Origin of the sequence: Micromonospora sp. HNM0581 (assembly GCF_012726175.1) — a bacterium.
In the GTDB taxonomy this organism is placed as follows: Bacteria; Actinomycetota; Actinomycetes; order Mycobacteriales; family Micromonosporaceae; genus Micromonospora.
In genome coordinates, this window is record NZ_JAASAD010000001.1 from 515867 (window position 1) to 573537 (window position 57671).

The 57671-nt window shown below is 70.5% G+C and carries 48 protein-coding genes, 1 tRNA gene, 3 pseudogenes and 1 riboswitch (2 of these 53 running past the window's edge); of the genes and pseudogenes, 22 read left to right on the plus strand and 30 right to left on the minus strand.

The features are described 5' to 3' along the window. From HCA58_RS02440 to HCA58_RS02455, 4 genes are all read right to left on the minus strand, one after another. On the minus strand, window positions 1–573 hold the 5' end (the start) of the coding sequence (locus HCA58_RS02440) for a helix-turn-helix transcriptional regulator (RefSeq protein ID WP_169596179.1). 603 nt of this gene lie to the left of the window's left edge; 573 of the gene's 1176 nt are visible here — the first part of the coding sequence; its start codon is at window positions 571–573; its stop codon lies off the left edge, out of view. Between the two features lie 361 nt (window positions 574–934). Next, a complete protein-coding gene (groL, locus tag HCA58_RS02445; RefSeq protein WP_169596052.1) occupies window positions 935–2557 on the minus strand; it encodes a chaperonin GroEL in 1623 nt (540 codons plus the stop codon). Between the two features lie 273 nt (window positions 2558–2830). After that, a complete protein-coding gene (locus HCA58_RS02450; protein ID WP_169596053.1) occupies window positions 2831–3847 on the minus strand; it encodes a hypothetical protein in 1017 nt (338 codons plus the stop codon). Between the two features lie 128 nt (window positions 3848–3975). Next, window positions 3976–4179 carry a cold-shock protein gene (locus tag HCA58_RS02455; protein WP_169596054.1) on the minus strand — a complete coding sequence of 68 codons (204 nt, stop codon included), beginning with the start codon at window positions 4177–4179 and terminating at the stop codon, window positions 3976–3978. A 209-nt stretch (window positions 4180–4388) separates the two neighbouring features. Between HCA58_RS02455 and HCA58_RS02460 the strand changes: the two genes are divergently transcribed. Beyond that, window positions 4389–4919, plus strand: a complete 531-nt coding sequence (locus HCA58_RS02460) for a GNAT family N-acetyltransferase (protein ID WP_169596055.1) — start codon at window positions 4389–4391, stop codon at window positions 4917–4919. 60 nt (window positions 4920–4979) lie between these two features. Here HCA58_RS02460 and paaN read toward each other — a convergent pair whose 3' ends face one another. The 5 genes and pseudogenes from paaN to HCA58_RS02485 all read right to left on the minus strand — a co-directional run bounded on the left by paaN (window position 4980) and on the right by HCA58_RS02485 (window position 12702). Then, complete coding sequence (paaN, locus tag HCA58_RS02465; RefSeq protein WP_205807250.1) at window positions 4980–6653, minus strand: phenylacetic acid degradation protein PaaN; 1674 nt, start codon at window positions 6651–6653, stop codon at window positions 4980–4982. A 53-nt stretch (window positions 6654–6706) separates the two neighbouring features. Beyond that, a pseudogene (locus tag HCA58_RS02470) lies at window positions 6707–6934 on the minus strand (GNAT family N-acetyltransferase); the annotation flags it as partial. A 375-nt stretch (window positions 6935–7309) separates the two neighbouring features. Next, entirely contained in the window at window positions 7310–8593 is a 1284-nt protein-coding gene (gene thrC / locus HCA58_RS02475; RefSeq protein ID WP_169596057.1) for a threonine synthase, read from the minus strand. A 9-nt stretch (window positions 8594–8602) separates the two neighbouring features. Then, window positions 8603–8738: riboswitch (SAM riboswitch) on the minus strand. A gap of 197 nt (window positions 8739–8935) precedes the next feature. Next, window positions 8936–9835 carry an ABC transporter permease subunit gene (locus HCA58_RS02480; RefSeq protein ID WP_169596058.1) on the minus strand — a complete coding sequence of 300 codons (900 nt, stop codon included), beginning with the start codon at window positions 9833–9835 and terminating at the stop codon, window positions 8936–8938. Continuing rightward, the gene (locus HCA58_RS02485) at window positions 9835–12702 is read right to left on the minus strand and encodes an alpha/beta fold hydrolase (RefSeq protein WP_169596059.1); all 2868 of its coding nucleotides are present in this window, start codon (window positions 12700–12702) and stop codon (window positions 9835–9837) included. The genes HCA58_RS02480 and HCA58_RS02485 overlap by 1 nt, the downstream gene beginning before the upstream one ends. Window positions 12703–13070: 368 nt before the next feature. On the opposite strand from HCA58_RS02485, the gene HCA58_RS02490 reads away from it, so the two are divergent. The 7 genes from HCA58_RS02490 to HCA58_RS02520 are packed head-to-tail and all read left to right on the plus strand — an operon-like array spanning window position 13071 to window position 21318. Next, on the plus strand, window positions 13071–14243 hold the full coding sequence (locus HCA58_RS02490; RefSeq protein ID WP_169596060.1) for a hypothetical protein: 1173 nt from the start codon (window positions 13071–13073) through the stop codon (window positions 14241–14243). Next, entirely contained in the window at window positions 14230–16797 is a 2568-nt protein-coding gene (locus tag HCA58_RS02495; RefSeq protein WP_169596061.1) for a nitrate- and nitrite sensing domain-containing protein, read from the plus strand. The genes HCA58_RS02490 and HCA58_RS02495 overlap by 14 nt, the downstream gene beginning before the upstream one ends. Next, entirely contained in the window at window positions 16794–17264 is a 471-nt protein-coding gene (locus HCA58_RS02500; protein ID WP_169596062.1) for a roadblock/LC7 domain-containing protein, read from the plus strand. Before HCA58_RS02495 ends, HCA58_RS02500 begins: the two co-directional genes overlap by 4 nt. Then, entirely contained in the window at window positions 17261–17743 is a 483-nt protein-coding gene (locus tag HCA58_RS02505; protein WP_169596063.1) for a DUF742 domain-containing protein, read from the plus strand. The genes HCA58_RS02500 and HCA58_RS02505 overlap by 4 nt, the downstream gene beginning before the upstream one ends. Then, on the plus strand, window positions 17721–18494 hold the full coding sequence (locus tag HCA58_RS02510; RefSeq protein WP_240955381.1) for an ATP/GTP-binding protein: 774 nt from the start codon (window positions 17721–17723) through the stop codon (window positions 18492–18494). The genes HCA58_RS02505 and HCA58_RS02510 overlap by 23 nt, the downstream gene beginning before the upstream one ends. Before the next feature lie 31 nt (window positions 18495–18525). Continuing rightward, window positions 18526–19041, plus strand: a complete 516-nt coding sequence (locus tag HCA58_RS02515) for a hypothetical protein (RefSeq protein ID WP_169596064.1) — start codon at window positions 18526–18528, stop codon at window positions 19039–19041. A gap of 21 nt (window positions 19042–19062) precedes the next feature. Then, window positions 19063–21318, plus strand: coding sequence for an AAA family ATPase (locus HCA58_RS02520; protein ID WP_169596065.1), 2256 nt, complete (start codon window positions 19063–19065; stop codon window positions 21316–21318). An 11-nt stretch (window positions 21319–21329) separates the two neighbouring features. Here HCA58_RS02520 and HCA58_RS02525 read toward each other — a convergent pair whose 3' ends face one another. From HCA58_RS02525 to HCA58_RS02545, 5 genes are all read right to left on the minus strand, one after another. After that, a complete protein-coding gene (locus HCA58_RS02525; protein ID WP_169596066.1) occupies window positions 21330–21836 on the minus strand; it encodes a GNAT family N-acetyltransferase in 507 nt (168 codons plus the stop codon). A 191-nt stretch (window positions 21837–22027) separates the two neighbouring features. Continuing rightward, window positions 22028–22432, minus strand: coding sequence for a DUF3263 domain-containing protein (locus HCA58_RS02530; RefSeq protein WP_169596067.1), 405 nt, complete (start codon window positions 22430–22432; stop codon window positions 22028–22030). 135 nt (window positions 22433–22567) lie between these two features. Beyond that, window positions 22568–23581 (minus strand): ABC transporter permease subunit, encoded by a 1014-nt coding sequence (locus tag HCA58_RS02535; protein ID WP_169596068.1) that lies wholly within the window; start codon window positions 23579–23581, stop codon window positions 22568–22570. Then, the gene (locus HCA58_RS02540) at window positions 23578–24588 is read right to left on the minus strand and encodes an ATP-binding cassette domain-containing protein (protein WP_169596069.1); all 1011 of its coding nucleotides are present in this window, start codon (window positions 24586–24588) and stop codon (window positions 23578–23580) included. Before HCA58_RS02540 ends, HCA58_RS02535 begins: the two co-directional genes overlap by 4 nt. A gap of 96 nt (window positions 24589–24684) precedes the next feature. After that, complete coding sequence (locus HCA58_RS02545) at window positions 24685–25470, minus strand: DeoR/GlpR family DNA-binding transcription regulator (RefSeq protein ID WP_169596070.1); 786 nt, start codon at window positions 25468–25470, stop codon at window positions 24685–24687. A gap of 193 nt (window positions 25471–25663) precedes the next feature. Between HCA58_RS02545 and HCA58_RS02550 the strand changes: the two genes are divergently transcribed. The 3 genes from HCA58_RS02550 to nagA all read left to right on the plus strand — a co-directional run bounded on the left by HCA58_RS02550 (window position 25664) and on the right by nagA (window position 28789). Further along, window positions 25664–26593, plus strand: a complete 930-nt coding sequence (locus tag HCA58_RS02550) for a sugar isomerase (RefSeq protein ID WP_169596071.1) — start codon at window positions 25664–25666, stop codon at window positions 26591–26593. Window positions 26594–26681: 88 nt separating this feature from the next. Next, entirely contained in the window at window positions 26682–27683 is a 1002-nt protein-coding gene (locus HCA58_RS02555) for an ROK family protein (protein ID WP_169596072.1), read from the plus strand. Then, window positions 27680–28789 (plus strand): N-acetylglucosamine-6-phosphate deacetylase, encoded by a 1110-nt coding sequence (gene nagA / locus HCA58_RS02560; RefSeq protein WP_169596073.1) that lies wholly within the window; start codon window positions 27680–27682, stop codon window positions 28787–28789. The genes HCA58_RS02555 and nagA overlap by 4 nt, the downstream gene beginning before the upstream one ends. A gap of 16 nt (window positions 28790–28805) precedes the next feature. Here the strand turns inward: nagA and HCA58_RS02565 are convergent, their stop codons facing one another. Beyond that, on the minus strand, window positions 28806–30014 hold the full coding sequence (locus tag HCA58_RS02565; protein WP_169596074.1) for a DUF4032 domain-containing protein: 1209 nt from the start codon (window positions 30012–30014) through the stop codon (window positions 28806–28808). A 103-nt stretch (window positions 30015–30117) separates the two neighbouring features. On the opposite strand from HCA58_RS02565, the gene HCA58_RS02570 reads away from it, so the two are divergent. From HCA58_RS02570 to HCA58_RS02585, 4 genes are all read left to right on the plus strand, one after another. Further along, window positions 30118–30879 carry a phosphatase PAP2 family protein gene (locus tag HCA58_RS02570; protein ID WP_169596075.1) on the plus strand — a complete coding sequence of 254 codons (762 nt, stop codon included), beginning with the start codon at window positions 30118–30120 and terminating at the stop codon, window positions 30877–30879. Between the two features lie 9 nt (window positions 30880–30888). Next, complete coding sequence (locus HCA58_RS02575; protein WP_169596076.1) at window positions 30889–32121, plus strand: APC family permease; 1233 nt, start codon at window positions 30889–30891, stop codon at window positions 32119–32121. 101 nt (window positions 32122–32222) lie between these two features. Continuing rightward, entirely contained in the window at window positions 32223–32705 is a 483-nt protein-coding gene (locus HCA58_RS02580; protein WP_169596077.1) for an MSMEG_6728 family protein, read from the plus strand. Between the two features lie 74 nt (window positions 32706–32779). Then, window positions 32780–34306: an FAD-dependent oxidoreductase gene (locus HCA58_RS02585; protein WP_169596078.1), complete on the plus strand. Its 1527-nt coding sequence runs from the start codon at window positions 32780–32782 to the stop codon at window positions 34304–34306. A gap of 248 nt (window positions 34307–34554) precedes the next feature. Here HCA58_RS02585 and HCA58_RS02590 read toward each other — a convergent pair whose 3' ends face one another. Next, window positions 34555–35322 (minus strand): enoyl-CoA hydratase/isomerase family protein, encoded by a 768-nt coding sequence (locus tag HCA58_RS02590; protein WP_169596079.1) that lies wholly within the window; start codon window positions 35320–35322, stop codon window positions 34555–34557. A gap of 210 nt (window positions 35323–35532) precedes the next feature. On the opposite strand from HCA58_RS02590, the gene HCA58_RS02595 reads away from it, so the two are divergent. Both HCA58_RS02595 and HCA58_RS02600 read left to right on the plus strand, forming a co-directional pair. Continuing rightward, entirely contained in the window at window positions 35533–36576 is a 1044-nt protein-coding gene (locus HCA58_RS02595) for a glycosyltransferase family 2 protein (protein WP_169596080.1), read from the plus strand. After that, window positions 36563–37687: a glycosyltransferase gene (locus tag HCA58_RS02600; RefSeq protein ID WP_169596081.1), complete on the plus strand. Its 1125-nt coding sequence runs from the start codon at window positions 36563–36565 to the stop codon at window positions 37685–37687. Before HCA58_RS02595 ends, HCA58_RS02600 begins: the two co-directional genes overlap by 14 nt. Window positions 37688–37783: 96 nt before the next feature. Here HCA58_RS02600 and HCA58_RS02605 read toward each other — a convergent pair whose 3' ends face one another. From HCA58_RS02605 to HCA58_RS02615, 3 genes are all read right to left on the minus strand, one after another. After that, complete coding sequence (locus tag HCA58_RS02605) at window positions 37784–39361, minus strand: hypothetical protein (protein WP_169596082.1); 1578 nt, start codon at window positions 39359–39361, stop codon at window positions 37784–37786. Beyond that, on the minus strand, window positions 39358–40326 hold the full coding sequence (locus HCA58_RS02610) for a hypothetical protein (protein ID WP_346775853.1): 969 nt from the start codon (window positions 40324–40326) through the stop codon (window positions 39358–39360). Before HCA58_RS02610 ends, HCA58_RS02605 begins: the two co-directional genes overlap by 4 nt. A gap of 125 nt (window positions 40327–40451) precedes the next feature. After that, window positions 40452–40528 (minus strand) — tRNA-Thr (locus HCA58_RS02615). 319 nt (window positions 40529–40847) lie between these two features. Between HCA58_RS02615 and ugpC the strand changes: the two genes are divergently transcribed. Then, entirely contained in the window at window positions 40848–41939 is a 1092-nt protein-coding gene (ugpC, locus tag HCA58_RS02620) for a sn-glycerol-3-phosphate ABC transporter ATP-binding protein UgpC (protein ID WP_169596083.1), read from the plus strand. Window positions 41940–42005: 66 nt separating this feature from the next. Here the strand turns inward: ugpC and rlmB are convergent, their stop codons facing one another. Then, entirely contained in the window at window positions 42006–43127 is a 1122-nt protein-coding gene (gene rlmB / locus HCA58_RS02625; RefSeq protein WP_169596084.1) for a 23S rRNA (guanosine(2251)-2'-O)-methyltransferase RlmB, read from the minus strand. Then, window positions 43127–44542: a cysteine--tRNA ligase gene (gene cysS / locus HCA58_RS02630; protein ID WP_169596085.1), complete on the minus strand. Its 1416-nt coding sequence runs from the start codon at window positions 44540–44542 to the stop codon at window positions 43127–43129. The genes rlmB and cysS overlap by 1 nt, the downstream gene beginning before the upstream one ends. A 359-nt stretch (window positions 44543–44901) precedes the next feature. Between cysS and HCA58_RS02635 the strand changes: the two genes are divergently transcribed. Both HCA58_RS02635 and HCA58_RS02640 read left to right on the plus strand, forming a co-directional pair. Continuing rightward, window positions 44902–45510 (plus strand): helix-turn-helix domain-containing protein, encoded by a 609-nt coding sequence (locus tag HCA58_RS02635; protein WP_169596181.1) that lies wholly within the window; start codon window positions 44902–44904, stop codon window positions 45508–45510. A gap of 401 nt (window positions 45511–45911) precedes the next feature. Continuing rightward, entirely contained in the window at window positions 45912–46814 is a 903-nt protein-coding gene (locus HCA58_RS02640; protein ID WP_169596086.1) for a hypothetical protein, read from the plus strand. Window positions 46815–46873: 59 nt separating this feature from the next. On the opposite strand, the gene HCA58_RS02645 is transcribed toward HCA58_RS02640, so the two are convergent. Genes HCA58_RS02645 through HCA58_RS02655 form a run of 3 tightly spaced genes read right to left on the minus strand, consistent with a single transcriptional unit; the run spans window position 46874 to window position 50299 of the window. Continuing rightward, window positions 46874–48550 (minus strand): S8 family serine peptidase, encoded by a 1677-nt coding sequence (locus tag HCA58_RS02645; RefSeq protein WP_169596087.1) that lies wholly within the window; start codon window positions 48548–48550, stop codon window positions 46874–46876. Window positions 48551–48585: 35 nt separating this feature from the next. After that, a complete protein-coding gene (locus HCA58_RS02650; RefSeq protein WP_169596088.1) occupies window positions 48586–49326 on the minus strand; it encodes an HAD family hydrolase in 741 nt (246 codons plus the stop codon). A gap of 13 nt (window positions 49327–49339) precedes the next feature. Then, window positions 49340–50299 carry an EamA family transporter gene (locus tag HCA58_RS02655; RefSeq protein WP_169596089.1) on the minus strand — a complete coding sequence of 320 codons (960 nt, stop codon included), beginning with the start codon at window positions 50297–50299 and terminating at the stop codon, window positions 49340–49342. Between the two features lie 83 nt (window positions 50300–50382). Here HCA58_RS02655 and HCA58_RS02660 point away from each other — a divergent pair, with 83 nt between their 5' ends. Further along, window positions 50383–50928 (plus strand): CGNR zinc finger domain-containing protein, encoded by a 546-nt coding sequence (locus HCA58_RS02660; RefSeq protein ID WP_169596090.1) that lies wholly within the window; start codon window positions 50383–50385, stop codon window positions 50926–50928. Window positions 50929–50951: 23 nt separating this feature from the next. On the opposite strand, the gene HCA58_RS02665 is transcribed toward HCA58_RS02660, so the two are convergent. The 3 genes and pseudogenes from HCA58_RS02665 to HCA58_RS02675 all read right to left on the minus strand — a co-directional run bounded on the left by HCA58_RS02665 (window position 50952) and on the right by HCA58_RS02675 (window position 52364). Continuing rightward, a complete protein-coding gene (locus HCA58_RS02665; protein ID WP_169596091.1) occupies window positions 50952–51347 on the minus strand; it encodes a TIGR03618 family F420-dependent PPOX class oxidoreductase in 396 nt (131 codons plus the stop codon). After that, window positions 51344–51532, minus strand: a complete 189-nt coding sequence (locus tag HCA58_RS02670) for a DUF397 domain-containing protein (RefSeq protein WP_169596092.1) — start codon at window positions 51530–51532, stop codon at window positions 51344–51346. The genes HCA58_RS02665 and HCA58_RS02670 overlap by 4 nt, the downstream gene beginning before the upstream one ends. Further along, a pseudogene (locus HCA58_RS02675) lies at window positions 51523–52364 on the minus strand (helix-turn-helix transcriptional regulator). Before HCA58_RS02675 ends, HCA58_RS02670 begins: the two are co-directional and overlap by 10 nt. A 384-nt stretch (window positions 52365–52748) precedes the next feature. Here HCA58_RS02675 and HCA58_RS02680 point away from each other — a divergent pair. Then, window positions 52749–53017, plus strand: a pseudogene (locus tag HCA58_RS02680) (hypothetical protein). A gap of 422 nt (window positions 53018–53439) precedes the next feature. Here HCA58_RS02680 and HCA58_RS02685 read toward each other — a convergent pair. The 3 genes from HCA58_RS02685 to HCA58_RS02695 all read right to left on the minus strand — a co-directional run. Then, window positions 53440–54849, minus strand: a complete 1410-nt coding sequence (locus tag HCA58_RS02685) for a class II fumarate hydratase (RefSeq protein WP_205807440.1) — start codon at window positions 54847–54849, stop codon at window positions 53440–53442. Window positions 54850–55520: 671 nt separating this feature from the next. Continuing rightward, complete coding sequence (locus tag HCA58_RS02690) at window positions 55521–57185, minus strand: fumarate hydratase (protein WP_169596094.1); 1665 nt, start codon at window positions 57183–57185, stop codon at window positions 55521–55523. Window positions 57186–57320: 135 nt separating this feature from the next. Beyond that, window positions 57321–57671, minus strand: the 3' portion of a protein-coding gene (locus HCA58_RS02695; protein WP_169596095.1) for a PQQ-binding-like beta-propeller repeat protein. The gene runs 1086 nt beyond the window's last position; 351 of the gene's 1437 nt are visible here — the last part of the coding sequence; its start codon lies off the right edge, out of view; its stop codon occupies window positions 57321–57323.

The window sequence follows — 57671 nt, forward strand, 5'->3', positions numbered from 1 at the left end:
GTCGTCGGCCTCTAGCGCGGCGGTCATCGCCCGGTCAGCGGCAACCGCCGCCAGGTCTTGCGCCCCCACCCGCTTGCAGTAGGGCCGCACCAGCAGGTACAGGTCGCAGGTGGCCCGCTGCACGGCCCGCCGGTCCGCGCCCTCGGCCGCGTCCGCGGCGGCGCGGGCGGCGTGAACGAGGCCGGGCAGGATCGGCCCGGTGTAGGAGAATCGTTGCGGTGACTGGTACCAGGTCGTCCACGCGAGACGCACCGACGCGGTCAGCGTCGCCGCGTCGGGCACCTCGTCCACGGTGGGCCGGTACGCGGTCATCGCCGCCCGCAGCGGTCCGACGGTTTCGTGTTCGACGGGGTCGTCGGGCAGTGCGCCGAAGGGTAGGCCGGTGAGGGTGTAGAGGTCACGGACACCGAGGACACGGGCGATCTCAATCCAGTCCGCCAGGCTCGACGGGGACCGCTCTCCGCTTTCCCATTTCCGCCACGCGCCGATGCTCTTCCCGACGAGCTGCGCGGCAGCCTCTTGGGTGAGTCCACGCCTGACTCGATACAGCCTGATCCGCTCACCTGGCGGCATGATGGAGTCCATATCGGCTGCGCCTTCCTGCACGAAGGTTTCCGTCCATGTCCGACGGTACTCCGGCAGGGTAGGTGGACGGTACGATGTTCGGGTCGCGGCGCAGCTCCCACCACTCGCGCAGCTTCCACCACTCGTGCGGCTTCCCCGCCTCTGTGGACACGCCCCGGATGCCGGTGTGGTACCAGCCGTCGGCCAAGTGCAGCGGGATCGGCTGCGCGAACAGGTAGGTGATCGCCGCGAGTGGGCACGGGCGACGATCGTGAATCGGGTGATCTCCACCGTCGATCCCGAGGCCCGCCACGGAGCCGAAAGGGCGGGCCGCTGACGCGGCCCGCCCTTTCTTTGGTTGGAGCTGGACTCAGAAGTCCATGTCCCCGCCACCCGGGCCAGCCGGGGCAGCCGGGGTCTTCTCCGGCTTGTCCGCCACGACGGCTTCGGTGGTGAGGAACAGCGCGGCGATCGACGAGGCGTTCTGCAGCGCAGAGCGAGTCACCTTGGCCGGGTCGATGATGCCCGCGGCCAGCAGGTCGACGTACTCGCCGGTCGCGGCGTTGAGACCGTGACCCGCGTCGAGGTTGCGGACCCGCTCCACCACGACGCCGCCCTCAAGGCCGGCGTTGACGGCGATCTGCCGCAGCGGGGCGTCCAGCGCGATCTTGACGATCTGCGCGCCGGTCGCCTCGTCGCCGGCCAGGTCGAGCTTGTCGAAGGCGGTCTTGCCGGCCTGCACCAGCGCCACACCGCCACCCGGGACGATGCCCTCCTCGACGGCGGCCTTGGCGTTGCGGACCGCATCCTCGATGCGGTGCTTGCGCTCCTTGAGCTCGACCTCGGTGGCCGCACCGACCTTGATCACCGCAACGCCGCCGGCCAGCTTGGCCAGCCGCTCCTGCAGCTTCTCCCGGTCGTAGTCGGAGTCACTCTTGTCGATCTCGGCCCGGATCTGGTTGACCCGACCCTGGATCTGCTCGGCGTCTCCGGCACCGTCGACGATGGTGGTCTCGTCCTTGGTCACCACGACCTTGCGGGCACGGCCCAGCATGTCGAGGCTGGCGGCGTCCAGCTTGAGGCCGACCTCCTCGCTGATGACCTGACCACCGGTGAGGATGGCGATGTCGGTCAGCATGGCCTTGCGGCGGTCACCGAAGCCCGGCGCCTTGACGGCGACCGACTTGAAGGTGCCACGGACCTTGTTGACCACCAGCGTGGCCAGGGCCTCGCCCTCCAGGTCCTCGGCGATGATCAGCAGCGGCTTGCCGCCCTGCATGACCTTCTCCAGGATCGGGAGCAGGTCCTTGACCGACGAGATCTTGCTGTTCGCGATCAGGATGTAAGGGTCGTCGAAGACGGCCTCCATCCGCTCCGGGTCGGTCATGAAGTAGGCCGAGATGTAGCCCTTGTCGAAGCGCATACCCTCGGTGAGCTCCAGCTCCAGCCCGAAGGTGTTGCTCTCCTCGACGGTGATGACGCCTTCCTTGCCGACCTTGTCCATCGCCTCGGCGATGATCTCGCCGACGCTGGTGTCACCGGCGGAAATGGAGGCGGTGGAAGCGATCTGCTCCTTGGTCTCGACGTCCTTGGCAAGCTTCAGCAGCTCCTCGGAGACGTTGGCGACCGCGGCCTCGATGCCCCGCTTCAGGGCCATCGGGTTGGCACCGGCAGCAACGTTCCGCAGGCCCTCGCGAACGAGTGCCTGGGCCAGGACGGTCGCCGTCGTCGTGCCGTCACCGGCAACGTCGTCGGTCTTCTTGGCGACCTCCTTGACCAGCTCGGCGCCGATCTTCTCGTACGGGTCCTCGAGCTCGATCTCCTTGGCGATGCTCACACCATCGTTGGTGATGGTGGGGGCACCCCACTTCTTCTCGAGCACGACGTTGCGGCCCTTCGGGCCGAGGGTCACCTTCACGGCGTCGGCGAGCTGGTTCATGCCCCGCTCGAGGCCGCGGCGCGCCTCTTCGTCGAACGCGATCATCTTGGCCATACGGCGTTGTCCTCCTGGACACTCACGGGCCACCCGAGTGTCCCCCGGATGGGCCGTCTGGTGTACGCACCTTGGGACGCCGCCACCTGGCGACGGCGACGTCTCCTCGGCCGGGCCGGATAGCCCGCGACGACCGGCCACGTGCCTCACCCGCAGTTGTGCCACGGGTGCGGCCGCAGCCCCACCGTCCCGACCAGTTGGCACTCACGCCATGCGAGTGCCAATAACTTGTTTAGCACTCTCCCCTGTCGAGTGCAAGCACGATGACCGGGGTCAGCCGAGTTCGGCCGCCAGTTGCACGCCGTTCACCGGCCCCTCGTACGCCCGCTGCTCGGCATAGGTGACCACGAGCCCGACCAGTTGTACGAGGTGGGCCGGCAGCGCCAGCACGGCGACCACCGCGATCGTCAGCACCACCCCCACCGCGGTGCCCGGCGAGTCGAGCGGAGTGACACCGAAGGGCAGGACCGCAAACGCCTCGACGATGTTCGCGACCAGCGTGACACCGACTGCCGCAACGGCCACCAAGGCCACCCGGCCGAGCAACAACCCCAGCCGGTCCCGCAACATCTGGTGCGCCCGGCTGAGCGGGTCGTGCCGCTCGAAGAGGTAGACCGGGCCGGCCATGGCGAACGCGAAGGCCGCGTACAGACCGGGCAGGAAGCAGAGGCAGAACCCGGCAGTGACGATCAGGGTGATCAGCAGGGTCCAACCCCAGAGTCCCAGCGCCCGTCGCACCCCGTAACGCAGGGCGGCACCGGTGTCGGCCCGCTCACCTGCCGCCTGCCGGACGATCACCCAGGTGCCGGCGGCCCAGCCCACCGACTGCACCAGGCCGAGCAGCAGGCTGCCACCGATCAGCACGATCAGGAGCGTCGCGAGATCTGCCCAGAAGTTCGCCGGCAACGCGGCGGAGTCGCCGGCGAGTTGGTCGTCCCAGCCGACCGAGGAATCCACCGCCAGCACGAGCACCGACACCACCGTGGCCGGGAGTACCTGGGTGAGCACGAGGATCGGGAGTAGTTGTCGCCAGCCGCGACGAGCGGCGCCCGCACACCGTGCGAACCAGCCGCCCAGGCCAGCCCCGGGTGGGGTGACCAGAGCGTCGGCCGGATCGAACCCGTGACCAGCCGGGGGATACCAGCCGTATCCCGGTTGGCCGGGGTAGGACGGCACACCGGCGTACGAGGGCTGGCTGGGGTGAGCCGGCGGCACAGCGTACGGCGGCTGACCGATCCCTCCGGCCGGCGGCGGTGAGGACGGACCTGTCGGGGGCAGTTGGTCGGACATGGCACCTCCACAGCGACGGCTGGATCGGCCCATGATCTTCCCTTGTGGGGCACCGGAACCGCAGCCCCCTCCGACCTCTGGTCACGCCACCCCGTCGACGATCGGCCGGCGGGGTGGGCCGGCCGCACTCAGGCGACGACGCGTACCTGCTCGGCCTGCGGGCCCTTCTGCCCCTGGGCGATCTCGAACTCCACCCGCTGACCGTCGTCCAGTGCCTTGTAGCCGTCCATCTCGATCGCGGAGAAGTGGACGAAGACGTCCTGCCCGCCGTCGACGGCGATGAAGCCGTAGCCCTTCTCGGCGTTGAACCACTTCACGGTGCCTTGTGCCACGGTGTCTTCCTCACTCTGCACGGCGTTTTGCCACTTCGGGGCGCCGGGGCACCGGCACCCGGAATACACCGGTTTCCACGGTCCACAGGGACCGTGGACCGGGTGACCGAAATCGCACGCTACACGAGGAGTGACGACGGCGCACGGCCACAAATCGGGCGTATTACCGAAACGGAGATCGTTACCCGTCATTGTGATAAGCATGCGGCATGACGAGCGTCACCGACGGAACCGGCGTAGGTCGGGCCGCCGTCCGCCGGGTGCAGCCGGACGACTCGGCCCGGATGCGGGCACTCCGCCTGGAGATGCTCGCGGACGCCCCGCTGGCCTTCCTGGAAACGATCGCCGAAGCCGCAGCCCGGCCCCATGCCGAGTACGCCGCCCGCGTCGCCCAGGTCTCCGCAGGCCCGGGCACCGCCCAGTTCGTGGCGGACCCGGGCGGCAGGCTGGTCGGGCACGTCGGCGGGATCGCCCACCCGACCGAGCCGGGGGTGACCGTGCTCTACGCCGTCTACATCACACCGGGTTGGCGGGGCACCGGACTACTCACGGACCTGGTCGACTGCGCGGCCCGCTGGTCCCGCTCCTGCGGACGGCACGAGCTGATGCTCGAGGTGGTCGTCGGCAACGACCGGGCCTACCGGGCCTATCAGAGACTCGGCTTCGTCGACACCGGTGTCCGCGTTCCCCACCCGAACATTCCCGCGTTACGCGAACTCCAGATGCGCAGGGCCGCGTAGACCGGCGGACGGTCGCCGGCCGGGGCGGCTGCCCGGAAACCGGAGCCGCCCCGCAATCCCCTAGACGTGCCGGCGACTCTGCACGATGCGGAACCGGTTCGCCACGTACGCCCCATCGGTCAACGCCGAGTTGGCTGCCGCGTTCGCTCCGCTGCCGTGGAAGTCGGAGAAGGCCGCCGACTGGTTCACGAAGACGCCACCGGTGAGGTTCGCCGACAGGTGTACGCCGACTTCGATCGCCGCCGCCTCGGTGGCGTCCAGCACCGCGCCGTCGGTGGAGTAGACGGCGGCAGTCAGGGCACCCTTCTCCCCTACGGTCGACCGAAGGATCTCCAGGCTGTGCGCGGTGGAGTCGGTGGCGACGGCGAAGGAGATCGGCCCGAACCACTCCCGCGAGTAGGTCGCGGTGTCGCCGGCATCGAGCTTGACGATCGCCGGCGTACGCACCACGGCGTCCGGAAACGACGGGTGCTCGACGGCACGTGACTCCAGCACCGGCGAACCGACCTTGGCGACCTCCTCCAGTCGCTCCAGTACCCCGTCGTTGACGATGGCGCCGGTCAACTCCACACCCCTGGCCGGGTCCCCGGTGAGTTTGCCGATCGCCGCGGCGATGCCACCGGCCACCTCGTCGAAACTCTTGTGCCCCTGGTCGGTGTCGATGCCGTCGCGGGGGATGAGGATGTTCTGCGAGGTGGTGCACATCTGGCCGCTGTAGAGAGTCAGCGTGAACCCCAGGTTGCGGCACATCCCGGCGAAGTCGTCGGTGGAGTCGACCACCACCGTGTTGATCCCAGCCTTCTCGGTGTACACCGTCGCCTGGCGGGCGTTGGCCTCCAGCCAGTCGCCGTACTCCGTGGAGCCGGTGAAATCGACGATCCGGACCGCCGGGTGCAGGGCCAGCGTCGAGGCGAGCTTCTCACCGGGTGCCTCGGGAGCCAGCAGGATCAGGTTCGGGTCGAATCCGGCCTCGGCAAGCACCTGGCGGGCGTACCGGACGGTGATGGCCAGCGGCAGCACCGCGCGCGGGTGCGGCTTGACCACGACGGGGTTACCGGTGACCAGCGAGGCGAACAGGCCCGGGTACGAATTCCAGGTCGGGAAGGTGTTGCAGCCGATGACCAGGGCGACTCCCCTGGGCACCACGTGGAAGGTCTTGGACATCCGCAACGGTTCGCCTTTGCTGACAGCCTTCTCCCAGCCGGCGGTGCCCGGGTGCCGGCTCATCTCCGCGTACCCGTAGGCGAGCGCCTCCAGCGCGCGGTCCAGGGCGTGCGCGCCGCCGGCCTGGAAGGCCATCACGAACGCCTGGCCGCTGGTGAACTGCACCGCGTTGGCCAGCTCGAAGACGTTCCGGTGCAGCCGGTCCAGGATTTCCAGGCAGACGCCCACCCGGGTCTGCGGGCCAGCGTCACGCCAGCCGGGCAGCGCGGCCGACGCGGCGGCGACCAGCTGGTCGGCCCCGGCGTGCGGGTAGCCGACGTTGAGTGCGACGCCGAACGGGCTGTGTTCGGTGGCGACCCGCTCGCCGTCCCCGGGCTGGTCGAGTGGGAAGTCTCCACCCAGGTACGCCTCGAAGGCGGCCTTGCCGTCGGCGGCGGCGGTCTCGCCGTACACCCGGGGGCTCGGTGATTCCGGGTAGGCGGAGAAGTACCCCCGCTCCGAGATCGCGGCCAGCGCCCGGTCGAGGGTCTCGGCGTGCCTGTCGTAGTGGGGGTGCGGGGTCTCCGTCATGCTCGCCATCATGCAACACGAAGCCCTCAGATCAGTAGGGGCGTGTCACAACTTCAGATGGTCAACTGCCAGTTGCTCCAGCGGTCCCGCACCCGGAAACCGAGTTGCTCGTTGATGGCGATCATATGGTCGTTGCTTGCGGCGTTGAACGTGTCGATCACCCGCACGGCCGTCTCGTGGGCGAGCAGGTGCCGCAAATTCTCGATCTTGACAAGCAGGCCCAGCCGGTTACCCCGGTGCTCCGGGTCGACGATGGTTATCTGTTGGAACGCGTGCCAGTCCGCGGTGAAGCGCTGCCGGCAGAAGGGCGGAAAGTCGGGCAGGTCGGCGGCGACATTCGCCGCGCCGATCCGGTACGCCTGCTCGATCGCCTCCTCGTCGGTGGAACCGAAGGAGGTGACGGTGACGGTGACGGTCATGCCGGCAGCCTGCGCCTGTGACAGACGAGCGGGCCAGCAAATTCTCGCTGGCCCGCTCGGACGTTGGTCGGGAGGGACGATCGCACAACGCCTCCGGCGTTGGGTCGTAAGGACGCAAAGTCTACGGCGAAGCGCCCTCCCGCACGAAGCATCTTGCGCCGTCCGTTTACAGCCGTCAAGTACCGGGCGGCGTGTTTCGCTCACTCCTTGCGAAATGCCACCCGAGTCCGTTCCGGCTCAGCTGAGCAGACCCGCGTCACGGGCCGCCCGCAACGAAGGCTTGATCCGGTGGGTGGGCCCGACCTCACCGGCGACCGCGTCGAGGGTCTTCAGCCCTTCACCGGTGTTGAACACCACCGTCTCGGCGGTCGGGTCCAGCCGACCCGACTCGACCAGCTTGCGCAGCACCGCCACGGTCACCCCACCTGCCGTCTCCGCGAAGACCCCGGTGGTACGCGCCAGCAGGCGTACCCCCGCCCGGATCTCGTCGTCGTCGGCGTGGTCCATCCAGCCGCCGGTACGGCGCACCGCCTCCAGCGCGTACAGCCCGGCCGCCGGGTCACCGATGTTCAGCGACTTGGCGATGCCGGTCGGCTTGACCGGGACGATCGCCTCGTCGCCGCTGTGGAGTGCGGAGGCGATCGGGTTGCAGCCTGCCGACTGTGCCCCGAATACCTTCCAGCCGCCGGCCGGCGCCGCCACCAGACCGATCTCCACGAGTTCACTGAACGCCTTGTCAATCTTGGTGAGCAGTTCGCCCGAGGCCATCGGGACGACCACCTGGTCAGGAATCCGCCAACCGAGTTGCTCGGCCACCTCGTAGCCGAGCGTCTTGGACCCCTCCGCGTAGTACGGACGCACGTTGACGTTCACGAACGCCGTGTCCTCGAACTCGTCGGTCTCCACCAGCTCGCCACAGAGCCGGTTCACGTCGTCGTACGACCCGTCGATGGCGACCAGTTCACCGCCGTACACGGCGGTGGTGACGACCTTGCCCTGTTCCAGGTCGCTGGGGATGAAGACCACTGACGGCGTACCCACCCGGGCGGCGTGGGCGGCCACGGAGTTCGCCAGGTTACCGGTGGAGGCGCAGGCAAACCGGGAGAAGCCCAATGCGCGGGCGGCGGTCAGCGCCACCGACACCACTCGGTCCTTGAACGAGTGGGTGGGATTGGCGCTGTCGTCCTTGACCCACAGCGGGGCGGTGATGCCCAGCTCAGCGGCGAGCCGGTCAGCGGCCACCAGCGGGGTGAACCCGGGGTCCAGGGTGACCCTGGTTGCCGCGTCCTGGCCGGCGGGCAGCAGGGCCGCGTAGCGCCAGAGATTACGTGGTCCGGCCTCGATCTGCTCGCGCGTGACGGTGGCGAGCACGGCCGGGTCGTAGTCGACCTCGAGGGGGCCGAAACACTCGTGACAGGCGTGCTGCGCGGCCAGCGGGTAGCGGGCGGAACAGGCACGGCAGACCAGTGCACGGGCCGGGCTGGTGGTGTCGATACCGGTGGGGGCGAGCGTCGACGTCATGTCGAAGTCCTCTCATCTTCCCCCGCATCGCACCCTGCGGCGGGGACGGAATTGGCACCTGCCTCGCCAGACGCTCAACGGTGAGCGCGCGAGGTGGTTGCCGGGGCGTCGTCGGGCCGTATCCCTCAGCCCCTCTGGATGAGGTATGCAGTTGTGTGGCCGAGTCTAGACAATCCGGTCGCGGTCGTCGCCCGGCCGTCCCAGCTTGTGAGCGAATCCTCGGCGGCGCCGTCACAGACCCTCATGTCGGTCAGGTATGTTCATGTCTGACCGACATGGCCCCGCGCACTCTCGTCGCCCTCGGACATTCCGGCAACGGCCGCGCGGTCACCGGCAGCCGGCTCAGCTGGTGATGTCCTTACGGGTGAACCGCCAGAAGGCCAGCCCCCAGAACACAGTCGCGTAACAGACCGCCGAGACCGCACCCCGGACGATGTCGTCGGTCTGCACAGGCGTGGAGAGCAGCCCCAACCACGCGGTGCTGTAATGCGTCGGCAGGAACGACCGGATCACGCCGAGGGCGGTGATCTGATCCAGGATGCTGGAGAGAATCCACAGCAGCACCGCACCGCCCACCGCACCCAGCGCCGCGTCCGTGGTGACCGAGAGCAGGAACGCCAAACCGGCGACCACCAACAGCACGACCGCCAGGTAGCCGAGCACCGCGAGCAGCCGCAGCAAACCCTCGCCCGGCTCCAACTGGGCCGCGACCGTGCTGCGCAGCGGCGACCAGCCGTACCGCAGGGTACCGATGGCGAGGGCCGTACCGGCGAGCAGCACCAGCGCCAGCGCCGAGTACGCGAGGGCGACCAACAACTTCACGGTGAGCAGTCGGGCCCGGGGCACCGGGATCGCCAGCAGATAGCGCAGGCTCCCCCAACTCGCCTCGCTCGCCACCGTGTCACCGCAGAACAGCGCCACCACGACAACCAGCAGGAACGACGCCGACACGAAGATGGTGAAGAGAGCGAAGTTCAATCCACCGGAAGTGGCCAGACCAATCAGACTGCCGAACTCACCCCGACCGTTGTCGTCGTCGCCGGTGTCGAACTGGAACGCGATCAGGATGATCAGGGGTAGCAGCACCATGAATCCGAGCGCCAGCTGGGTACGGCGACGCGACGCCTGCCGGCGGAACTCCGCCCCGAACGGTAACGTCCGAGCGGGCCGGTAACCGGCCGCCGCACCTGAAGCGGCAACGGGTGCCGTGTCCCGCCTCGACTCGACATCCGATCCCGTCATCACCGGTCCCCGCTTCCCCGAGAGTTCTCGCCCACCAGGGCGAGGAAGGCGTCCTCCAGGCGGCGCCGGGGCACCACCCGGTCCACTGCGATCCCGGCCCGGACAAGCTCGGCGACCACCTCGCTGCGGGCGGTGCCGTTGGTGTCGACCACCAACTGCCCGTCGACGTCGTCGAGCACCCGTAGACCTCCGAGGCCGCCGAGCACACTCCGGGCCGCAGCCGGATCGTTGACCTCGAACAGCACGCTGGGCGAGTCGCCGACAATCTCCTCGACCGGTCCGGACGCCACGATCCGGCCCTTGTTCACCACCACGGCGTGGGTGCAGGTCTGCTCCACCTCGGCCAGCAGGTGGCTGGAGACCAACACCGCCCGGCCGTCGGTGGCATAACGCTGGAGCACCCGTCGCATCTCGGCGATCTGCGGCGGGTCCAGCCCGTCGGTCGGCTCGTCGAGCACCAGCAGTTCCGGCAGGCCGAGCATGGCCTGGGCGATCGCCAGCCGCTGCCGCATCCCGTGGCTGTACTTGCCCACCCTCCGATGCACCGACGAACCCAGCCCGGCGATCTGCAGCGCCTGCTCGAAGTGGGCGTCCACCTCCGGCCGTCCGGTCGCCCGCCAGTACGCCCGCAGATTCTCCAGACCGGACAGGTGCGGCAGGAAGCCCGGACCCTCGACCAACGCACCGATCCGCGACAACACGGGTGAACCGGGCACAAGTCTGTGCCCGAAAACGTAGATCTCCCCCGCGGTCGGCTGGGTCAGCCCCATCAGCACCCGCAGCGTGGTGGTCTTACCGGCGCCATTGGGCCCGAGCAAGCCGACCACCTGACCCGGGTGCACCTCGAAGTCCACCTCGGAAACCGCGACGAACCCGTCGGCGTACTCCTTGCGCAGCCGGCGTACGGCCAGCGGGGTGTCCGCGTACTCCGGACGCACGGAGGTCTCCCGGCGACGGTGCCGCCAACGCAGCACGGTCACGAGCACGACGAGCCCGGCCACGATCGCGGCGAGCAGCCCGAACAGAACCCAGCGCCAGATCGCCGCCTCGGTGGGAATCGGGTCGCTGTCGACCGTCGGCAGACTGACCGGTGCGTCGGCGACCGCGACCGTGTGGACGGCGGGCTCGATCGGCGTCGTGTACGCCTGGTCCGAGGTCGCCACCACCAACCGGAGCCGGTGACCGGCCTCCACCCGGTGCACGATCGCCGGCAGGGTCACGGTGACCGGCACGGCGGCGTCGATACTCGCCGGCAGGCCGGTGAGCCGGATCGGCGCGATCAGCCCGCTGGGCAGCGTGGCCGCACCCTCCGGATCGACCACGTAGAGCTTGGCGAAGAGTACGGCCGCACCGCTGCTGGACGCGGCGCGTAGCGACACGGTCGGTGCGCCGACGATGTCGACGGCATCGGCCATCGGCTCGGACTCGAACCGGGCGTGCTGCCCCGGAATGTCGCCGGCCACTCCGCCGAGCAGCGAACTCAACGAGCCGGCGAACGGCACCGAGGAGATCGCCGCAGGATTGCCGCGGGGCGGGTTGGCCACCGGCTGGGTCGGGCCGGTCACGGCCACCTCGACCCGGAGGTCGCCGCCGAGACCCGGGTAGTCGTCGGTGCGGTAGCCGGTGGCCACCAGCCCACGATCCAGCGCGTCGAAACCGGCGATCCGGGAGAAGGTGAAGGTCTCGCCCGGTGCCGCACCGTCACCTGCGACGTAGTGGTCGAGCCACTGCGCGGTGAGGAACTTGATCCGGTCGGAGTCGGTCTGCGGTCCCGCGCCGCCGTCGTGACCGCCGGTGAACCAGGCGACCCGCACCGGGGTGCCGTTCGCAGCGATCCCCCGGGCGTTGGCGTCGGCCTCGGCCAGCGGGAAGAGGGTGTCCGCCGCACCCTGCACCAGCAGGGTCGGCGCGGTGATCCGGTCCAGCACCCCGGCCGGGCTGGATCGCCGCAGCAGGTCGACAGCTGCCTGGTCGGCCTGACCGGTTGCGGCGATGCGCAGATAGGTCCGACAGATCTCGGCGGCGAACCGGCCGCAGGCGGGGTCGGCTGCGGCGCCACTCGCCGGTGCGCCGGGGGCCGTTCCCGGCCCCTGACCAGGCGCCGGGCTGGGCGGGCCTGGGGCGGGTGCCCCCTCTGGAGCTTCGGCGGTGCTGCCGGAGATCCCGGCCGGACCGGAACCGACACTTCCGCCGCCACCGAAGAAGATGCCGGCCCAACCGGACTTGAAGACCCCCTCGGTCGGCTCACCACCGGTGCTCTCCGGCAGGAAAGCCCGGGACAGGTCGTTCCAGGTGATCATGGGAACGATCGCGTCGACCCGCTGGTCCTGCGCGGCGAGCAGCAGCGCCAACGCACCGCCGTAGGAGCCGCCGACCACACCCACTCGGGGGTCACCGTCAGCGTCGGTACGTACCTCCGGTCGCTCAGCGAGCCAGTCCAGCAGCCGTTGAGCGTCGCGTACCTCGTGGTCGGGGCTGTCCAGGTGGATCTGCCCACCACTGCGACCGAAGCCACGCGCGGTCCAGGTGAGTACGGCGTAGCCGCGGGCGGCCAAATCCTCGGCGTCGGCGCGGACCGACTCCTTGGTGCCGCCGAAGCCGTGGGCGAGCAGCACCGCCGGAACCTCACGACCGGCCGCGGCGTCGCGCGGAACATAGAGCGTGGTGTCCAGGTCGACCGGCTCGTCGCCGTCCGGACCGGACCGGACGGTGACCATCGCGGACTCGGTACGGAAGAACGGCCGGTCCGGCCAGACCGCCCACACCACCGCCGCCGCCAGCAGGACCACGGCAACCGTGGCGGCGACGACCCGACGACCGGTGGGCAGGGCACGTCGGAACCGCACGGTCGAGAACGGCGATCTCATTGGGCACACGGTACGGCCCGGAACCTGAGTATTACCTGAGATCCGCCGTACGTCTGTCCTGGTAGCCCGATCGTCATCCGCAGAAGGTCATCCGCACAGCGTTCAGTCGGCGAACCTTTGAGCCAACTTCGCATCGCGGAAATTCCCGCTTTTCGTCTGAATTCACTATCAGGTACGCCTATCTCCCGACGGAACGACACCCACCGTGAACAAACACATCTCCGCGAGTCACATCGCTGCAAGTGACGCAAAGCTGACCGTCGCCGACCGGGCCCAGACCAGCCGGCTTCCATTAGTTTCCGGTCCGGCGCACGGGACCGGCTCGTCGACGCCGTCGGACAACCTGCCCCACGCCGGAGGAGACAACCATGACCGTTCCCGCTCCGCGGGTCCGTCGCCGGCCCCGGACACCGGGCCGGCTGTTGCCGCTGCTACTCGCCACCGCGCTGCTGCTGCCGGTGACGTTCCTCGTCGTACAGGCACACCAACTCGTCGACACCGACCACGACGTCGTCGTCCGGGAACGGCTCGGCGTCGAGTACCTTCGCGCCCTCGGCCCGGTGACCGACGCGCTTGTCGACGCACAGAGCGCCGCCGTGACCGGCCGGACGCCGCGCCGGGAAAGCCTCGACCAGGCGGTCGAACAGGCCGCCGCCGTCGACGCGCGCATCGGTGACGAGCTGAGCACCAGCGAGCGATGGGCCGGGCTCCGCGCCAAGCTGGAGGCACTGCCCGAACGCGCGCTCACCGACCGGGAAGCCGCTTTCACCGTCTACGGCGAGGTGACCGACCTGCTACTGGCCCTGCACGACAAGGTTCGGGAGACCTCCGGCCTGATCCGGGATGCGGGTGTCGACGCGTACTTCCTGCAGGACGGCGTCGGGGAGGAAATGCCGGAGGCGACAGTGGCCGCCGGCCGCCTCACCGACCTGGCCACACTGATGAACCGCCGATCCGAGACAGAACGGATCCAGTCGCTGAGTCAGCTGGCCACCCTCCGGGGTGCCGCCCTGCAACCCGCCAACGACCTGGCCAACAACCTGCGAGCGGTGGTGGAGAACACGGAGAGCGCCGAGCTGGGCGCTGCCGTGCTCACACCCTTCGACGCCTACCAGCGAGCCGTCGAGACGATGGCCCTGTACGCCCAACCGACCGACCGGGCCGGCTCGATCGACACACCCAAACTCATCGCCGCCCGCAACGAGGCACAACAGGCCGCCAAACAGCTCCAGCCGGTACTCCTCGACGAGATCGACCGACTACTGGTGGAACGACTCGACCAGCTGGACCGCGACCGTCTGCTGATCCTCGGAGCCGGTGGCCTCGCCACGCTGCTGCTGGTCGGGCTCGCCGCGAACAGCTGGATGTCTCGTTCGCGGGACAGATCCACCGTCGGCACGGGCAGCAGCTCGCCCGCGCCACCACCGGATGCCCACCGGGAACCGGGCGGAGCACACCCGGTCGAGCATCCACCGGCGCTCGAACCGGTGGGGCAGTCGCACGGGGCGGATCGGTGGAGGCCCTTCGATGCTGCTCGGTAGGCTCCGGATCCGCGGCAAGCTCACCATACTGGTGACGATTCCCCTGCTCGGCATGCTCGGGCTGACCCTGCCGGTGGTGCTGGAACGAGCCAGCGTGGCCCAACGGGCCGGTGACATCGACCAGACCGTCCAGCTCGCCAGCCGGGTCGGCACCCTGCTGCAGCACCTGCAACGAGAACGAATGCTCGCCATCGGCCTGCTGCTCGGACAGGTGGAACGCAGCACCCTGGTGCAGGAGATGGTGGAGGTCGACGACCGGATCGTCGACCTCCGGAGCGACTTCGGCGACGACCTTCCGACCGAGGTGGGCGAGGCACTCGACGGCGTAGCGCAACTGGCCGAGGTACGTACGGCCGTCCTGGCCGACGAGGCTGCGGCGCCGCAGATCATGGGCGCATACGGGCCGGTGCACCTGGCACTCATCAACTCGCTACGACTGCCGTACGACGTCGACACCCGCACGCCGGCCGGGCGGCAGACCCTGGCCCTGGACAGCATCCTGCGCAAGAGTGAGGGTCTCAGCAGCGGTGGGACACTCATCGTGCTCGTCGCCCACTCGCAGAACCCACAGTTCGCCACCGCCTTCGTCGCCAACATGGCCGACCTCCAGTCGGAGAGCGCCAAGATGCTCGGCCTGCTCACTGCGGAACAGCGGGCGCTCGTGAACATCGAGCAGACCGCGGTCGACGCCCGGACCAGCCCGGAATTCCTCCGGCAGAGCGCCCTCGACCCGGTGGCCGCGGTGGCGGACATCCCCATCCAGGCCCTCTTCCCCACCGTCTCCTCGCTCATCACGCTCGGGCAGTTCGTCGAGAAGAAGCTGGTCGCCGACGTGACCGCCGAGGTACGCGCGCAACGGCAGGCCGCGCTCGCCGGGGCGTACTGGGTGACCGTTCTGGTCGTGGTGATCCTGGTCGGCGTGGTACTGCTCGCCCTGGCCATCGGCCGCACGGTGACCGGGCCACTGACCCGACTCACCCGATCCGCCGACCGGGTCGCCCGGGTCGCCGAGTCCGAACTGGTACGGGTGGCCGACGACGAGGTCGACAACGCCCAACCCGTCCGCCTCGACCCGGTCGACGTCGGCGCCCGGGACGAGGTGGGTGACCTGGCCCGCGCCTTCGAACGGGTGCAGAGCACCGCCGCGAGGCTCGTCGAGCGGCAGGCGGCGAGTCGCCGCAACGTCGCCCAGATGTTCGGTCACGTCGGCCGACGTACCCAGAACCTGGTCGGTCGGCAGATCGCCCTCATCGACCGGCTGGAACAGCAGGAGACCGATCCAGGGCGGCTGGAGAACCTCTACCGGCTCGACCACATCTCCAGCCGGCTGCGGCGTAACGCGGGCAACCTCGTGGTGCTCTCCGGTGCGGTGGGCGATGTCGCACACGTCGCGCCGGTTCCGCTGGCCAACGTGGTCCGTCTCGCCCTCGGCGAGATCGAGGACTACACCCGGGTGGACGTCCAGGTGCCGACCGACGCCGCGGCGGCACCGGCGATCGTCGGCGATCTGGTGTTGGCGCTGGCCGAACTGATGGAGAACGCCACCGTCTTCTCGCCGCCGTACACCCGGGTGCTGGTCGGCGGCGAAACCACCGAGCATGGTGTACAGCTCACCGTGGTGGACCACGGCATCGGTATGACCGAGGCACGGCTCACCGACGAGAACGCCCGCCTCACCCGACGGGAGCGGTTGGACCTCGCGCCTACCGAGGTGCTGGGGCTGTTCGTGGTGGGTCGGCTGGCCCGCCGGCACCGCTGGGCGGTCGGCCTCTCCGCCACCCCAGGTGGCGGTGTCACCGCCACCCTCCAGATTCCCCGTACCTCGCTTGTCGTCGGGACACCCGAGCCGGCCGGCCTTCCGGTCGCACCGGTCGGCCGAGCCGCACCGGTGGCCACCCTGCCGGCCCGGCACCAACCCGAGCCGTTGCCACCGGCCCGGGACACCCAGGCGCCAGCGGAACCGGCCATGGCTTCGACCGGGTTCGATTCCGAGCTGTTGAGCCGGGCCACCGAGAGCCTGGGGCTGACCAACTCCTGGGACGCGTTCGCCACCGGCCCGGAGCACACCGGGAAAAACGATGCGGAATCAGGCGTAACGGCAGAGATTGACGCGGTGACCGTGACGGTGCCGCAGGTCGCACCGGCGCCGACGACCCCGCCGGCACCGATGCCCGGCGTCCGGCAGCGGGTACCAGGTGCCAGCCTGCCGAGAACGGCACCGAAAGCGATACCGCTCGACACCACAGGCGTGGACCCGAGTGCCGCCCGCGCCGCTGTCGAGGCGTTCGAGTCGGGGGTTCGCCGGGCCGAGCAGAGTCAGGCGGTCGCCATGCCACAGCCGGTGGTGCCGCCGGCTCCCCCGGGGCTGTCACAGCTGTCCCGCAGGGTACCCGGCGCCAACCTGATCGAGCAGCTACCGCCGCAACCGCTCGCGCAGGACCCGGGCGATCCGGCCGAGGTCCGTGACCGCATCACCGCGTTCGAGTCGGGCGTCGCCCGGGCTCTACGCGATGTCCGTAACCAGCTCAGCGACGACGAAGGAACGCCACGTTGACCAGCCCGCACGTGCATGAGAACCTCGACCACCCGAGCCATCCGGCCGGAGACCTCAGCTCCGAGGCCCGCACCTTCAACTGGCTGCTGGATTCCTTCACCTCCGGAACCGCAGGGGTACTGGAGGCGATCGCCGTGTCGTCGGACGGCCTGCTGATGGCCATGTCCTCAATTAAGGACCGGTCCAATGCGGAGCGTCTCGCCGCGGTCGTCTCCGGCATGACCAGCCTGGCGGGCGGGGCGGCCAACTGGTACGCGTTGGGCGGCCTCAACCGGGTCGTGGTGGACATGGCCGAGGGCTACCTCCTGATCAGCGCGATCAGCAGTGGTTCGGTACTCGGCGTGGTCGCCGACCGGTCGGCGAACCTGGGCACCGTCGCCTACGAGATGACCCTCTTCGCCGGTCGGGCCGGTGGTGCGCTCACCCCGCGCCTGATCGCCGAACTCAAGAACTCCGTACAACAATGAGTCCGGACGCCGCCGGTGCCGAAGAGGAGCCGGTGATACGCATCCGGCCCTACCTGCGCGAGTCCTCCCCGGCCGGCTCCGCCGGCCCGGCGGGCGCACCGGCGGCGACCGGAACGGGGCCCGAGGAGGTCGGCCCGAGTGGACCCCGCCCCTTCGTGCTGACCGCCGGCCGGGTAACCGGTGCGGACCCCACGATCGGCCTCGAGACCCAGGTGACCGCCCGACCGACCACCGAATCCTGGAGCGTCACGACCGCCCGGCTGGGCCCGGAACTCCAGACGATCGTGGCGCTCTGCGGTGAGCCGATCTCGGTGGCCGAGATCTCCGCAAAGACCCGGTTGCACTTTGGTGTGACCCGGGTGCTGGTAGGTGATCTACGCGCCGCCGGCCACCTCGACGTACACGTGACCGACGCCGACGATGCTCTCAACCCCGACGTCATCCTTCGAGTGATTGATGGACTCCGTGCAATCTCCTGACTGGCCCGCCGCACCACCGGGCGCGCTCGCCGCCAACAGCGCCGCAGCCCGCTACAGCGGTGCCGCGCCGATCCCGCCTTCCATCGGCCGGGCTACCGCGCCACCGCCTCCACCGCCTCCACTGGCCCACCGCGCAACCGTGCCACCGCCGCCGGCCGCCATGCCCACCACCACGGGCAGGCGCCGGGTGGCCCCGCCGATCCCGGTGAAGATACTCGTCGCAGGTGGCTTCGGGGTGGGTAAGACCACCACCGTGGGCTCGATCTCGGAGATCGCGCCACTGACCACCGAGGCGGAGATGACCACCGCCGGGATCGGGGTCGACGACCCTGGTCAGCGCTCGGGGAAGACCACCACCACGGTGGCCATGGACTTCGGTTGTGTCACCATCGATCGGAGCCTGAAGCTCTACCTGTTCGGCACACCGGGCCAGACCCGTTTCGGCTTCATGTGGGACGACCTCGCCCGGGGTGCACTTGGCGCACTGGTGGTGGTCGACAGCGCCCGGCTCGACGACTGCTACCCGGCGGTCGACTTCTTCGAGCGGGCGGGCCTGCCGTTCGTCGTGGGGGTGAACGCCTTCGACGGGCGGTTGGCGCACGACCTCGGCGCGATCCGGTGGGCACTGGCGATCGGCGAACATGTACCCCTGGTGCAGTTCGACGCGCGGGACCGGCTCTCGGTCCGGGACGCCCTGCTGGTCGTCCTGGACCGGGCGTTGGACCGGGCCACCCGGGAGAAACGGGCCTGAGCCGACCGGCTCGTGGAAAGGGGTGAGGCGGATGAGAGGCGGACTGGACGAAACTCTGGCCCGGATGCGTCGGCGCGAGGAGGTGCTACGCCGACGGGCCGTGAACCCGTCCGACGACCAGCCCGGTCCGGAGCCGGACCACGGTCACGGCTCCGGCCGGGTCGACGGTCGCAACGCAGGACCTGGTTGGGCGGCTGCCCAAGAAGCGGCCCACGAGGCACCGCCACGTCACCCGGTGGAGGACGTGGCCGAGGCACTACGCGCGGCCGTGACAGCACATCCGGGGACCTCCGTCGCCGCTCGGGTCGAGCACGACGGGCAGGCGTACGACCTGAAGGTGACCTGGGTCGACCAGGAGGTGACGGTGAGCGGACAACCGGCCGCGTCGCCGCCTTCCTGGCCGCTGTCGGCGAACACCGTACCCGGCTGGTCCGCCGCTGAGGAAAGGCTCACCGACGACCCGGCGGCCCGGCTGGCCGAGTTGATCCGCCGGGACCCGTCCCTGCTCGGCGGTGAGGAGCCCGCTGGCCGACCGGATGAGACATGACCGAGGCGTTAGGGTCGGGCGGTGGGCGAACCCGAGCTGACCCTGATCGCGAGCCTGCGACCGGCCGCACTCGACGCCCGGCGGGGTGTCGTCCGGGTGCACCCGGAGGCGCTCGCCGCTCTCGCGCTGCGACCGGGTGACCCGGTCCGACTGTCCGGGCGGCGGGTGACCGCCGGCCTCGTCGCGGCGGCCGAGGAAACCGCCAGCGCGGCGCTGCTGTACGCCGACGACCTGATGCTGGGCAACCTCGGCGTACGCGACGGCGGGCAGGTGACAATCAGCCCGGCTCCGGTCACTCCCGCCCGCCGGGTGCTGCTCGCCGGGCCGGCCGAGATCGTCGCGGTGGTCTCCCCGGAGATGCTGCGACTGGCGCTGCTCGGCAAGGTGGTCACCACCGGCGACGATGTCTCCCTGCTGCCACAGGACGTGCTGCCGGACTCCTCGACCCGCACCCTGGTCGAGGCTGCCCGGCGCAGCCTCTCCACCCGGGTCGGCTTCGCGTGGACCAGTACCCTGCTGCGGGTACTCGCCGCCGAACCGGACCCGGGCGCGCTCGTCACCATGGACACCCTGGTGGCTTGGGAGCACAGCCCCACGACCAACGGTGGCACCGGGACCGGCTTGGTCGCTTCCAGACCGACCGGGACGGTCGGGCCGGGTGGAGGCCGGACAGCGGTCGACGGGGCCACCGGAATCGGGCGGCCGGACGGGCCGGACGGGCTCACGGTAGACGAACTGCCCGGTCTGCGCGCTCAGGCCGAGGAGCTGACCGAGCTGCTCGACCTCGGTTTCCACCACCGGGAGGTACTCAGCCGGTTGGGTACCTCCGTGGCGTTGGGGGTACTGGTGAGCGGGCCGGCGGGCTCCGGCAAGGCGGCCCTGGCCCGCGCGGTGGCCGCTCAGGTCGGCGCCCGGGTGCATCCGCTCTGGGCGCCGGAGGTCGCGACGCTGACGAACGACTCGGCCGCAGCCCGACTCCGGGCGGTCACGGCCGAGGCGCTGGCCGGTGGTCCGGCCGTGCTGCTGGTCACCGACGTGGAGGCGTTGGCTCCGGCCGAGGCTCCCGGGCCCGTGACGACCGTGTTCCGGCAATGCGTGGCCCAGCTCGTACGGGCCGGAGCGGCGGTGGTCGGCACCAGCAGCCGACCGGAGTCGGTCGACCCGGGGCTACGCACCCCTGACCTGCTCTCGTTGCGGATCGACGTGCCGCTACCCGACGCCGCCCTACGCCGGGAGCAGTTGACGGTGCTGACCCGGCCGGTTCCGCTCGCCGACGACGTACGGCTCGACGAGGTCGCCACGCGTACCCCCGGTTTCGTTGCCGCTGATCTGGCCGCGCTGGTCCGCGAGGCCGGGGTACGTGCAGCCCTGAGACAGAAGTCGGCGCGGACACCCACGGTGCTGATGGCCGACTTCACCGCCGCTCTGGAGGTGGTACGGCCGACCACCATGGCCGCGGCCACCCTCGACCTGGCCCGGGTCACCCTGGACGACGTCGGTGACCTGGTGGAGGTGAAACAGACGCTCACCGAGTCGGTGCTGTGGCCGCTGACCTACCCGGACACCTTCGCCCGGCTCGGCGTGCAACCGCCACGCGGGGTGCTGCTATACGGTCCACCCGGCTGCGGCAAGACCTACCTGGTGACCGCGCTGGCCGGGACCGGCCGGGCGAACGTGCTGTCGGTCAAGGGCGCGGAGCTGATGTCCAAGTGGGTCGGTGAGAGCGAACGCGCGGTACGCGAGCTGTTCCGCCGGGCCCGGGAGGCCGCGCCGACGCTCGTCTTCCTCGACGAGGTGGACGCCCTCGCCCCGGTACGCGGTCAGGCCACCGACGGTGGTACCGCCGACCGGGTGGTCGCCGCGTTGCTTACCGAGTTGGACGGGGTGGAAGCATTGCGTAACGTCGTGGTGGTCGGCGCGACGAATCGTCCCGACCTGGTCGACCCGGCGCTGCTACGCCCGGGGCGACTGGAGCGGCTCGTGTACGTGCCGCCACCGGACGCCGAGGCCCGGGCCGAGATCCTGCGGGCCTGCGCACGCACGGTCCCGCTCGCCGAGGGTGTCGACCTTCCCGCCCTCGGTGCGGATCTGGACGGTTTCTCGGCCGCCGACTGCGCGGCGCTGGTCCGGGAGGCCGCGCTGGCCGCGATGCGCGAGTCGCTCACCGCCGCCACGGTCAACGCCGAACACGTCGCGGCGGCCCGGTCCCGGGTCCGCCCATCCCTGGACCCGGCCCAGGTCGCCTGGCTCGCCGGGTACGCCGAACAGCGCCGGTGAGCACACCCCCGTCAGCAGGGCGCCGCGTCGTCGAGCGAGATCTCGGCGTACACCCGGTCATCGGCCTCGTGCAGCTTCGCACCGCACTTCTCGAGGACGGACAGCGCACCCCGGTTTTCCGGTGCGGTGTCCGCGACAACGGTCCGCATACCGGCCGCCGCTGCCAGGTGCAGCAGTTCCCGCAGCGCTGCCGCGCCGATGCCCTGGCCTCGGGCCGACCTGCCGAGCCACATGCCGACCTCGGCGACATCCGGTTCGTCCCGTCGGCTCATCCGGATCATGCCGACCACCTCGCCCCCCGCCACGATCGCGTACATCGCGCTGCGGGTCGAGGCGTCGAGCCCGCCGAAGCTGGCGCGGTGAAATTCCCGGAACGCCTCCCGCCGCGCGTTCGACCACCCGGCCGGTGCCTCCACCGGCGGCATCACGTCGGCCGGCTCTGCCTCGGCCACCGCCACGGAGAGCAACGGTTCGATGTTCCGCTCGTCCACCGGCTCCAACCGGACCGCACCAGTCACGTGCCGCAGTCTTCCGCGCCCGGCGCCGCGCGTCCACCCGGTTGCGGGCGACCGGCCCCTCCGGCGGATACGGATCGACCGGACGGGCCGACTCTGTTTCCGGGTCACGCTCCGCGATCGTCCGGCCGGTGGACTCGCAGGGGCGGCAGGACGACCAGGTCACCCACCGGGATCGTGGCCGGTGTTGAGGGCTAGCGGCGGCGGTTGCGGGCCCGGGAGGCCCGCAACCGCACCAGCCGGCCGACCAGGATCGGGTCAGCGGCCAAGGCTGCCGGGTTGTCCAGCAGCGCATTCAACAGCTGGTAGTAGCGGGTGGCCGAGAGCCCGAACCGGTCCCGGATCGCCTGCTCCTTGGCGCCTGCGTGCCGCCACCACTGCCGTTCGAAGGCGAGTATCTCCCGGTCCCGCTCGTCGAGCCCACCGGCCGGGTGTCTTTCCCCGCCCGCGCCGGTGGGCGACTCACCGACCTTCGCCGGTAGGGCCGCGCGGGGACGGTCCTGCGCCGCCGACTCGATCTCGGGGGCGGTTCTCGGCGGTGGCACCGTCTTGGTGTCCGGATCGGTGTGCGCTGCCGGGGTGGCGTCGGCGGGCTGCATCGTGCTCCTCATCCCGGTGCGGCCGGCACGGCAACGCCAACCTGGCCCATCAGCCTAACGAGGGCCGCCACCTGCCGCATCCCGTCACACGGCGGCCTGCCGTCCGCCGGTGGGAACGGTCCACGACCGGCCGGTTCAGGTGATGTCGCGTCGACGCATCATCCACAACGCGGACCCGAGGAAGAGCACGATCCCGACGGTGAACAGCACCGACGAGTGCTGCCAGGTGATGTCCAGGGTGGCCGGCTCGCACTGACCGGTGTAGGTGGCGTCGCACGCCTGCCAGTCCTGGAGGGTGACCTTCTTGGTCATCCAGGCCATCGCGTAGGTGGGCAACAGCCACGCTTCGGCGAAACGCACCTGCGCCATGGCAAGCAGGATGCCGAGCCCGACCTGGCCGACCACCATGACCGCGACTGCGCCGCCGAGCGCCATCGCCGTGTGCCGGCCGAGTGAGGCCAGGGCGAAACCGACAGTCGCCGCGACCAGTGCCAGTACGATGCCGCGCAGCCCGCCGATGAGGAACGACTGCCACGTTCCGGAGGTCATCCCCTCGGTGGTGCCGCGTAGGTTGGCGACCAGCCACATGCTGCCGAACCAAGCCGCTGTGGCGGGTAACGCCAGCGCCAGCAGGCCGGTGAGCAACGCACCCAGCTTGGTCAGCAGGACAGTCAGCCGCTTCGGCCGCCAGAGCAGCAGATTCATCATTGCGCCGGTGCTCCACTCCGCACCGACGAACGAGGCACCGACCACGAACCCGACCATGGCCAGGATCGCGGCGAGCGGGATCAGCATCTCGCCGAAGCTCGCCCGGAAGTCGAAGGTCGGGGGCAGGAACCACTGTTCGTCGAACGACTCCCGGGGCGGCGCGGTGATCTGGGCACAGTCGACCGGATAGTGGTCGGCGGTTTCGCCCGCCGCCTTGACCCGCTCGCAGTTCGCGCGCTCCTGGTCGGCCCAGCGGACCTGCTCCTGATGCTGCCGGTCGATTTGCCGTCGGGCCTCCGCCAACTGCTCTGGACCGATCTTGTGGTTGGTCAGGAACATGCCCGCGGCCACCAGGACCAGCACGACCAGGCCGCCGACGGTCATCCAACGGGCGATGCGCCGCTTGGCCAGCCGGCGCAGTTCGGTACGGAAGAGACTCACGCGCCCCAACCTCCTCCGGCGGGTGCGGACGGTGCCGTCCCGTCGACTCGTACGGACTGGTCGACCTGCCGGTGCTGGCCGGGTACCGGCGCGGTGGCGGTCAGTTCGAGGAAGACGCTCTCCAGGTCGACCGCGACCGACGCGAGTTCGCTGACGTAGAGGCCCTGCTCGGCGAGGAGTCGGGTGACCGTGGCGGGTTTGTCCACCCCGCCGAGCATCAGGTGGTCGTCGTTCGTGGTGACACGCACCCCGGACCGGGTCAGTGCCGCGGCGGCGACCGGGAGATCGGTGACCGCCTCCAGCCGCAACCGGACCGCACCGGACGAGTGCCGTGCCAGCACCTCGTCGACCGGTCCGAAGGCGACCCGCCGGCCCAGCGAGATGATGGTGACCGAGTCGCAGATCAGTTGGATCTCGCCGAGGATGTGGCTGGACAGCACCACCGTCATCCCGGACTCGGCAAGGTTGCGCATCAGGGTGCGCATCTCCCGGATGCCGCCCGGGTCGAGACCGTTCGCCGGCTCGTCGAGGATGAGCAGTCGCGGGTTCTTCAGCAACGCCGAGGCGACCGCCAGCCGCTGCTTCATGCCGAGCGAGTACGTCTTGACCCGCTCACCGGCCCGGTCGCGCAGGCCGACCAGTTCCAGCACCTCGTCGACCCGCTGCTCGGGCAGGCCGCCCGCGCCGGCCAGCAGCGACAGCGTGTCCCGCGCGGTGAAGTGCGGAAAGAACTGTGGGCTCTCCACGATCGCGCCGACCTGCGGAGCGACCTGGTCGAGTGTGTCGGGCACCTCGTGCCCGAGGATCGCCATCCGGCCGCCGTTCGGCCGGATCAGGCCGAGCAGCGTACGCAGTGTGGTGGTTTTGCCCGACCCGTTGGGGCCGAGGAAGCCGTGCACCTGGCCCGCCTCGACCCGCATGTCGAAGTTGTCGAGCGCGTTGCGGGCGCCACGACGTCGACTTCGGTACGTCTTTCGTAGACCTTCGATCTCCAGGACAGCCGACAAGCTGCACCTCCCCCGTTGGTGTGTGGACGACGACACCATACGCGGTATACATGCGAGAGCAATACCCGGTATGCGACGCCACGCCGCAAGCGGTTCTCAGGCGCAGATGACGTGAACCCCGGCCACACGGAATGCCTCGACCACTCCGGGAGCGGCACCGGAGTCGGTGACCAGCGTCTCGACCCGATCCACCGGGCAGATCCGGGCGAAGGCGTGACCGCCCAGCTTGGACGAGTCCGCAATGATCACTACCCGCTTGGCCCGCGCCACCATCAGATTGTTCATCGCCGCCTCGCCCTCGTGGTGGGCTGCGGCACCGAGGAGCGGATCGATGGCGTCCACCCCGAGCAACGCCACGTCCAGGGTGACCTCGCGCAGTAGCGCCCCGCCAAGCGGACCGACCAGCTCGAAGGACTTGGGTCGCACCACGCCGCCGGCCACCACGACCTTCATCCGGGACCGGACAAGCAACTCGTTGGCGATGTTCAGCGCGTTGGTGACCACGGTCAACTGGGCACCTTCGGCGTTGGTGTTGAGGTCCGGGCGTACCGCGAGCGCCCTGGCCACCTCGGTGCTCGTGGTGCCGCCGTTCAGGCCGACCACTGTGCCCGGGGTCACGAGCGCCGCCGCCGCCGCGCCGATGCGCTGCTTCTCCGCCGAGTGCTTGGCCGTCTTGTAACGCAGCGGCAGGTCGTACGACACACCGTTGGCGACCGCCCCGCCCCGGGTACGGGTGATCATCTGCTGTTGCGCGAGCTGGTCGAAGTCCCGGCGGATCGTCGCCTGGGAGACGTCCAGCCGCTCGGCGGCCTCCTCGACGGTGACCCGACCCGAGTCGGTGAGCATTTCGAGCAGGGCGTTCCATCTCGCGTAGCGGTCCACCCCGGGCCTCCCGTGTCTGCACGATCGGTGCTTGGTTGCGTGCACACTAGTGCTCGAAACTAGGAAGAGCAAAAGACAGCTTTGCTCGAACGCCGACACGGTTGCCATTTCCGGCCGGTTTCACGCAGAATAGCGCGCGAAAGACAGGATTAACGAGCCGTTATGCGCAAGGCTTCGCCTGCTAGGAGTTCTGATGGCGTACGTCCACGCAGAGATCGCGAGCCAGCCGGACTGCTGGCGCCAGGCGAGCGAACTCGCCCCGACGATGCTCGACCGCCTCCCCCACCCCGGTGAACGGGTCGCCGTCGTCGGCTGCGGCACGTCGTGGTTCATGGCCATGGCGTACGCGGCCCGCCGCGAGGCCGCCGGCCAGGGCGAGACCGACGCCTTCCAGGCCAGCGAGTTCCCCGCCGACCGCCACTACGACCGGCTGCTGGCGATCACCCGCTCCGGCACCACCACAGAGGTGCTGGACCTGCTAGCGGTCCTGCGCGGCCGGATCCCGACCACGGTCCTGGTCGGCGATCCCGCATCACCGGTGGTGGAGACCGCGGATGCCGCCGTCACCATGCCGTTCGCCGACGAGCGCTCCGTGGTGCAGACCCGCTTCGCCACCACCGCCCTGGCGCTGCTCCGCGCCCACCTCGGCGACAACATGACCGCACTGGTCGCCGACGCGGAAGTTGCCGTCCGGGCCCCGTTGCCGATCGATCCGATCCGCATCGAACAGGTCACCTTCCTCGGTCGCGGTTGGACGAACGGGCTCGCTCAGGAGGCCGCGTTGAAGTGCCGGGAGGCGGCCACCTTCTGGGCCGAGGCGTACCCGGCGATGGACTACCGGCACGGACCCATCTCGGTGGCCGCTCCCGGCCGGCTCGTCTGGGCCTTCGGTGAACTACCCGAGGGACTACCCGAGGACGTCGCCGCCACCGGTGCATCCTTCGCACACAGCCGCACCCACGGCTATCGCACGGTGCTGGGCCGGTGGGCCGCCGGACGTACCCCAGTCGACCCGATGGCCGACCTGATCCTGGCGCAGCGCTTCGCCGTCGCACTGGCCACCAGTCGCGGCCTCGACCCGGACGCGCCCCGGCACCTCAGCCGGTCCGTGGTTCTCACGTGACCCACCCGTTCCCGGTGCGGTTCCCAGGAACGTCGGCAGAGGCACGACGAGAACCGGGCGACAGGCCGCCACGGCGTCAGGTGACACGGTGGCAGTGACCGGCGGAACGGTCGCTGTGGCGCTCGACGTCGGTGGCACCAGCATCAAGTGTGCGCTCGTCGGCACCGACGGCGTCGTACGGCACACCGAACGGCATCCCACACATGCGGGACGCGGTCCCGGCACCGTGGTCGAGACGATCCTGACCGTGGCCGAAGGACTCACCGCGAAGGCGCACGCGGACGGACTCACGCCCGCCGCGCTCGGCATCGTGGTGCCGGGCGTCGTGGACGAGGCACGCGGCCTCGCGGTCTGGTCGGCGAACGTCGGCTTCCGGGACGTACCCCTGCGCGACCTGGCAGCCACCCGGCTCGGCCTGCCCACTGCACTCGGCCACGACGTGCGGGCCGGTGGTCTCGCCGAGGCACGGCTGGGCGCCGGCCGAGACGCCGGGCAGGTGCTCTTCGTGGCGATCGGCACCGGCATCGCCGCCGCGCACGTGGTGGCCGGCACCGCCGCCACCGGCGCGCACGGAGCCGCCGGGGAACTCGGTCACATCCTGGTCCGCCCCCACGGACCGGTCTGCGGTTGCGGACGGCCGGGCTGCCTGGAGGCGATCGCCGCCGCCTCGGCCGTCGCCCGCCGCTACGCCGAACTGACCGCCGGCAGCGACCCGGCCCACCACGACGGAACCAGGTCGGAAAGTCGGTACGCCGCTGGACCGGGCCCGAAGCGGACCATGGTGACCGCCGCCGAAGTGGCAGCCCGGGCAGCGGCCGGCGAGGAACCCGCCAGCCAAGTCTGGCGAGAAGCAGTCGACGCCCTCGCCGACGGCCTCGCCACCGCCCAGGCACTCTTCGACGTGGAGACCGTCGTCTTGGGCGGCGGCCTCGCCCAGGCCGGCGCCGGGCTGTTCGACCCGCTACATGCCGCGCTACGGGACCGGCTGACCTTCCACCGGGAGCCGCGACTGGTCCCGGCCGTCCTCGGCGACGAGGCGGGTTGCCTCGGCGCCGCCCTGCTCGCCCTCGACCAGTTGGAGACGCCATGACCGAACGGGTGAACGGCAAGGTGGTGACCTCCGGCGGGGTGATCTCGCAGGGTTGCGTCGAAGTGCAGGGCGAACGGATCAGTGCGGTCGCCGAGTACCCGTCGGTACGCGACGGGCACTGGATCGTCCCCGGCTTCGTGGACATCCACAGCCACGGCGGTGGCGGTCACACCTTCACCACCGGTGACGCCGACCAGGCCCGCGCCGCCGCCGCGTTCCACCTGGCGCACGGCACCACCAGCCTGCTGGCCAGCCTGGTCAGCTCCCCGTCCGAGCTGATGCGTTCGGCCACCGCCGCCCTCGCACCGCTGGTCCGCGAGGGCGTACTGGCCGGCATCCACTTCGAAGGGCCGTACCTCTCCGCCGCCCGGTGCGGGGCGCAGAACCCGCAGTTCCTGCGGGATCCCGCCACCGACGAGCTGACCGAACTCCTCAAGATAGGTGCCGGCGCGATCCGGATGGTCACCCTCGCGCCCGAACGGCCGGGCGCGCTCGAAGCCCTGGAACTACTCGTCCGACACGGCGTGGTAGCCGCCATCGGTCACACCGACGGCACGTACGAGCAGACCCGCGCCGCTGTGGCGGCGGGCGCGACCGTCGGCACCCACCTGTTCAACGGGATGCGCCCCATACACCACCGCGAGCCCGGTCCCGTGGTGGCGCTGCTGGCCGCGCCGACCGTGATCTGCGAACTGGTCGCCGACGGGGTGCACCTGCACGAAGGGACACTCGCCTTCGCCACCTCGACCGCCGGTCCGGAACGCTGTGCCCTGGTGACCGACGCGATGTCCGCAGCCGGGATGCCGGACGGCGAGTACGAGCTGGGCGGTCAGGCGGTTACCGTGACCGCCGGGGTGGCCCGGCTCTCGCACGACGGCGCGATCGCCGGCAGCACTTTGACCATGGACGCCGCGCTGCGCGGTGCCGTCGCCGCCGGGATCCCGGTCCCCGACGCGGCGCGGATGGCCGCCACCACCCCGGCCCTGGCCGTCGGCCTCGGCGACCAGGTGGGCGCCCTACAGGCCGGCCTCCGCGCCGACCTGGTGGTGCTCGACGACGACCTGGAGGTCGTCCGGGTGATGCGGGCCGGCGCCTGGGTGGAGTGACCAGAACCCACCCGGCTCAGCCCGCGGAGATCTCCACCCCAAGTACGGCCTGCTCATCGGGGCGGTGCACGAGCACGTCCGACAGGAACGACTGCACCGCGTGGCGCATCCCGACGTCCCGGCCCGCCTGCTCGGAGAGCAACCACTTGTGCTCGATGATCTGGGCGAACAGCTCCTGCGGCTCCAACTTGCGCCGCAGGTGCGCCGGAACCGCCCGGACCACCGGCTCGAAGACCTCGGTCAGCCAACGGTGCGCGGCCTGCTGCTCGTCGGTCAGGTCGCTCTCCGCCCGGTACGCGTCGAGGTCGTTGAGCAACTTGCGGGCCTGGTTCTCCTCCGCGTCCAGCCCGGTCAGGCGGAGGAGTCGACGGTGATGGTAGCCGGCGTCGACGACCTTCGGCCGGATCAGGTAGCGGCCGTTCTCGATGCTCGACATGGCCACCTCCGCCACGTCGAAACCCAGCTCGTTGAGCCGACGGATGCGCCCCTCGATGTCGTGCCGGGCTTCCCGCTCGACCTGCTGCTCGTAGGTGATCTCGTGCCAGAGCCGCTCGTAGCGCTGCACGACCTCTTCACACACCCTCTCGGGGTCGATCGACTCGTGCAGCAGACCGGCCGCCTGAAGGTCGAGCGCCTCACCGAAGATGTTGACCCGAGCTATCTCCAGATCCTCGCCACGCTGGCCGTTGGAGAGCACGCTGCGCAGCGCACCGGTCTCTGCGTCGACCAGATACGCGGCGAAGGCACCCGCATCCCGCCGGAACAGCGTGTTCGACAGCGAGCAGTCGCCCCAGAAGAAGCCGGTCAGATGCATCCGGACCAGCAGCGCGGCGAGCGCGTCGAGCAGTCGGCCCATCGTCCCCGGCCGCAACGTGTGCGAGAACAACGCCCGGTACGGCAGGGAGAACTGAAGGTGGCGGGTGATCAGCACCGGGTCCAGCGGCTCACCCGCGTCGGACTCCCGGTCGGCGACGATCGCCACCGCCTGCACCGACGGGAAATCGATCCGTTCCAGGGCACGCAGTAGGTCGTACTCCCGCTCGGCCACCCGCTCGCCGGTCTCCTTGACCGCGTAGACGTGCCCGCCCAGTTGCACGAAACGCACGATGTGCCGGGAGATGCCCTGCGGCAGCGCGACCAGATGTTCAGCCGGCCACTGCTCCAGCGGTGTCGACCAGGGCAGATCGAGCAGTGCCGGGTCGACGAGAGCCGAGGTGATCCGCACGGCGTCAAGTTTGACGTTTTCCTCGCCGGAGCGCCTCCCCACGTGGCTGGGCCCACAGTCACCGCCGGCCGGGGGGGCCACCCGGACCGGTAGCGTGATCGGGGTGCGGGAAACGTCACCGGTACGTCGGAGGTCGGGTCTGGCACCGGTACGCCCGACCGGCTGGTGGTTCGACGTCGTGCTGCTCGCCGGGTTCGGGGCGCTCACCGCCGCGCTCGCCCGGGGGCACCTGCTCGACCTCGACCTCGCCGTGAGCGAGTGGGCCTTCACCCACGACCCGGTGCCGCTGTACTGGACTGCCCGGCTGTTCAACCTGCTCGGTCAGGGCGGCTGGCTGCTGCTGCCGCTCTCCGGTGCGCTGGCCGTGGCGGTGGCCTGGCGTCGCCGTACGATCCGGCCGTTCCTGCTGGTCACGGGCGCCTTCGTGATCACCATGCTGACCATCGGCCCGCTGAAGCTCTGGACCGACCGGGCAGCTCCCACCGCCTCGGTCAAGGAGCCGTTCCTGACCCCCGCCGATGCGGTGCAGCTCTTCAACCAGCTACCGGCCGGCGCCTACTCGATGTCGTACCCGTCCGGGCACGTCGCCAACGCGATCGTCTGGTACGGCGTGATCGCCCTGCTGCTGGTCTCGCTCACCGTCGGGCGGCCACCGGCCGGCCTGTACCGGCTGGTGCGTTACGCACCGCCGGGAATCCTGCTGCTCACCACCACCTACCTCAACTTCCACTGGCTCACCGACGGGCTCGCCGCCCTGCTGCTGGGACTGCTGCTGGACCGGCTGCTGCACCGGGTCCCCTGGGACGACCTGCCGCTACCCGGACGCCTGCGGCGGTGGGACGGGACGTTCATCCGACGCCGGTAGGGTGCCGCTGTGGATCAACTCGCGCGTCGGTTGGGCGTACCGGACGCCGTCGTCATCGGGCTCGGGTCGATGCTCGGCGCGGGGATCTTCGTGGTCTTCGCTCCCGCCGCTGCGGCGGCCGGGGGCACCGGCCTGCTTGTCGCATTGGCCCTGGCCGGGTTCATCGCCTTCTGCAACGCGACGAGTTCCGCCCGGCTGGCCGCCCGCTATCCCGAATCCGGCGGCACCTACGTCTACGGTCGGGAGCGGCTGCACCCGTTCGCCGGGTTCCTCGCCGGCTGGGGCTTCGTCATCGGGAAGACGGCGAGCTGTGCGGCGATGGCGCTGACCATCGGCGCGTACCTCTGGCCGGGGCAGGCCCGGCTCGTCGCGGTGGCAGCGGTGGTCGCGGTGACGGCGGTGAACCTGCGCGGTATCGGCAAGACGGCCGGCGCCACCCGGATCCTGGTGATGCTGGTGCTCGCCGTGCTCGCGCTGGTCGTGGTGGTCGGCGTACCCGACGTCTCGATCGACCGGATCGACCGGATCGACGGCTCGGCCCGGGGCGTCCTCACCGCTGCCGGGCTGCTCTTCTTCGCCTTCGCCGGGTACGCCCGGATCGCCACCCTCGGCGAGGAGGTCCGTGAACCGCAGCGCACCATCCCTCGGGCGGTGCCGTTGGCGCTCGGCCTGGTACTGGTGACCTACCTGATCCTGGGGGCGGTGGCAGTCGGCGTACTCGGCACGGAACGGCTGGCCACCTCCACCGCACCCCTGGCCGACGTGGTCGGTGCCGCCGGGCTACCCGGTCTGGAGTGGGTGGTCCGGGCCGGCGCGACAATCGCGGTGACCGGGGTGCTGCTCTCCCTGCTGGCCGGGGTGGGTCGCACCACCCTCGCGATGGCCCGCCACCGGGACCTCCCGGCCGGGTTGGCTGCCGTACACCCCCGCCACCGGGTGCCGCACCGGGCCGAACTGGCGGTGGCCGCAGTGGTGATCGTGGTCGTGCTGCTCAGTGACGTGCGGGCGGCGATCGGCTTCTCCGCCTGCACCGTGCTCGTCTACTACGCCATCACCAACACCGCCGCGCTCACCCTCGGCCGGGAGCCGGAGCGGAAACTGCCGGTGCAGGCGGTCGCCGTCGCCGGGCTCGTCGGCTGCCTGCTGCTCGCCGTCAACCTGCCGCTGACCAGCGTGCTCGCCGGCTTCAGCGTGCTCGCCCTCGGCGGCGCCTGGTACGCCCTGCGTTCAGCACACCGCTGACCGGGCACTCGACAGCTTCGCGGTCGGCACCGCACAGCCCGTCATGATCACAGCTGCTCCGCAGCGGCATGTCCCGGCCGGTGACGGGTACGGGCAGCGGCATGCAGACCTTCCTGCCGTACCCGGACTTTCTGGCGAGCGCCCGTGCGCTGGACCAACGACGGCTCGGCAAGCAGCGGGTGGAGGCGATCCAGGTGCTACGTGGGCTGACCCGGTCCACGTACGGCTGGCGCAACCACCCGGCGGTGAAGATGTGGGCCGGATACGAGGAGGCGCTGACCCGGTACGGACTGGACGTCTGCGCTGTCTGGTGCGCCGCTGGCCGGGCCGACACCTGCGCCACCACCCTTTCCGTCGACCTGGCCGCCGCCTGCGGCGTCGAACAGATACGCACCCAGCAGGAACTCGCCCGCGCCGGGGAACTGCCACCATGGCTCGGGCGGACCGAGGTGCACCTGAGCCACCGTTCGGCGCTGCTGCGCAAGGATCCGGCCCACTACCGACCCGTCTTCGGCGACGACGTCCCCGGCGACCTCGACTACGTCTGGCCCACCTCCGACCGCCCTCGCCGCTGCCTGCGGTGAACGGGGAAGGGCACCTTGAAGGGCCCTCCCTGACGTCTGGGGCAGACTGGGCAGGGGTGACCAGGGAGGTCGGCATGACGCTGTCACAGCTGGTTGGGCGGTTCATCGGGGTGCGTCGGCACCGGGTCGACGCCGGTGGCGGTGGCGCGTCCCGCGTGCCGCACCCGGTCACCGCGGTGGTCGTCGGCGGTGGCATCGCCGGCATGTCCGCAGCGGTGGTGCTGGCCGAACGTGGAGTCGAGGTGTCCGTGCTGGAGGCCGCACCCCAACTGGGCGGCCGGCTCGGCGCCTGGCCGGAGACGCTGACCGACGGCACCCGCCACGTCAACGAGCACGGTTTCCACGCCTTCTTCCGGCAGTACTACAACTGGCGGAACATCCTGCGCCGGATCGACCCGGCCCTGCGGTTCCTGCGACCCGTCCCCGGCTATCCGGTGCTCAGCGCCGAGTGGCCGACCGAGGAGTTCGGTCGGCTGCCGCCCGCGCCACCGGCGAACCTGCTCACCCTGCTCGCCCGCAGTCCCAGCCTGCGTCTGGGTGACCTGCGCGGCATGGACCGGGACGCGGCACTGCCCCTGCTGACGTACCACCCGGTGCGTACCTACGCCGAGTTCGACCACACGACCGCCGACGAGCTGCTCGACTCGTTGCGCCTTCCCGACCGGGCCAGGGCGATGCTCTTCGAGGTCTTCTCGCACTCGTTCTTCAATCACGAGGCGGAGATGTCGGCCGCCGAGATGATCGCGCAGTTCCACTTCTACCTGCTCGGCAACCCGGAAGGGCTTGCCTTCGACTGCCCCGACGAGGACTACGCCACGTCCATCTGGGAGCCGCTGGCCCGGCACGTGGAGCGTCACGGTGGCCGGATCCGCACCGGTGAGCCCGTCACCGCCCTGCACCGGGATTCCGGCGGTTGGCGGGTGCACAGCGGACAGGGCAGCTATCAGGCCGGGCACGTCGTACTGGCCGTCGACCCGCCCGCCCTCGCCGCCCTGGTCGCGGGCTCGCCGTCGCTTGCCGGGCAGGCCCCGTCGCTGGCGGCGGCGATGCCCGCGTACGGTCGGCCCGGTCCGCCGTACGCGGTCGCCCGTTACTGGTGCGACGGGGACGTCTCCCCCGAGCGGGCGGTCTTCAGCGGGGTGTCCCGGCAGGCCACCCTGGACTCGGTGACGTTGTACCACCGGCTGGAGCACGAGTCGCGCCGCTGGGCCGCGCGCACCGGTGGCTCGGTGCTCGAGTTGCACGCGTACGCCTGCGAGCCGCAGGTTCCCGCCACCGTGCTGGCCGAACGGATGCGCGCCGAACTGGCAGTGCTCTGGCCCGAGACGGCCCGCCTGCGGGTACGGGAACTGCGGGCCCGGGTCGAAGCGAAAGCGCCCGCCTTCACGCCGGGCAGTCATGCGGGGCGTCCGGATGTCCGCACCGACGCCGACGGCCTCTATCTGGCCGGCGACGGCATCGGTACCGTTTTTCCCAGCGCCCTGATGGAACGTGCGGCGGCCACCGGCATCATCGCGGCGAACCACATCCTGCGCGCCGCGGGTGGTGCCACCGAGCCGCTCCACTCGATCCGGCCGTACGGGCTGCTCACCCGCCGCTGACCTGGGGATACCGCCGCATCGACCCTCCTCGCCGACCCGCCATCGAAATGCGTTGCCGCCTCACCTTGCCGGACCTAAAGTGATCATGCACAGTCGATCGAGTGACGGACCGGTCGGCGGGCACAGGGGGCGACGTCAGGCGCTCGGCCTGGCGTGGCGCCCGCCGGCCCCGCCCACCCGTACACGGCAACGCGAGACCAGCCCGCCCGCTCCTGTCTCCTCCGGTCGCTCCCGGTTCGGATGCAGACTCAGCTGGCCGGTCGCGTCCAACCGAACGTCGCAGGACGACGTTCGTGGAAGGCCGCCACGCCCTCCCGGGCCTCGCCGCTCGCCCGTACCTGCCCGTGCCACCAGGCCACCCGATCGTTGTCGGCCCGCCCGTCGACGATCTCCTTCGCGGCGACGACGCTCAGCTGCGAACGTTCGGCGACCATGGCGGTGAGGTCGGCGACCCGGGCGGCCAGGTCGGCACCGGGCAGCAGCTCGTCGACCAGGCCGATTCGCAGGGCCCGGTCGGCGTCCACCAGCTCGCCGGTGAAGAGTAGGTGCTTCGCCGCAGCCGGGCCGACCAGTCGGGCCAGCCGGTTGGTGGTGGGCACCGGGTAGATCAGCCCCAACCGGGCCGGCGGTACGCCAAAACGCGCATCGGTCGCGGCTATCCGCAGGTCACAGGCGACCGCCAACTGGCAGCCGCCGCCGACGCAGGCACCGTGGACGGCGGCCACGGTCGGCTTGGCGAAGGCGGCCAGCCGTTCCTCCGCCAGCACGGCGAGGCTGGCGTCGCCGGCAGCCAGGAGTTCGTCCATCTCACCGAGATCGGCGCCGGCGCAGAAGGTGCCGTCAGCGCCGGTGAGCACCACGACACGTACCGTCGGGTCGGCCTCCAGCCCGTCGAGCAGCACCGGCAGCCGCCGCCACATGGCCGCGGTCATCGCGTTACGCCGGCCCGGATTGCAGATCACCACCGTGGCCACCGCACCCGCCACCTCGACCGTCAGGTCCGCGTCCGCCACCATCGACCGTCCCTCCGCCACACCACGCCGTGCCGCCTGCGGCGACCCTATCCGCCCGACCCACCTCGCCGATCGGGCGACCCGGTCCGGTCACTCCTCCCGCCGACCACCGCTGTACGCCTGGGCGCAGCCCGGCATTCACCTGCGGGCCGCCCACGCCTCCTAACGTCACCGTGCGCGCACGTCGTACCCAGCACGAGTGAGCAGGTGGTCATGCCATCCACACCCGAGGTCAGCGTGGTCATCCCCACCTTCGCCCGCCCGGAGTTGGTGAGCCGCGCGGTCCGCAGCGCCCTCGCGCAGACGGTCACCGACATCGAGGTGATCGTCGTCGTCGACGGTCCGGACGAGGACACCGGCAAGGCACTCGCTGAGATCGGTGACCCCCGGCTCCGCGTGGTCGAGCTGCCCGGCAAGGGTGGCGCGCCCAACGCCCGCAACACCGGCGTACGTGCGGCACGTGCCCCCTGGACCGCCCTGCTCGACGACGACGACGAGTGGCTTCCCACGAAGCTGGCCGCGCAGCTGGAGCTGGCCGGCAATGCCACGGTACGCAGCCCGATCATCGCCAGCAGACTGATCAACAAGACGCCCCGGGCGGAGTTCGTGATGCCCCGGCGCCTACCGGAGCCGGGCGAGCCGATCTGCGAGTACCTCACCCTCCGGCGCGGCCTGTTCCACGGCGACGGGTTCATTCAGACCTCGACCATCATGGCGCCGACCGAGCTGCTGCGCCGGGTGCCGTTCACCGTCGGTCTGCGTCGGCAGCAGGAACTGGACTGGACCGTACGCGCGGTCGCCCATCCGGACGTCGAACTGCTCATCGCCGCCGAGCCGCTGGTGCTCTGGCACCAGGACGAGAACCGGCCACGGATCAGCCTCAGTTCGCCGTGGGAGGCCCAGCTGGAGTGGCTGCGCGGGATCCGGTCTCTGATCACCCCGCGGGCGTACGCGGCGATCACGATGAGCATCATCAGCTCGATGGCCGCACCCACCCGCAGTTTCCAGGTTTTCCGGCTGCTGCTCGCCGAGGCCCGCCGCCACGGACAGCCGAGTCTCGTCGACTACCTGACGTTCCTGCAGATCTGGCTGCTGCCACCGCAGGTGCGGCACCGGGTCCGTGACCGGATCCTCGGTCGTGGTCGACGCGGCGGTACATCCGGGTCAGAAGAGCTGGCGGGCACCGAACACACCGGGGTGAACGGGACGGCCGGCACCGCCGGGACGGCGGGGATCGGAGCCGATGGCCGACGATAGGGTGGCCGTGATCTGGCGCAGCTGCCTGTTACCCGGCTCGGAGACGTTCATCCGGAATCAGGGCGACGCGCTGCCCACCTGGCGTCCGGTCTACCTGGGCGCCGTCCGGGTCACGTCACCGCTCTCCCGGGACGGTGACGTGGTGCTGTGCCCGAACACGCCACGAGGCCGCCGCGAGTGGCTGCGGTTGCGACTGACCGGCGGGTCGCCCCGGCTACGTCGGTTGCTGGCCCGCCTGCAACCCGACCTGGTGCACGCACACTTCGGTGGGGACGGCTGGCTGGTCAGCCGTACCGCCGTGCAGTTGGGCATTCCGCTGGTCGTCACGTTGCACGGTCTCGACGTGACCCGACAGGCGGCGGCACCCGGGCCACGCGGTGCCCGACATCGGCGAAACCTGCGGACCATGTTCGGCCGGGCCGCGCTGATCCTGGCGGTCTCTGGTGCGATCAAGGATCGGGCGGTGGCGCTGGGAGCGGATCCGGCGAAGATCCGCGTACATCACACCGGTGTGCCGGTGCCGCCGGAACCGGCGGCCGGGCCGAAGCAGTGGGACGTCGTGTTCGTGGGCCGGTTCGTGGAGAAGAAGGGGATCGAGGATCTCGTCGAGGCGTTGGGCATGCTGTCCGAGCTGCGCCCCCGGGTGTTGCTCGTCGGCGCCGGGCCGCTGCACGAACGGGTACGCGCCCGTGCCGCGCAGCTGGGCGTGGACGCCACGTTCGCCGGTGCTCTGCCGCCGCCGGAGGTGATGCGGCACATCGCGGCGGCCAAACTGCTCGCGGCGCCGTCGCGTACCGCGTCCGACGGGGACACCGAGGGGCTACCCACCACGATCCTGGAGGCGTTGAGCCTCGGCGTGCCGGTCGTCTCGACCTACCACAGCGGCATCCCTGAGGCGGTCACCCACGAGTCGAACGGCCTGCTCTGCCCCGAGGGCGACCGGTCAGCCCTGGCGGGTAACCTCCGCCGTCTGCTCGTCGACGCGTCACTACGCGACCAACTCGGCAAGGCCGCCCGCCACCGCGCCGAGACCGACTTCGACCTGCACCGGCAGACCCGCCGTCTCGAGTCCCTCTACGACTCCCTCCTCGCCCACCCCGACCCAACCTGACTTCGCCGAGCACGCAGTTGTGTTAGGCGCCTCGTCGCTTCTGCCCCAAGCGGCCATGCCACAACTACCTGATCGCGGGGGTGGGGGTTGGGATGGTCAGTTGGTGGGGCGGAGGCGGCGGACGGCGGAACGGACGGTGCGCCGGGCGGTACGGGCACCAGCCAGCAGGAGACGTCCGGCCCGCACGGTCGGCTTGCCGTGCAGCAACGAGACGATCCCGCGCAACCGTCTCAACTCGTCGTCGCGCTCGGTCAAGGCCCCTTCGTACCAGTCCCGCAGCGCCCGAGCCTCAGCCAGTTCACGGGCCAGCCGCTCCCGGTCCGTCAGGAGTTCCCGCCAGCCCTCGACGGCGGCGCCGCCGTCGTCGACCGCCGGCCCCGGCTCCCGACCTGCCATCGCGGTCAGCATGGTGGTCAGCTCACCGGCCGGCCAGAGGTCGGCGAGCCCCACGTCGATCAGCCGGGACGCCAGCCGCCGCAGCACCGGCTCGGTGCCCTCGGTCAGTCCGTGCCACGTGCCGTCCGGGGTGACGACGACGGCATCGGCCGGCACTCCCGCCACCGCACCGGACTGCCAGGTGGTGAGCAGCGCCCGCACCGCCGGCAGGTCCCGCCGCAACGACGCGGCCACCACGAGATCCTCGACGGTACGCCCGGACGGAACGGCCGCACCGTCATCGAACCGCCACCCACCTGCCGGATCCCGACGCACCTGCCGGAGCCGACCGTGCTGCCCGAGTATCGCAGCCGGCACCGCGCCGGCCTGTTCCGTCCACACCCGGTGGGTAGGGTCCGACCCCGACTCCAGGTCCGGTGGACGTTCGCCGAGCAGCACCCAGGCCGGCGCGAGTTCGACGGCGATCCCGTTCCGGACAGCCGATCCGACCAACCGCGCCGGGTCGGCCAACATCGGTGCGGCCGGCACCGGGCCGTGACCTTCAGCGGCCGGGCCGCGGGTACCGCCCCCGCCACCGTCGAGGACGGACTGGTCGCTGAGGGCAGCCTGGAGGAAGCCGGTCAGCGCCGGGTCGGCCAACAGTTCCACACCGATCAGAGCGGTCGGTGCGAGGTGGGACGGGAAGACCGCCCAGGCGCCATCGATCCGCAGCCCCGACGCCGTCAGCCGGGCTTGCAGCCGGGCGGGGCCGGCGGGACGCGTGTCGTCGTACTCGCCGAGTGCCGCCCAGTCGGAGTCGGCGCGCGGCAGCGGCGACGCCAGCAGCCGGTGCAGACCGGACGGGTTCTCGGCGCTCAGCAGCAGCCGACCGCCGGGACGCAGCACCGACACCAGCAAGTCGAACGCCTCACCCCAGGACAGCTGCGTCCCCTCGGCCGAAGCGAGACGGTCCAGCCCGGCCAGGGCGACGATGCTGTCGTACGGGCTCGTGCCGGCGAGCTTCTCCGGGCCGCCGCAGCACACCCGCACCCCGCTCCGGTGGGCGTATCGGGCAGCCAACGCCTCGGCGTCGGGAAGACCCCGCACCAGCACTGTCAGGTCGGCCGAGGGCAGCGCGTCGAGCAGGTCGAGATCGTGTGGCCCCACCACGAGCGTACGGCCCGACACCACGGGTAACAGGGCCGCCAGCCCTGGACCGCGTACCGGGCCCGGGCCACGCGTACCGTCGAGATCCGACCAGCCGAACATCTCGTCACCGAGCAGCTGCACCGCGTTCATCGACCAACCTCCGTGCACTGGTGTTCCGGAGCCGGCCGAGTCGCCGGGTCGTCGGTCACGTCGTCGGGACGCCCGCCGCCGGTCACGACGTGGTACTCATCGGTGTGGTGTTCTTCACCGGACCGGTCCCTGGACGTCGGGGGCTGACCGGCGGGCTCGGGCCATCGGAACAACCGCCGCAACTCCTGCGGTGGCAGCAGCCGGTCGGCACCCAGTTCGGCGCCGGCCAGGGCGCGGGCGGCGTCCAGGTCGACCTGCGGGCCGTGCAGGTCCGCCCACTGGCGTCGGATCCGTGGCTGGCCACCCCAGATCGGCGCTTCACCGCTGAGCTGCATCGGATCGCCGTAGACGGCCGGGGCGCAGCCGGCCAGGATGCCGTAGAATACCGCGCTGCACAGCCGGTTCGAGGCGACCCGACGGTGTCGACGCAACTCGACCAGTTGCCGGTGGAGGAACCCCGGGTCGAGGTCACGCCACCGGCCGCCCCGGTACCCGTGGCAGACGACCCGGAAGCCGGCCCGCTCGTAGTGGTGGCGTACCCGCGCGGAGCGGTACTCCTGCCAGTAGAGGCAGACCGTCACCGGTCCCGGTTCGACGGCCCGGATCTCGTCGATCAGCCGGCCGTGGTCGCCGACGACCCGCTGTCCCTCCCAGCCGTGGAAGGGGTACCAGATGGTGCCCTCCCGCTGCGCCGGCCCCTCCGGTTCCATCGCCAGCAGGTACGCCCACGGCGAACCGACCACGTACGTCTGTCGTCGGCCGAGGGACCACGCCCGCCGCCGGGTCCGCTCCGACCAGAGGAACAGCGGTACACCGGGTACGAAATCGTGGTCGTACGCCATGCCGTCGCCGATGTTCCAGCCGTGTTGGAGGTAGCCGTGGATGCGGGGCGGCTCACGGTCGTCGAGCCCGCAGTAGCGGGCCAGCACGTGGGAGTGCCCGTAGTAATGGTTGGCATGGTGCACGTTGGCGGGCGCCCCTGGTCGTGGTGACGGGTCACGGCGTGACGGGTGGAGGCGGAGCCTATTCGGCCCGTCTGAACACCCGGCCACGCCGAGGTGTCCACCCGGTGCGCCATGCGTGATACAGATGGAGCCCCCGGCCGGGATCGAACCGGCGACATCCCGCTTACAAGGCGGGTGCTCTGGCCAGCTGAGCTACAGGGGCGTTGTGTCGAGGCCAGCATAGCGACAGGCGTCCGGATTTCCTGCTCCGCAGGGGTCCCGAGCATGGGAAACGTCAACATCCCGACGCGTCGGCGTCGATTCGTGTCCGAGCGTGCCCGAGTGACCGGTATGCGAATGCTTCGGAAGCAGCCGCCGGCCGTACACCTTGGCATCGCGGCGAAAGCCGTTTACCGTGCAGTGACACGGCCGACACGGGCTCGCCCCGCGCTGACCGTGGCGCCGGTACGGGTAACCGTGCCGGTCGCTCCTTCACTCGGATCGTCCGGCACGTTCCTGCCGGTGAAAGGAAGCGTCCCCTCATGGCTACGGTCACCTACGCGAAGGCTTCCCGGGTCTACCCGGGCACCGAACGCCCCGCGGTAAACCAACTCGACCTGCAGATCGGCGACGGCGAGTTCCTCGTCCTGGTCGGCCCCTCCGGCTGCGGAAAGTCCACGAGCCTGCGCATGCTCGCGGGCCTTGAAGACGTCGACGACGGCGCGATCTACATCGACGACCGGGACGTCACCCACCTACCGCCGAAGGCCCGCGACATCGCCATGGTCTTCCAGAACTACGCCCTCTACCCGCACATGACGGTGTACGAGAACATGGCGTTCGCGCTCAAGCTGCGCAAAACCTCCAAAGCTGAGATCGACAGGCGGGTCAAGGAAGCGGCGGCTCTGCTCCAGCTGGACGAGTACCTCAGCCGCAAGCCCAAAGCGCTCTCCGGCGGTCAGCGTCAGCGGGTCGCGATGGGTCGGGCCATCGTCCGGGAACCGCAGGTCTTCCTCATGGACGAGCCGCTGTCGAACCTCGACGCCAAGCTGCGGGTGCAGACCCGTACCCAGATCGCGTCCCTGCAGGCCAAACTCGGCATCACCACCGTCTACGTCACCCACGACCAGGTCGAGGCCATGACCATGGGTCACCGGGTCGCGGTCATGCTCGACGGCGTACTCCAGCAGGTCGACACCCCCCGGACGCTCTACGACACCCCGGCCAACGTCTTCGTCGCCGGGTTCATCGGCTCGCCCGCCATGAACATCAAGACCGTGCCGTTCACCGAGCAGGGCGCATCGTTCGCTGAGATGTCCATCCCGCTGACCCGCGAGCAGGTGGCGACGGCGAACGCCGAGGACGGCAACGGCAAGGTGACGGTGGGCTTCCGTCCGGAGGACTGCGACATCGTCAGCCCGAACGAGGGCGGCATGCCGGTCGTGGTCGAGCTGGTCGAGGACCTGGGCTCCGACGCCAACGTCTACGGCCACGCCGCGCTCGACGGCGCCTCCGAGCGGTTCGTGGTCCGCACCGACCGTCGGCACATGCCGAAGCTTGGCGACACGATCTTCGTGAGGCCCCGCGCCGGCCAGAGCCACGTCTTCCACTCCGCCACCGGGCAGCGCATCTGAGTTGGCAACCGAAAGGGGCGGTCCGCCGATGGCGGGCCGCCCCTTTCGCGTACGCTCTGCGGTTTCTCAGCCCTCGACGGCCCGGCGGCGCGCCACCTCAGCCAGCGTGACCGCGGCGGCCACGCTGGCGTTCAGGGACTCCACCTCGGAGATCATCGGGATGCTGACGGTGAGGTCGCAGGTCTGCCCGACCAGACGGGACAGCCCTCGCCCCTCCGAGCCGACCACGACGACGAGCGGACCGACGGCGGCTTCCAGGTCGTACAGGTCCGTCTCCCCGTCGGCGTCCAGACCGACCACCACGAACCCGGCGTCGCGGCAGGACTTCAGCGATCGGGTCAGGTTCGTCACCTGGGCCACCGGAACCCGGGCCGCGGCCCCGGCACTCGTACGCCAGGCAGTCGCGGTGATCCCGGCCGCACGCCGCTCCGGTACGAACACACCCTGCGCACCGAACGCCGCGGCGGAACGGATCACCGCACCGAGGTTACGCGGATCGGTCACCCCGTCCAGCGCTACCAGCAGCGGCGCCGGCTGTTCCAGTGCGGCGGCGACCAGGTCCTCGAACGGCTCGTACGCGAACGGCGGCACCTGGAGACCGACGCCCTGATGCAGCACACCCCCGGTCATCCGGTCCAGTTCGGCGCGGCTGCTCTCCAGCATCGCGATACCCCGGTCGGCGGCGGTACGGACGATCTCCTTGACCCGATCGTCGACGTCGATACCCAGCGCCGTGTAAAGCGCGGTCGCCGGCACCTGGGTACGCAACGCCTCAAGCACCGGGTTGCGGCCGACCAGCAGCTCCGGAGAGTCCTTCGCCGGATTGGACTTACGGCCCGGCGCGACCCGGGGACCGGTGCGCCCGGCGGACTGCTTACCCCGGGCCGGCTTCGCCGTGGCCGCGCCACGGCCGCCACCCCTGCCCCAGGTCGTGTCCTTGCTGCCGGGCTGGCCGATCTTCGGGGCACGCCCTTCCTCGGCCGCCGCCCGACGCTCCTTCTCCTGCTTCCAGGCGGTGCGCTGCGGCAACTTCTCGGTGCCGGAGTACGCCTTGTGCCACGGTCGCTCGTCGGCTGGCAACGTCCGGCCGCGCCCGGCGAGGGAATCCCGGTTCTTTCCGCCGGAACCCTTCGGGGCACTTGCCTTCGACGTCACCCGCCGGCCACGGCGCTGTGAATTGCCGGCCATCAGTCCTGCTCTCCAATAGTCCAACGCGGTCCCTGTGGGGTGTCCTCGACCACCACTCCGGCCCGCTTGAGTTGATCCCGCAGCGCGTCGGCGGCGGCCCAGTCCTTACGGACCCGGGCCTGCGCGCGTTGTTCCAGCGCCAGAGCGATCAGGGAGTCCACCACACCACGGAGGTCACTCGCCCGGGCTCCGCCGGTCCAGGCCGGGTCGAGAGGGTCGACCCCGAGGATATCCAGCATCGCGCGGACGCTCGCGAGCGTGGTGCGGACCGTCACATCCTCTCCGCCGGCCAGCGCATTGTTGCCGTCCCGCAGCACCTCGTGCAGCGCCGCCAGCGCGGCCGAGGTGTTCAGGTCGTCGTCCATCGCGGCGACGAACCCGGCTGGCAGATCGCCCAGCCCACCCGCGCCTACCCGTTCCACGGCGCGGGTCACGAAGCCCTCGATCCGCCGGTACGCGACGGCCGCCTCGCGCAACGCCTCCTCCGAGTAGTCGATCCGGGAACGGTAGTGGGCAGCCACGTAGTAGTAGCGCAACTCGACCGGGCGCACCCCGAGGGAGGCGACGTAGGACAGGTCGAGGGCGTTGCCCAGCGACTTGCCCATCTTCGTCCCGCCGATGCCGAGCAGGCCGTGATGCACCCAGTACCGGGCGAAGGGCAAGCCCGCGGCCTGGGACTGCGCCAGCTCGTTCTCGTGGTGCGGGAAGGTCAGGTCGAGACCCCCGCCGTGGATGTCGAACTCCGCGCCCAGATAGCGCCAGCACATCGCCGAGCACTCGATGTGCCAGCCAGGTCGGCCCCGCCCCCACGGCGACGGCCAGTAGGCGTCCGCCGGCTCATCCGGCTTGGCACCCTTCCACAGTGCGAAGTCGCGCGGGTCACGCTTGCCCCGCTCCGGTGCGTCACCGGCTGACTGCATGTCGTCGGGCGACTGGTTGGACAACGCCCCGTACGCCGGCCACGAGCACACGTCGAAGTACACGTCACCCGAGCCGTCGGTGGCCGGGTAGGCGTGCCCCCGCTCGATCAACTGTGCGATCAGTTCGTGCATCTCGGGGATGTGACCGGTAGCGCGCGGTTCGTAGGTGGGTGGCAGCACGTTCAACGACCGGTACGCCTCGGCCAGCTTCAACTCGTTGGCGTACGCGATCGGCCAGAACGGGCGCTCCTGCTCCTGCGCCTTGACCAGGATCTTGTCGTCGATGTCGGTCACGTTGCGGATGAAGGTGACCTCGAAACCGGCAACCGTCAGCCAGCGACGCAACACGTCGTAGTTGACGCCGGAGCGAAGATGGCCAATGTGCGGCGGCGCCTGGAGGGTGAGACCACACAGGTAGACCCCCACCTTGCCGGCTTCCCGCGGGACGAAGTCCCGCACCGATCGGGTGGCGGTGTCATACAGGCGTAGCGTCACCGTACAAGGGTAGCCGTCCGCTGTTGCCTGCCCGGTCGGAGCCGGGTAGCACCCGGCCGCTCCGCGCCTGCCGACGACCACCCGCTGGCCGTACGCTGCTGGTCGTGAGCACTTCAGCGACGCCCGGCGCTGCCGTACCTCCGCCGGACAGCCCGACGCCGAACGGCCCGGTGGGTCCGGTGTCGAACGGCCCGACCCTTTCCGGCGAGCTGAAATCCGGCGGGCCGGCGTCGAGCAAATCGGCGTCAAGCGGGCCGGCGTCAAGCGGGCCGGCGTCGGGTGAGTCGGCGTCAAGCGGATCGGCGTCGAGCGGATCGGCGTCAGGCGGATCGGCGCGGGGTGGCGAGGCGTCGCAGACCCTGGACCGGGGGCTGCGGCTGCTGCACCTGGTGGCGGACGTCCCGGGTGGGTTGACCGTCACCGAGGCCGCGAACCGGTTGGGCATCGGTCGAGCCGCCGTCTACCGGTTGGTCGGACCCCTGGCCGGGCACGGCATGCTTCGCCGTGACACCGACGGCCGACTGCGCCTCGGCGCCGGGGTGCTGCACCTGGCCCGGCGAGCCCAACCGCTGCTCGCCGAGGGCGCACTCCCCGCGCTTCGACGGCTCGCCGAACAGGCCGGAGCCACCGCCCACCTCACGGTGGTGGAGGGCGGCGAGGGGGTCGCGCTGGCGGTCGTCGAGCCGAGTTGGACGTCGTTTCACGTCGCGTACCGGACCGGGGCCCGACACCCGCTGGAACGCGGGGCCGCCGGGCGGGCCATCCTGGCGGCCCGGTCGGGCGACGCCGGCCCGGTGAGCACCGCCGGTGAGCTGCAATCCGGCGCGTACGGGGTAGCCGCGCCGGTGCTCGGGGTACCCGGCCTGGAGGCGAGCGTCGGGGTGGTGGCACTGGCCCCGCTGGATGCCGAGGCGGTCGGCGCACAGGTGCTGGCCGCCGCCACCGCCATCACCACCGCCCTGACCTGACCGCCCGCCCCCTGTTCCGCTGGCCCTACCGCCCGCCCCCGTTCCCCTGACCGACCGGCCCCGCCCTACCGAACCCCCCGACAAGACCGGCGCTACCCGACCCGACTTGCGCTGCCCGACCCGACTTACGCTGCCCGACCCGACTTACGCTGCCCGACCCGACTTGCGGCAAGTTGCGCCGAAACCACAGCTCGAAAGCCCAGCTTGCCGCAAGTCGCGGCACGGGCCTGGGCAGTCAGGCCGGGCGTGGGCGGGCAGGGCGGCACGGGCAGGGCGGCAGCGACGCCTATAGCACAACCGGCGAGGGCTGGGGCAGTTATCCACAGGGGACGGCCGAGGCCCTGCCGGCGATTGTCCACAGGGGCTGCCGAGGCGACCACACGGCGCGCAGGCTCTCGTTCATGCCAGCTCAAGCACACCGACCGAGCGCCCTGGCGTGGCAGGTCTTCCGCGGCTCGGAGGCCGTCCGCCAGAACCTACTCACCACGCACCAGCTTCGCAGTTCCGCCTGGGCTCGACTACGGCGGGACATTTACGCTGATGCCCGGCTCGATCGCGATCACGAATTGGCCTGCCGCGCCGTGGCGTTGCAACTGCCGGTCGCGGCAGCCTTCGCCGGCCCGTCGGCGGCGTACCTGCACGGGGTCGAGCATGCCGCAAGCCTCGCCGACAAGGTTCACGTGCTCGTGCCGGCTCCAACCGGGCTGCGCAGCCAACCTGGCCTGCAAGTGCACACGATGTCGGAGGAACCCTGGCTCCAGGGCATCGGCACGGGCACGCTCCGCCGCACCGACCCGACCCGGGCGGCATGGGAGAGCGCCGTCTGGCTGCAGCCGACCCGCGCGATCGCCATCATCGACACCCTGCTCGGCCGGGGACTCACCACCCGGGCAGCTCTCGCCCAGTTCGCGGCCCTGCACGACCGCCGTCCCGGGATACGCCGGGCGAGCTGGCTGTTCGATCTGGCTGAGCCGGCGGCCCAGTCGCCGGCCGAGTCACAGCTACGCATCCGCCTGGTGCTGGCCGGTCTGCCTCGACCGGTGGTGCAGCATCCGGTGCAGGTGTCCGGCGGTCTGATCCTGCATCCGGACCTCGCCTGGCCCGGCGTCCGGGTGGCGGTGGAATACGACGGGCACTGGCATTCCGACCACGAACAGCTACATCGGGACCGACAACGGCTCAACCGTCTCGTCGGTGCCGGCTGGTTGGTACTGCACGTGACCAGTCGTCGTCTTCACCAGGATTTCCCGGGGGTCGTCCGGGAAGTCCGCGCCGCGCTACTTGACCGGGGGTGGCGCCGATGACAGCAGGTGGCTGGGCTGAGGATTCCAGCCCAGCCACCGTGCCCCTGATCAGAGGCGTGCTATCGGCGCGGCTTGACAGTCACCGCCGCGTACGCGTCGACGATGCCGTGCCCGTAGAATCCGTTGAAGTTGCGCGAGCCGGCGCAGTAGGCGTCGAACTCGGCCGGGCGATCTTCATTGGCGTAGCTGAACAGCCGCGGCTCCGGGCAGGCTCGCTCGGCGGCCGTCCGAAGGAGCTGCTGCTCGACCAGGTCCGGCGCCATTCCGTAGCCGTCACGGCCCTGCTTCTTGCCGTAGCGACTCACGATCAGCGCGGCGACCCCGGAGGCGTGCGGTGCCGCCATCGAGGTGCCCTGCAGGTAGGTGTAGTATCCGCACTCGCCATTGCGCTTGCAGTCCTTGAACACGAAGGTCTCGGCGCCGGGCACGATGTTGCCGTCCTCGTCGACCGCGCCCTCCTCCTGCAGGACATGCTTCGGGTAGGTGGAGAGGATCATGTTGGCGTCGGTACGGAACGTATCCGTGCCGAAGCCGTCGCGGAACCAGCCACCGGGGGCGGCGACAGCGGTCTGCTCAGTCCCGTAGTTGGAGAAGTCGGACTTCTTGCCCGACGGGCCGACCGAGGAGACGCTGATGACGTGCGGCCCTTCGGTGGGCAGGTCCCAGCAGCTGTCGTTGTCGATCTCGCGCGGGTAGGGCGCGACGTCGCCGTAGTTGGGGCTGGAGGCGTCGGTGCGCGGGTCGCCCAGGTCCTCGTGGTTGTTGCCAAGGGCGCCCACGAGAGTCACGCCCCGGTTGTGGGCGAAGGTAAGCGCCCGCCGCATTGCCTTGATGGTGGCCCGCTGGGCTGCCTGTGCCTCCGGAGAGTCAGCCGGGTTGGCCGTGCAGTTGTAGAGCCACGGGTCGACGTAGAAGGACATGTTGACCACGTCCAGACCCGAACGGCCGGCGTGCAACAGGGCGTTGACCACCGGGTTCAGGAAGAAGTAGCCGGAGTCCTGGCCACCCTTGAGCTCGACGAGCGAGACCTTCGGCGCGACCCCGGAGAGGCCGAACCCGTTGGCGGCGGCGCCGATGGTGCCGGCGACGTGGGTGCCGTGACCGCCGTCGTCGGTGCCGACCGGGTCCAGGCAGCTCGCCACCTCACACTCTCCGTCGACCTCCGGGATGTCGGGGGCGAAGTTGCGTGACAGTGCCCAGTCGAAGTTGGGAGCGATGTCGGGGTGACCGGCGTCCACGCCGGTGTCGAGGACGCCGACGGTCACCCGGCGGTCGCCGGGCTCCACCTTGCGCGCCTTGTCGGCCCGGATCATCTCCAGACCCCAGAGCTTGTCATCCAGCGGGTCCATCTTTTTGCCCCGCTGCTTACCGGCGCCCTTGGCGGCCGCCGCGGCCAGCAGGTGTTCCTGCTCGACCCGGTCGAGGCGCGGTTTGCGCCCGATCGCCCTCTCCTCAGCCGCACCGATCAGGGCGGCGGCGGAGGTCGCCTTCGTCGCGAAGTCGGCCTGGTCGGTCGTCACCTGGTAGACACCGACCTCGTCGCTGCGGGACACCACGGTCCCGCCCGCCGACCGGATCGCGGCGATCGCCGCGTCGGTGGAGACACCGTCCTCGGCGACCACGGTGAAGGTCCGCAGGTCCGCCGGCTCGGCGCTGGCGGGAACTCCCAGACCTGTGACCGTGAGTGTCAGTGCCGTCGCGGTCGCGACGGCACTGACGGTGAAGCGCTTGCTCACCACATCGGATCCTCTCGTTGAGGGACGTGGCGTCATCAGACATCAATGCGTGAGGTTTCGCCAGAGCAGCGCCGGATTGACGGCGGAAGATCCGCTTCGCCGGAAAGATCAGCCAGCACGCTGGGCAGTTCGGCCAGGGTCGAGACCACGGCGTCCGGCACCACATCCGGCGGCAACCGCTCGCCTCGGCGGTTCAGCCACACGGCCCGCAGGCCGGCCTGCTGTGCTCCGACCACGTCATGGGCCGGGTTGTCGCCGACATGTACCACCTGAGCCGGATCGACTCCGGCGGCAGCGCATACGGCCGCGTAAAAGTCTGGGGCCGGTTTCTTCGGCACTCCGTCGCAATGCGCGTACACCTCGAAGGCGAACTCGCCGACGAGGCCGCAGCGTTCGGCGCGGCTGTTGCCGTTGGTGGCGAGGCCCAGCGTCCATCGTTGACGCAGAGCCGCCAGTGCCGGCAGCGTGTCGACGAACGGCCGGGTCGACGCGAAGCGGCGGGCGAAGAAGAGCTCGCTGATCTGGTCCAGGTGCGCACCGAGCCCGGCCCGGTCCAGGGACCGGGCGAGGGCGGCACGCCGGATCTCGGCCACCGGCGCGGCGGCCAGGTCACCGAAGACCGCGCCCCAGTCCGATTCCAGGTCGGCGAGCGTGACGCAGGCCGCCACCGGGGTCAGCCGCCGCATCTGCGCCAGCACGGCTTCCAGCCCCGCCGTGACGGCCGGACGCAGATCGACCAGGGTTTCGTCGGCGTCGAACACCACCGTGCTCAGCATGCCGTTCAGCATGTCACCGCAGGGCGGGCTCCGTCGCCTTCAGCGGAGCCGGCTGGACGGGGATCCGCAGCTCGTCGAGGCGGACCAGCGCCACACCCGAGACGATCAGCAGTCCGCCGAACAGTTGCACCACCGTCGGCAGCTCTCCCAGGACCAGCCAGGCGATCAGGACCGCGAACATCACCTCGGTCAGCCCGACGAAGGACGCCATCCGGGAGCCAAGCGCCCGCACCGCGGCGATCCCCACCAGATAGGCGACCACTGCAGCCACCAGCGTCAGACCGGCGATCGGCACCAGCCAACTGGTCTGCGTGCCGGCGAACTGCACGGTGTCGAAGGTGGCCCGCAACGGCAACGCGCCACTCAGGCCGAGCAGCAGCAGCACACCGGCACCGGCGGCCATCCCGCCACTGGCCATGACCGTCGACGGCAGGGCCGGGTCGACCCGGCCGGCGAGCACGAAGTATCCGGCTAGCCCGACCGCCGCACCGAGTCCCCAGAGGACGCCGACCACGTCGAGCCGGCCCGTCCCGGTCACGTCGAGCACGAAGATCAGCCCGACCATGGCCGCCACCGAGCCGGCGACGGTGAGCCGCCGGGGACGCTGGCCCTGCACCAGCCAGGTCCATCCGACGACGAGAATGATGCCGAGGTATTCCAGCAGCAACGCGACGCCGACCGGCAGGTACCGCACGGCGTTGAAGAAGCACGCCTGGGCGACCGCGACCCCGAGCAGCCCGAAGACGCCGATCGAGGCAAGGTTGCGGCGCAACACCGGCCAGCACCCCCGCAGGACGAGCACGGCGGGCACCATCAGGATCAGAGCGGCGATGCCGACCCGAGCGATGACGACCGCCTCGGCCGACCAGCCGGCGTCGATCAGGGATCGGGCGAAGGTGCCCGAGGTGGCAAAGGTGATCGCGGAGAGCAGCGCCAGCGCGAGACCGGTACCTGCGGCGGGCGGTTGACGCATGGGGCTCTCCTTGGCACGACTGCCCGCCATGGGCAAAATGGGTTACGCCGATGACGCTAGGTGGAGCCACGACAGGAGTCAAGTTGCTTTTCGCCCATGACACTGAGTGTTCTCTGATCGCCGCCGCAGCGCTGGTCAACACCGCCGGATCCAGCGGAGAGGGCCTCCCGGATGTCGCCGCCCTGGACGCCTTCTTCACCAGTCACTCCTACAGCGGCCGGCACGAGCACACCGACACCGAGCTACGAGCGGTACGCGCCCTACGCCCCCGTCTCCGCCGGATCTGGTACGCCGAGGTGGACGAGATCGTGTCGATCGTCAACGCCCTGCTCCGCGAGCACCGCGCGCTGCCCCAGCTCATCACGCACGACACCGAGCCCTACCACCTGCACGCCGTGCCCCGGGACGCCCCGCTCGCCACCCGAATCGCGGTCGAGGCGGCGATGGCCGTCGCAGACGTGGTACGCGGTGGCGAACTGCGCCGGCTGCGCACCTGCGAGCACCCCGACTGCGACAACGTGCTGGTCGACCTGTCCAAGAACCGCTCCCGCCGGTTCTGTGAAGCCGGTTGCGGTAACCGGGCCGCCGTCAGCGCCTACCGCGCCCGCCGGGCCGCGGCCCGCTCCTGACCTCCGACGCGTGGCGACGCTTGTCAGCGGGCACGGCCGGCCATCAGCCAGCGAGTCACCCTGACCCGGAGCAGCACGTAGTGACCGTCCGGGCCGTCAACCGTGACGTCCCAACCGTCGTACCGGCGGCGAAGCGCCTCGACGACGTCGGGCGGGAAGGGCTGGCGGACGATGCTCGCCTCGCCCTCCGCGACGACCGGCGCATTCCCGTCGGGCAGCGCCAGCGACACCCGGGGGTCGGCAGCGATGTTACGGACCTTCCGGTTGCGCTCGCCGGAGCCAATCCACCACTCACCCTCGGCATAGTGGAACCAGACCGGCGTCAGATGCGGCGAGCCGTCCGGCCGCAGCGTGCAGATCCACCCGACCCGCTCCCGCGCCAGCCGCTCCAACACCTCCGCGCCGGGCGAGGTGGTCACGTCCGGCGCGGCGGTGCCGCGACGAAGACCCGCCAGGCGTACGCGTCAAAGCTCAGCACCGGCCCAGCCGGATCCTTACTGTCCCGCACACCCACCTCCCGGGAAAGACCGACCGCCACCTCGACACACCGGTCGTTGGACCCACTACGGCGGCTCTTTCGCCAGCGCGCGCCGGTCAACTCCATGATTCCGCCAGTTCCTTCAGCAGCTCGATCGATTCCTGCGGAGGCAGAGCCACGGCGAGAGTAGCCTCCCAGGTCCGTTGCAGTCTCAGGAGGTCGGCTGCTCCGTCCAACTCTCGTCCACCGATCTGGCCCCCGAGGGAGGCAACTTCGACACCGGCGGCCAGGCTGGCGAATATGACGGGCCGTTCAGGCCCGGATACTCCTCCGTGGACGTGGGCACGACGTGGATCCGAAGTGTGGGTGCTCGACAGCGAGGCAGACGAGGTGCAGAAGCTGCTCACGCATGACTTTCCGGCCACCGACCCGTCGTCGCAAGACCGACTCGTCCACGACAGCCGCGATCCGGGGAGATTTCTCGGCGTGAAGCACCTCTTGGCTGCTCAACCGGTCAGTCAACCGTCGTTCGATTTCGCCGGGATCCAGCACCGGATCGGACTCGAAGACCGCTCGCGCATACGCTTCCGTCTGCAGCAGGCCAGGCACGTGGAGCGGTTCGAACCAGCGTAGGGCCCATGACTCCGCCAAGATGGCGCGCCAGCCGCGTTGCCAGACCTGGGCTGGCACACCCGGCAGCGACCGCGCACCCGTCTTTGTCGAGGGCTACCAGGTCGGTGAGCATGCGACCGAAGATGCCGCCGGTGTCGAGGGCCTTGTCAACCAGGTCCAGGTACTTCGGGGTGGGCGGCTGTTGGCCCAGCTCGACCGCGCTGACCATAGACGGCGAGTAGTTGACGGCCTTGGCCAACTCTTCCTGACTCCATCCCCGTCGGACCCGAGCCCGGCGCAGCTCCGCAACCAGGAACGCCGCCGCCGTCAGCTGCCCACCCGCCATCTCCAACCGCCCTCCAGCAACCGGTCGATCGACTCCAGCGCCACGCCACCGGCAGCCCGGCCACCGGCAGTGACTCTCGGACAGCAGGCCCAAGCACTTCCGAGCGTAGGGGCGTCCTCAGCAGACTGTGAAGCGCGACGCTCGCCGCTCATCCCCCGAGCTCGGCGTCGAGGTGGGACCGTCCGCTCCCCCGGCCGGGCGGTCCCACCGCCGGGGCGATTCACGCAAACGACCCAGCTCGGCAGGAGGCTGCCCCATGTCCCGATCCGCGCCCCGAACTGCCCGTCGCACCGCGCCGTGGAATGCCCGTCGAACCACCTCCCGAGCCGGGTACCGAAGCGCACCCCGAACCGACCGGCACGGCGGCGGCCGAAGGTGAGGGGCATGGGCGCGTCGCCCCGGACGCATCTGCCGTTGCGTCCGCTCTGGCTCTGCCGGGTCTGCGCCGCACCGTGGCCCTGCGCCGCCGCACGGCTCGATCTTGTCACCGAGTACGCCCACGACCGGGTCGCGCTCAGCACCTACCTCTGCGCGGTGCTGCACGAGGCTGCCGCCGACCTGTACCGCATGAACCACAGGACGGTCCGGACCCTGCGGCGCTCTTTGCCCGCTTTCTCGCCTGGGTGCCCAGGCATCGAATGACCGATGGCTGATCGACTCCGGTTGCGGCATCTTGCGGCCATCAGCCGCCCGGATACGCCGAGATGCCGCAACCGGAGTCGATCAAGCCAGCCCGACCGGCAGGCGCGGGCACGGACCGACGCGCGGGCGGGCGTGCCTGGGCGGTGGGCGGACACGGGCGGTGGGCGGGCGCGGGCGGTGGGCGGACACGGGCCGGTGGGTGGACACGGGCGGTGGGCGGGCGCGGGCGGTGGACGGACACGGGCGGTGGGCGGACGCGGGCGGTGGACGGACACGGGCGGTGGACGGGCGCGGGCGGTGGACGGGCGCGGGCGGTGGACGGGCGCGGGCGGTGGACGGGCGCGGGCGGTGGACGGGCGCGGGCGGTGGACGGGCGGTGGACGGGCGCGGGCGGTGGGCGGGCGGTGGACGGGCGCGGGCGGTGGCTGGGGGCTTAGGGGTGGGTCATGCGGAGCAGGTCGAGCGCCTCCTCCAACTGGGTCTCCGAGAGTTTCCCGGAGTCGAGATGGCCCCGCGAGATCACCACCTCCTTGATGGAGATCTGCTTCGCCAGTGCCTCCTTGGCGATCGAGGCGGCCTCGTCGTAGCCGAGGTGACGGTTGAGCGGTGTGACGATCGACGGCGAGCCCTCGGCGTACGACAGGCAGACCTCGGCGTCCGCGACCAGGCCGACCACACACCGGTCGGCGAGCAGGCGGCTCGACGCGGCGATCAGCCGGATCGACTCCAGGATGTTGCGACCCATCACCGGCAGCATGACGTTCAGCTCGAAGTCACCCTGCGAGCCGGCGAAGGCCACTGTCGCGTCGTTGCCTACCACCTGCGCGCAGACCTGCCGGACGCTCTCGCAGACCACCGGGTTGACCTTGCCGGGCATGATCGACGAGCCCGGTTGGAGGTCCGGGATACGCAGTTCACGTAGACCGGCACGCGGGCCGGAGCCCATCCAGCGGATGTCGTTGGCGATCTTGTAGAGCCCGACTGCGACGGTGCGCAGCTGCCCCGACGTCTCGACCAGGGCGTCCCGGGCGCCCTGCGCCTCGAAATGGTTGCGCGCCTCGGTCAAGGGCAGCCCGGTCGAGGCGCGCAGCTTCTCGATCACCCGGGCGGCGAAGCCGAGCGGGGTGTTGATGCCGGTGCCGACCGCCGTACCGCCCAGCGGCAGCTCGGCCAGCCGGGGCAACGCGGCCTCCATGCGTTCGATGCCGTAGCGGACCTGGGCTGCGTACCCGCCGAACTCCTGCCCGAGCGTCACCGGGGTGGCGTCCATCAGGTGCGTACGCCCGGCCTTCACGACGGTCTCGAACTCCGACGCCTTCGCCTCCAGCGCGGCGGCCAGGTGGTTCAGCGCCGGCAGCAGATCCCGTACGACGGCCTCGGTGGCCGCGAGGTGGATCGACGAGGGGAAGACGTCGTTGCTGGACTGCGAGGCGTTGACGTCGTCGTTGGGATGAACGCTGCTGCCCAGTTCCCGCCCGGCCAGGGTGGCGATCACCTCGTTGGTGTTCATGTTCGATGAGGTACCGGAGCCGGTCTGGAACACGTCCACCGGGAACTGGTCGTCGTACCCGCCGTCGGCCACGTGCGCCGCGGCGGCGGCGATCGCGGCGGCCACGTTCGCGTCGATCACCCCCAGGTCGCCGTTGACCTCTGCTGCCGCCCCCTTGATCTGAGCCAGCGCCCGGATCTGGGCCGGCTCGATGCCTCGGCCGGAGATCGGGAAGTTCTGCACCGCCCGCTGCGTCTGGGCCCGCCACAACGCCTCGGCGGGCACCTCCACCTCGCCCATCGAGTCGCGTTCGATCCGGTAGCCGGTGCTCTCTGGAGTCGTCACGCGTTCCATCCTGCCGCGCACCGCGACGACGTGCAGATGTTCGCCCCAGCCGCACGGTCCCAGATCAGCCAACGAGCCGGCCGGTACGCAGCTTCCACTCGAAATTCTGGCGCGCCCGTCGCAGCGACAACGCCGCGCCCGACGTACCCAGCGCGCTGGCCGTCGAAGGTCGGACCTGCACGGACGGCCTGCTGATCGGCACCACCAGGCCGGTGCTCGGCGCCGAGATCACCGACCCGGACAAGGTCGACGGTTTTGCCGGCGATCAGGTGACTGCGACCTTCGCCTGGTGGCCTGCCGATCGGCTCACTGAGCGGACCGAGTGGACGTCCTACCCCTACTGCGCACCGACCCGCTTCACCCATACCGTGCCGAAGGTGGGATGGTCAACGGCGGGACGTACGCCTTCTCGGTGCGCGCCGCCGACCAGCACGCCAGTTCCGACTGGTCACCGGAGTGCCGGTTCACCATCGACACGGTGCGCCCGCCGGCCCCGACGGTGACCTCCACCGACTACCCGTCCGGTCGGAAGCCATTACCTGTACGTGTCGAGCAGGACCTCGTCGGGCATCACGTCCGGCGAGGACTACTACTACTTCTACGTCAACTACCCGGGCTGACGTCCCTAACGACGAGGGGCGCCGGGCGGAAGCGCGGCGCCCCTCGTCGTGTCGATGTGGTCAGCGGCTACCGATGGTGAGGACCGGCTTGGTGACCTCGGCGAAGAAGTCGTTGCCCTTGTCGTCGACGACGATGAAGGCGGGGAAGTCCTCCACCTCGATCTTCCAGACCGCTTCCATGCCCAGCTCGGCGTACTCCAGCACCTCGACGTGCTTGATGCAGTCCTGGGCGAGGCGAGCGGCGGGGCCACCGATCGAGCCGAGGTAGAAGCCGCCGTGCTGCTCGCAGGAGCGGGTGACCTGCGCCGACCGGTTGCCCTTGGCGAGCATGACCATCGACCCGCCGGCGGCCTGGAACTTCGCCACGTACGCGTCCATCCGGCCGGCTGTGGTCGGGCCGAACGAGCCGGAGGCGTAGCCCTCCGGGGTCTTCGCCGGTCCGGCGTAGTAGACGGCGTGATCACGTAGGTACTGCGGCATCTGCTCGCCCGCGTCCAGCCGTTCGGCGATCTTGGCATGGGCGATGTCCCGGGCCACCACGAGTGGGCCGCTCAGCGACAACCGGGTCTTCACCGGGTATTTGGACAACTCGGCACGGATCTCGTCCATCGGCCGGTTGAGGTCGACGCGGACCACCTCGGTGGCGTCGAGATGTGCCTCGGTGACGTCGGGAAGGAAACGGGCCGGGTCGGTTTCGAGTCGCTCCAACCACACGCCCGACGGGGTGATCTTCGCTACCGCCTGCCGGTCCGCCGAGCAGGACACGGCGATCGCCACCGGACAGGACGCGCCGTGCCGGGGCAGCCGCACCACCCGGACGTCGTGGCAGAAGTAGCGCCCGCCGAACTGCGCGCCGATGCCGAAGTTGCGGGTCAACTCCAGCACTTCGGCCTCCAGTTCCAGGTCCCGGAAGCCGTGCGCGGTCATGGAGCCGGAGGTGGGCAGGGCGTCGAGGTACTTCGCCGAGGCGTACTTGGCGGTCTTGAGTGCGTACTCGGCGCTGGTGCCACCGATCACCACCGCAAGGTGGTACGGCGGGCAGGCGGAAGTGCCGATCAGCCGCAGCTTCTCCTCCAGGAACTGCATCATCCGCGTCGGATTCAGCAGCGCCTTCGTCTCCTGGTACAGGTACGACTTGTTGGCCGACCCGCCCCCCTTGGCCATGAAGAGGAACTTGTACGCGTCCGGGTGACCGTCCGGATCCTCGGCGTACAACTCGACCTGCGCGGGCAGGTTGCTGCCGGTGTTGCGTTCCTCCCACATGGTCAGTGGAGCAAGCTGGGAGTAGCGCAAATTCAACCGGGTGTACGCCTGCCACACGCCCCGCGAGATCGCCTCGGCGTCCGTCCCGTCGGTGAGCACGTGCCGGCCGCGCTTGCCCATCACGATGGCGGTGCCGGTGTCCTGGCACATCGGCAGCACCCCGCCGGCGGCGATGTTGGCGTTGCGCAGCAGGTCGAGTGCGACGAACCGGTCGTTCGGGGAGGCCGCCGGGTCATCGATGATCGACCGCAGCTGGGCGAGGTGCGCGGGGCGCAGGAAATGCGCGATGTCGTGCATCGCCTCGGCGGTCAACGCGGTCAGGGCGGCCGGTTCGACAGTCAGGAACCGGCGACCACCGGGGCCGTTGACCACGTCGACGCCCTCGTCGGTGACCAGACGGTAGTCCGTCTGGTCGGGACCGGTCGGCAGCAGCGGGGCGTACGCGAAGTCGGCGCCACTCACGACGGCACTCCACTTCGCTCCGCGCCGCCGTGAGGCACCACCGCACCACACCGATGATTCGCTCGCTGCCGCTCGCCCATGACGGCAAAGCCTAGGGCAGAAGGTCGGGTCCGTCCCACCCGACGGGGGGCGCGGTCATTTACCGGGGTCCGGGGCGGCGCACAGCTCGTTCTTCGGACCACAACTGTCCTGGGGCTGCGGCACCGCGCCGCTGCCGGCGGGGCCGGGGTCCGCCTCGTCGGCCTCGCCCGGCGTGCCACCGGCCGCTGCGCCGAACCGGACGTACCCGATTTCCCGGCCCTCCCCGATCACCATGCCGGCGGGCCCCACGGCGAGGGCGTTCGCCGAGGTACGTAGCACGGCCAGTTCCCGCCCGGTCCGCGGATCCAGTGCGACCAGTCGGTTGGGTTTCTCGTCGGCGACGATCGCCGCGTACGGGGTGAGAGCCGCACCCGCCTTCTTTCCCGCCGGCCGGTTCCACCGGGT

Excerpts from the sequence above, each read along its gene's own strand:
- HCA58_RS02650 (WP_169596088.1), bottom strand. The coding sequence starts at position 49,326 with ATGCTGAGCACGGTGGTGTTCGACGCCGACGAAACCCTGGTCGATCTG.
- HCA58_RS02605 (WP_169596082.1), bottom strand. The coding sequence starts at position 39,361 with ATGAACGCGGTGCAGCTGCTCGGTGACGAGATGTTCGGCTGGTCGGAT.
- HCA58_RS02510 (WP_240955381.1), top strand. The coding sequence starts at position 17,721 with ATGGACTCCGTGCAATCTCCTGACTGGCCCGCCGCACCACCGGGCGCG.
- ugpC (WP_169596083.1), top strand. The coding sequence starts at position 40,848 with ATGGCTACGGTCACCTACGCGAAGGCTTCCCGGGTCTACCCGGGCACC.
- HCA58_RS02655 (WP_169596089.1), bottom strand. The coding sequence starts at position 50,299 with ATGCGTCAACCGCCCGCCGCAGGTACCGGTCTCGCGCTGGCGCTGCTC.
- rlmB (WP_169596084.1), bottom strand. The coding sequence starts at position 43,127 with ATGGCCGGCAATTCACAGCGCCGTGGCCGGCGGGTGACGTCGAAGGCA.
- HCA58_RS02490 (WP_169596060.1), top strand. The coding sequence starts at position 13,071 with ATGACCGTTCCCGCTCCGCGGGTCCGTCGCCGGCCCCGGACACCGGGC.
- paaN (WP_205807250.1), bottom strand. The coding sequence starts at position 6,653 with ATGACGGAGACCCCGCACCCCCACTACGACAGGCACGCCGAGACCCTC.
- HCA58_RS02595 (WP_169596080.1), top strand. The coding sequence starts at position 35,533 with ATGCCATCCACACCCGAGGTCAGCGTGGTCATCCCCACCTTCGCCCGC.
- HCA58_RS02550 (WP_169596071.1), top strand. The coding sequence starts at position 25,664 with ATGGCGTACGTCCACGCAGAGATCGCGAGCCAGCCGGACTGCTGGCGC.
- HCA58_RS02505 (WP_169596063.1), top strand. The coding sequence starts at position 17,261 with ATGAGTCCGGACGCCGCCGGTGCCGAAGAGGAGCCGGTGATACGCATC.
- HCA58_RS02580 (WP_169596077.1), top strand. The coding sequence starts at position 32,223 with ATGCAGACCTTCCTGCCGTACCCGGACTTTCTGGCGAGCGCCCGTGCG.
- HCA58_RS02590 (WP_169596079.1), bottom strand. The coding sequence starts at position 35,322 with ATGGTGGCGGACGCGGACCTGACGGTCGAGGTGGCGGGTGCGGTGGCC.
- HCA58_RS02460 (WP_169596055.1), top strand. The coding sequence starts at position 4,389 with ATGACGAGCGTCACCGACGGAACCGGCGTAGGTCGGGCCGCCGTCCGC.
- HCA58_RS02640 (WP_169596086.1), top strand. The coding sequence starts at position 45,912 with ATGCCAGCTCAAGCACACCGACCGAGCGCCCTGGCGTGGCAGGTCTTC.
- HCA58_RS02480 (WP_169596058.1), bottom strand. The coding sequence starts at position 9,835 with ATGACGGGATCGGATGTCGAGTCGAGGCGGGACACGGCACCCGTTGCC.
- HCA58_RS02495 (WP_169596061.1), top strand. The coding sequence starts at position 14,230 with ATGCTGCTCGGTAGGCTCCGGATCCGCGGCAAGCTCACCATACTGGTG.
- thrC (WP_169596057.1), bottom strand. The coding sequence starts at position 8,593 with ATGACGTCGACGCTCGCCCCCACCGGTATCGACACCACCAGCCCGGCC.
- HCA58_RS02530 (WP_169596067.1), bottom strand. The coding sequence starts at position 22,432 with ATGCAGCCCGCCGACGCCACCCCGGCAGCGCACACCGATCCGGACACC.
- HCA58_RS02670 (WP_169596092.1), bottom strand. The coding sequence starts at position 51,532 with ATGGAGTTGACCGGCGCGCGCTGGCGAAAGAGCCGCCGTAGTGGGTCC.
- HCA58_RS02450 (WP_169596053.1), bottom strand. The coding sequence starts at position 3,847 with ATGTCCGACCAACTGCCCCCGACAGGTCCGTCCTCACCGCCGCCGGCC.
- groL (WP_169596052.1), bottom strand. The coding sequence starts at position 2,557 with ATGGCCAAGATGATCGCGTTCGACGAAGAGGCGCGCCGCGGCCTCGAG.
- HCA58_RS02685 (WP_205807440.1), bottom strand. The coding sequence starts at position 54,849 with ATGGAACGCGTGACGACTCCAGAGAGCACCGGCTACCGGATCGAACGC.
- HCA58_RS02585 (WP_169596078.1), top strand. The coding sequence starts at position 32,780 with ATGACGCTGTCACAGCTGGTTGGGCGGTTCATCGGGGTGCGTCGGCAC.
- HCA58_RS02485 (WP_169596059.1), bottom strand. The coding sequence starts at position 12,702 with ATGAGATCGCCGTTCTCGACCGTGCGGTTCCGACGTGCCCTGCCCACC.
- HCA58_RS02515 (WP_169596064.1), top strand. The coding sequence starts at position 18,526 with ATGAGAGGCGGACTGGACGAAACTCTGGCCCGGATGCGTCGGCGCGAG.
- HCA58_RS02600 (WP_169596081.1), top strand. The coding sequence starts at position 36,563 with ATGGCCGACGATAGGGTGGCCGTGATCTGGCGCAGCTGCCTGTTACCC.
- nagA (WP_169596073.1), top strand. The coding sequence starts at position 27,680 with ATGACCGAACGGGTGAACGGCAAGGTGGTGACCTCCGGCGGGGTGATC.